The organism is Streptomyces sp. NBC_01622 (assembly GCF_045209635.1).
Taxonomy (GTDB): domain Bacteria; phylum Actinomycetota; class Actinomycetes; order Streptomycetales; family Streptomycetaceae; genus Streptomyces.
On sequence record NZ_CP109293.1, the window covers coordinates 5653469 to 5710308 of the forward strand.

Annotated in this window: 52 protein-coding genes and 3 tRNA genes (1 of these 55 cut by a window edge); 28 read left to right on the forward strand and 27 right to left on the reverse strand. The window is 70.9% G+C overall.

The annotated features are described in order from the left end of the window. The first annotated feature begins 27 nt into the window (after positions 1 to 27). Positions 28 to 963: a class I SAM-dependent methyltransferase gene (locus tag OH768_RS25930; protein ID WP_406457401.1), complete on the forward strand. Its 936-nt coding sequence runs from the start codon at positions 28 to 30 to the stop codon at positions 961 to 963. A 15-nt stretch (positions 964 to 978) separates the two neighbouring features. Here the strand turns inward: OH768_RS25930 and OH768_RS25935 are convergent, their stop codons facing one another. Beyond that, a complete protein-coding gene (locus OH768_RS25935; protein ID WP_019073270.1) occupies positions 979 to 1200 on the reverse strand; it encodes a hypothetical protein in 222 nt (73 codons plus the stop codon). Positions 1201 to 1406: 206 nt separating this feature from the next. Continuing rightward, on the reverse strand, positions 1407 to 1883 hold the full coding sequence (locus OH768_RS25940) for a hypothetical protein (RefSeq protein ID WP_406457403.1): 477 nt from the start codon (positions 1881 to 1883) through the stop codon (positions 1407 to 1409). Positions 1884 to 2001: 118 nt separating this feature from the next. Between OH768_RS25940 and OH768_RS25945 the strand changes: the two genes are divergently transcribed. After that, positions 2002 to 2709, forward strand: a complete 708-nt coding sequence (locus OH768_RS25945) for a hypothetical protein (RefSeq protein ID WP_406457405.1) — start codon at positions 2002 to 2004, stop codon at positions 2707 to 2709. A 24-nt stretch (positions 2710 to 2733) separates the two neighbouring features. On the opposite strand, the gene OH768_RS25950 is transcribed toward OH768_RS25945, so the two are convergent. Both OH768_RS25950 and OH768_RS25955 read right to left on the reverse strand, forming a co-directional pair. Beyond that, positions 2734 to 2806 (reverse strand) — tRNA-Arg (locus OH768_RS25950). Between the two features lie 195 nt (positions 2807 to 3001). Continuing rightward, positions 3002 to 3092 (reverse strand) — tRNA-Ser (locus OH768_RS25955). A gap of 169 nt (positions 3093 to 3261) precedes the next feature. Between OH768_RS25955 and OH768_RS25960 the strand changes: the two genes are divergently transcribed. The 3 genes from OH768_RS25960 to OH768_RS25970 all read left to right on the forward strand — a co-directional run bounded on the left by OH768_RS25960 (position 3262) and on the right by OH768_RS25970 (position 8913). Beyond that, positions 3262 to 3735 carry an SSI family serine proteinase inhibitor gene (locus tag OH768_RS25960; protein ID WP_406457407.1) on the forward strand — a complete coding sequence of 158 codons (474 nt, stop codon included), beginning with the start codon at positions 3262 to 3264 and terminating at the stop codon, positions 3733 to 3735. Positions 3736 to 3925: 190 nt separating this feature from the next. After that, on the forward strand, positions 3926 to 8275 hold the full coding sequence (locus OH768_RS25965) for a PAS domain-containing protein (protein WP_406457409.1): 4350 nt from the start codon (positions 3926 to 3928) through the stop codon (positions 8273 to 8275). 38 nt (positions 8276 to 8313) lie between these two features. After that, positions 8314 to 8913, forward strand: a complete 600-nt coding sequence (locus OH768_RS25970; RefSeq protein WP_406457411.1) for an alpha/beta hydrolase — start codon at positions 8314 to 8316, stop codon at positions 8911 to 8913. Positions 8914 to 8950: 37 nt separating this feature from the next. On the opposite strand, the gene OH768_RS25975 is transcribed toward OH768_RS25970, so the two are convergent. The 8 genes from OH768_RS25975 to OH768_RS26010 all read right to left on the reverse strand — a co-directional run bounded on the left by OH768_RS25975 (position 8951) and on the right by OH768_RS26010 (position 17662). Then, positions 8951 to 10627 carry a long-chain fatty acid--CoA ligase gene (locus tag OH768_RS25975; protein WP_406457413.1) on the reverse strand — a complete coding sequence of 559 codons (1677 nt, stop codon included), beginning with the start codon at positions 10625 to 10627 and terminating at the stop codon, positions 8951 to 8953. Between the two features lie 104 nt (positions 10628 to 10731). Next, positions 10732 to 11439, reverse strand: a complete 708-nt coding sequence (locus OH768_RS25980) for a SigE family RNA polymerase sigma factor (RefSeq protein WP_406457415.1) — start codon at positions 11437 to 11439, stop codon at positions 10732 to 10734. An 843-nt stretch (positions 11440 to 12282) separates the two neighbouring features. Continuing rightward, positions 12283 to 13449 carry a lipid-transfer protein gene (locus OH768_RS25985; protein ID WP_406457417.1) on the reverse strand — a complete coding sequence of 389 codons (1167 nt, stop codon included), beginning with the start codon at positions 13447 to 13449 and terminating at the stop codon, positions 12283 to 12285. Next, complete coding sequence (locus OH768_RS25990; protein WP_406465445.1) at positions 13446 to 13853, reverse strand: MaoC family dehydratase; 408 nt, start codon at positions 13851 to 13853, stop codon at positions 13446 to 13448. Before OH768_RS25990 ends, OH768_RS25985 begins: the two co-directional genes overlap by 4 nt. Positions 13854 to 13870: 17 nt before the next feature. After that, positions 13871 to 14914 (reverse strand): acyl-CoA dehydrogenase family protein, encoded by a 1044-nt coding sequence (locus OH768_RS25995; protein ID WP_406457419.1) that lies wholly within the window; start codon positions 14912 to 14914, stop codon positions 13871 to 13873. A gap of 1 nt (position 14915) precedes the next feature. Further along, the gene (locus tag OH768_RS26000) at positions 14916 to 15890 is read right to left on the reverse strand and encodes a bifunctional MaoC family dehydratase N-terminal/OB-fold nucleic acid binding domain-containing protein (RefSeq protein WP_406457421.1); all 975 of its coding nucleotides are present in this window, start codon (positions 15888 to 15890) and stop codon (positions 14916 to 14918) included. Next, positions 15887 to 17086 (reverse strand): acyl-CoA dehydrogenase family protein, encoded by a 1200-nt coding sequence (locus OH768_RS26005; RefSeq protein WP_406457423.1) that lies wholly within the window; start codon positions 17084 to 17086, stop codon positions 15887 to 15889. Before OH768_RS26005 ends, OH768_RS26000 begins: the two co-directional genes overlap by 4 nt. A gap of 264 nt (positions 17087 to 17350) precedes the next feature. Further along, positions 17351 to 17662: a hypothetical protein gene (locus OH768_RS26010; RefSeq protein ID WP_406457425.1), complete on the reverse strand. Its 312-nt coding sequence runs from the start codon at positions 17660 to 17662 to the stop codon at positions 17351 to 17353. Positions 17663 to 18031: 369 nt separating this feature from the next. Here OH768_RS26010 and OH768_RS26015 point away from each other — a divergent pair, with 369 nt between their 5' ends. Then, positions 18032 to 18961, forward strand: coding sequence for a bifunctional DNA primase/polymerase (locus tag OH768_RS26015; protein WP_406457427.1), 930 nt, complete (start codon positions 18032 to 18034; stop codon positions 18959 to 18961). Between the two features lie 74 nt (positions 18962 to 19035). Here the strand turns inward: OH768_RS26015 and OH768_RS26020 are convergent. The 3 genes from OH768_RS26020 to OH768_RS26030 form a co-directional block, all read right to left on the reverse strand. Further along, positions 19036 to 19122 (reverse strand) — tRNA-Ser (locus OH768_RS26020). 241 nt (positions 19123 to 19363) lie between these two features. Continuing rightward, positions 19364 to 19507 carry a hypothetical protein gene (locus OH768_RS26025; protein WP_406457429.1) on the reverse strand — a complete coding sequence of 48 codons (144 nt, stop codon included), beginning with the start codon at positions 19505 to 19507 and terminating at the stop codon, positions 19364 to 19366. A 102-nt stretch (positions 19508 to 19609) separates the two neighbouring features. Continuing rightward, positions 19610 to 20746 carry an ice-binding family protein gene (locus tag OH768_RS26030; protein ID WP_406457431.1) on the reverse strand — a complete coding sequence of 379 codons (1137 nt, stop codon included), beginning with the start codon at positions 20744 to 20746 and terminating at the stop codon, positions 19610 to 19612. Positions 20747 to 21070: 324 nt separating this feature from the next. Here OH768_RS26030 and OH768_RS26035 point away from each other — a divergent pair, with 324 nt between their 5' ends. From OH768_RS26035 to OH768_RS26045, 3 genes are all read left to right on the forward strand, one after another. Next, the gene (locus OH768_RS26035) at positions 21071 to 21793 is read left to right on the forward strand and encodes an IS3 family transposase (RefSeq protein WP_406457433.1); all 723 of its coding nucleotides are present in this window, start codon (positions 21071 to 21073) and stop codon (positions 21791 to 21793) included. Between the two features lie 186 nt (positions 21794 to 21979). Beyond that, the gene (locus OH768_RS26040; RefSeq protein WP_406457435.1) at positions 21980 to 22525 is read left to right on the forward strand and encodes a transposase; all 546 of its coding nucleotides are present in this window, start codon (positions 21980 to 21982) and stop codon (positions 22523 to 22525) included. Positions 22526 to 22605: 80 nt separating this feature from the next. After that, positions 22606 to 23310 carry a transposase gene (locus tag OH768_RS26045; RefSeq protein WP_406457437.1) on the forward strand — a complete coding sequence of 235 codons (705 nt, stop codon included), beginning with the start codon at positions 22606 to 22608 and terminating at the stop codon, positions 23308 to 23310. A gap of 173 nt (positions 23311 to 23483) precedes the next feature. On the opposite strand, the gene OH768_RS26050 is transcribed toward OH768_RS26045, so the two are convergent. Continuing rightward, positions 23484 to 25040, reverse strand: coding sequence for a S1C family serine protease (locus tag OH768_RS26050; RefSeq protein WP_406457439.1), 1557 nt, complete (start codon positions 25038 to 25040; stop codon positions 23484 to 23486). Between the two features lie 258 nt (positions 25041 to 25298). On the opposite strand from OH768_RS26050, the gene OH768_RS26055 reads away from it, so the two are divergent. The 3 genes from OH768_RS26055 to OH768_RS26065 all read left to right on the forward strand — a co-directional run bounded on the left by OH768_RS26055 (position 25299) and on the right by OH768_RS26065 (position 28055). Next, the gene (locus OH768_RS26055; RefSeq protein WP_406457441.1) at positions 25299 to 26144 is read left to right on the forward strand and encodes a glycerophosphodiester phosphodiesterase; all 846 of its coding nucleotides are present in this window, start codon (positions 25299 to 25301) and stop codon (positions 26142 to 26144) included. Positions 26145 to 26287: 143 nt separating this feature from the next. Next, positions 26288 to 26926, forward strand: a complete 639-nt coding sequence (locus OH768_RS26060; protein WP_406457443.1) for an ATP-binding protein — start codon at positions 26288 to 26290, stop codon at positions 26924 to 26926. Positions 26927 to 27089: 163 nt separating this feature from the next. Continuing rightward, entirely contained in the window at positions 27090 to 28055 is a 966-nt protein-coding gene (locus tag OH768_RS26065; protein ID WP_406457445.1) for a DUF5926 family protein, read from the forward strand. Positions 28056 to 28299: 244 nt separating this feature from the next. Here the strand turns inward: OH768_RS26065 and OH768_RS26070 are convergent, their stop codons facing one another. Both OH768_RS26070 and OH768_RS26075 read right to left on the reverse strand, forming a co-directional pair. Further along, complete coding sequence (locus tag OH768_RS26070; RefSeq protein WP_406457447.1) at positions 28300 to 28872, reverse strand: hypothetical protein; 573 nt, start codon at positions 28870 to 28872, stop codon at positions 28300 to 28302. A 56-nt stretch (positions 28873 to 28928) separates the two neighbouring features. Beyond that, complete coding sequence (locus OH768_RS26075; RefSeq protein ID WP_359610838.1) at positions 28929 to 29594, reverse strand: bifunctional DNA primase/polymerase; 666 nt, start codon at positions 29592 to 29594, stop codon at positions 28929 to 28931. 459 nt (positions 29595 to 30053) lie between these two features. On the opposite strand from OH768_RS26075, the gene OH768_RS26080 reads away from it, so the two are divergent. The 4 genes from OH768_RS26080 (at position 30054) to OH768_RS26095 (ending at position 35968) form a co-directional block, all read left to right on the forward strand. Further along, a complete protein-coding gene (locus tag OH768_RS26080) occupies positions 30054 to 31598 on the forward strand; it encodes a SpoIIE family protein phosphatase (protein ID WP_406457450.1) in 1545 nt (514 codons plus the stop codon). A 93-nt stretch (positions 31599 to 31691) separates the two neighbouring features. Continuing rightward, a complete protein-coding gene (locus OH768_RS26085; protein ID WP_406457452.1) occupies positions 31692 to 33194 on the forward strand; it encodes an aminopeptidase P family protein in 1503 nt (500 codons plus the stop codon). A gap of 105 nt (positions 33195 to 33299) precedes the next feature. Further along, entirely contained in the window at positions 33300 to 34673 is a 1374-nt protein-coding gene (locus OH768_RS26090) for a PLP-dependent aminotransferase family protein (RefSeq protein WP_406457454.1), read from the forward strand. 68 nt (positions 34674 to 34741) lie between these two features. Beyond that, entirely contained in the window at positions 34742 to 35968 is a 1227-nt protein-coding gene (locus OH768_RS26095) for an MFS transporter (protein WP_406457456.1), read from the forward strand. 154 nt (positions 35969 to 36122) lie between these two features. On the opposite strand, the gene OH768_RS26100 is transcribed toward OH768_RS26095, so the two are convergent. From OH768_RS26100 to OH768_RS26115, 4 genes are all read right to left on the reverse strand, one after another. After that, positions 36123 to 36956: a triphosphoribosyl-dephospho-CoA synthase gene (locus tag OH768_RS26100; RefSeq protein ID WP_406457458.1), complete on the reverse strand. Its 834-nt coding sequence runs from the start codon at positions 36954 to 36956 to the stop codon at positions 36123 to 36125. A 9-nt stretch (positions 36957 to 36965) separates the two neighbouring features. Beyond that, positions 36966 to 37910, reverse strand: a complete 945-nt coding sequence (locus OH768_RS26105; RefSeq protein WP_406457460.1) for an intradiol ring-cleavage dioxygenase — start codon at positions 37908 to 37910, stop codon at positions 36966 to 36968. 66 nt (positions 37911 to 37976) lie between these two features. Beyond that, a complete protein-coding gene (locus OH768_RS26110) occupies positions 37977 to 38534 on the reverse strand; it encodes a GNAT family N-acetyltransferase (protein WP_406457462.1) in 558 nt (185 codons plus the stop codon). 55 nt (positions 38535 to 38589) lie between these two features. Beyond that, positions 38590 to 39036, reverse strand: coding sequence for an ATP-binding protein (locus OH768_RS26115; protein WP_019073437.1), 447 nt, complete (start codon positions 39034 to 39036; stop codon positions 38590 to 38592). Between the two features lie 236 nt (positions 39037 to 39272). On the opposite strand from OH768_RS26115, the gene OH768_RS26120 reads away from it, so the two are divergent. From OH768_RS26120 to OH768_RS26160, 9 genes are all read left to right on the forward strand, one after another. Then, on the forward strand, positions 39273 to 40136 hold the full coding sequence (locus tag OH768_RS26120; RefSeq protein WP_406457465.1) for a hypothetical protein: 864 nt from the start codon (positions 39273 to 39275) through the stop codon (positions 40134 to 40136). 171 nt (positions 40137 to 40307) lie between these two features. Then, positions 40308 to 41024 (forward strand): YcnI family protein, encoded by a 717-nt coding sequence (locus OH768_RS26125; RefSeq protein WP_406457467.1) that lies wholly within the window; start codon positions 40308 to 40310, stop codon positions 41022 to 41024. 94 nt (positions 41025 to 41118) lie between these two features. Next, a complete protein-coding gene (locus OH768_RS26130) occupies positions 41119 to 41769 on the forward strand; it encodes an SCO family protein (RefSeq protein ID WP_406457469.1) in 651 nt (216 codons plus the stop codon). Then, positions 41766 to 42212: a copper chaperone PCu(A)C gene (locus tag OH768_RS26135; protein ID WP_406457471.1), complete on the forward strand. Its 447-nt coding sequence runs from the start codon at positions 41766 to 41768 to the stop codon at positions 42210 to 42212. The genes OH768_RS26130 and OH768_RS26135 overlap by 4 nt, the downstream gene beginning before the upstream one ends. A 16-nt stretch (positions 42213 to 42228) precedes the next feature. Beyond that, positions 42229 to 44223 (forward strand): copper resistance CopC/CopD family protein, encoded by a 1995-nt coding sequence (locus OH768_RS26140; protein WP_406457473.1) that lies wholly within the window; start codon positions 42229 to 42231, stop codon positions 44221 to 44223. Positions 44224 to 44231: 8 nt separating this feature from the next. Then, entirely contained in the window at positions 44232 to 45530 is a 1299-nt protein-coding gene (gene efeB, locus OH768_RS26145) for an iron uptake transporter deferrochelatase/peroxidase subunit (protein ID WP_406457475.1), read from the forward strand. 72 nt (positions 45531 to 45602) lie between these two features. Further along, positions 45603 to 46535 carry a prephenate dehydratase gene (gene pheA / locus OH768_RS26150; protein WP_406457477.1) on the forward strand — a complete coding sequence of 311 codons (933 nt, stop codon included), beginning with the start codon at positions 45603 to 45605 and terminating at the stop codon, positions 46533 to 46535. A gap of 562 nt (positions 46536 to 47097) precedes the next feature. Next, the gene (serS, locus tag OH768_RS26155) at positions 47098 to 48375 is read left to right on the forward strand and encodes a serine--tRNA ligase (RefSeq protein ID WP_406457479.1); all 1278 of its coding nucleotides are present in this window, start codon (positions 47098 to 47100) and stop codon (positions 48373 to 48375) included. Continuing rightward, on the forward strand, positions 48372 to 49175 hold the full coding sequence (locus OH768_RS26160) for an HAD family hydrolase (RefSeq protein ID WP_406457481.1): 804 nt from the start codon (positions 48372 to 48374) through the stop codon (positions 49173 to 49175). The genes serS and OH768_RS26160 overlap by 4 nt, the downstream gene beginning before the upstream one ends. Positions 49176 to 49486: 311 nt before the next feature. Here OH768_RS26160 and OH768_RS26165 read toward each other — a convergent pair whose 3' ends face one another. The 5 genes from OH768_RS26165 to OH768_RS26185 form a co-directional block, all read right to left on the reverse strand. Next, positions 49487 to 49726 (reverse strand): hypothetical protein, encoded by a 240-nt coding sequence (locus OH768_RS26165; RefSeq protein ID WP_359610812.1) that lies wholly within the window; start codon positions 49724 to 49726, stop codon positions 49487 to 49489. A gap of 81 nt (positions 49727 to 49807) precedes the next feature. Continuing rightward, positions 49808 to 50527, reverse strand: coding sequence for an ABC transporter permease subunit (locus OH768_RS26170; protein WP_406457483.1), 720 nt, complete (start codon positions 50525 to 50527; stop codon positions 49808 to 49810). A gap of 11 nt (positions 50528 to 50538) precedes the next feature. Beyond that, positions 50539 to 51450, reverse strand: coding sequence for an ABC transporter ATP-binding protein (locus OH768_RS26175; protein ID WP_406457485.1), 912 nt, complete (start codon positions 51448 to 51450; stop codon positions 50539 to 50541). Further along, positions 51447 to 52355, reverse strand: a complete 909-nt coding sequence (locus OH768_RS26180; protein WP_406457487.1) for an ABC transporter permease subunit — start codon at positions 52353 to 52355, stop codon at positions 51447 to 51449. Before OH768_RS26180 ends, OH768_RS26175 begins: the two co-directional genes overlap by 4 nt. Continuing rightward, entirely contained in the window at positions 52345 to 53325 is a 981-nt protein-coding gene (locus OH768_RS26185) for an ABC transporter ATP-binding protein (protein ID WP_406465447.1), read from the reverse strand. The genes OH768_RS26180 and OH768_RS26185 overlap by 11 nt, the downstream gene beginning before the upstream one ends. Before the next feature lie 246 nt (positions 53326 to 53571). Between OH768_RS26185 and OH768_RS26190 the strand changes: the two genes are divergently transcribed. The 3 genes in view from OH768_RS26190 to OH768_RS26200 are tightly spaced (each overlapping or abutting the next) and all read left to right on the forward strand, a layout consistent with a single transcriptional unit that may run on beyond the window. Further along, on the forward strand, positions 53572 to 54414 hold the full coding sequence (locus tag OH768_RS26190) for a M24 family metallopeptidase (protein ID WP_406457489.1): 843 nt from the start codon (positions 53572 to 53574) through the stop codon (positions 54412 to 54414). Further along, positions 54411 to 56189, forward strand: a complete 1779-nt coding sequence (locus OH768_RS26195; protein WP_406457491.1) for an SDR family oxidoreductase — start codon at positions 54411 to 54413, stop codon at positions 56187 to 56189. Before OH768_RS26190 ends, OH768_RS26195 begins: the two co-directional genes overlap by 4 nt. Beyond that, positions 56186 to 56840: the 5' portion of a metal-dependent hydrolase gene (locus OH768_RS26200; RefSeq protein ID WP_406457493.1), read on the forward strand. The gene runs 275 nt beyond the window's last position; only the first 655 of its 930 coding nucleotides appear in the window; its start codon is at positions 56186 to 56188; its stop codon lies beyond the right edge, outside the window. Before OH768_RS26195 ends, OH768_RS26200 begins: the two co-directional genes overlap by 4 nt.

Sequence of the window (56840 nt, forward strand, 5' to 3'; positions counted from 1 at the left end):
GGGGGCCGGTTCGTACGAGCCCGTGGGGTGCGGGTCACCCCCGTCGAGCCGTCGCGTTCGATGCGTGAGCAGCGACCTCGGGGCCTCGCCGAGGCCGTGGACGCCATGGACGCCGTGGCCGAGCAACTGCCGTTCCCCGACAGGGCGTTCGACGCCGCGATGACGATGTTCAGCGTGCACCAGTGGAGCGACCCCGCCGCCGGGCTGCGTGAGATGCGTCGGATGACGCGGGGGCCGGTCTCCGTGCTGACCTGCGATCCCGGTCTCGTCCGGGACTTCTGGCTGTACGAGTACGCGCCGCTGGTCCTGGACACGGAGGCCCGCCGCCGTCCGCCCGTCGCCGGCATCGCCGACGCCCTCGGCGGGACGGTCACCGTCACCGCCGTGCCCATCCCCTCGGACTGCACGGACGGCTTCAACGAGGCGTACTTCGGCCGGCCGGAGCGCTTTCTCGATCCCGGCGCGGTCCAGGCCCGCTCGGCCTGGAGTTTCGCGGCGGACGAGACGTGGGCGCAGTACGTCGGCCGTATCAAAACCGCCTTGAAGGACGGGAGTTGGGACGCGCGGCACGGGGCGCTGTGCTGTGGGACGCAGAGGCCTGTGAAGGGTCCCTCGTCCTCATCCGTTCGGTCCGCTGAAGGGGGCAGTGGGCATGGCTGTGCACGCCCGGTCCGCCGCCGGAAATCCGATTCCCCTCCGGAAAGCCCGGCCCCCGTGGCTGGGCCGTCCTGCCTAGCCCGCCCGGCGGTAGGCCTCGTCCACGTCCGAGAAGGCTGCCGGTCCGTCGTCGAGCGGCAGCGTCTCGTCCTCCCCGAAGTCCGGGGCCTGGAAGGGGTTCGTCGCCGGAGGGGGCGATCCCGCGTTTGCACGGCGGGACGCCCCTTCCGGGGCGGAGAACAGCGAGGTCAGTTCGATGAGAGGTCTCCCGTTCGTTACAGGCCGCCAGGACCTGGTGTGCCGTGACCGGGCACTGCGGTCCTACAGCTTGCTCATCTTGGCGTACGGACTCAGGATGCGCTCCTGAACCGACCCGAAGTCGACGAGCACCGCGATGCCGTCCTCGATGCCGATGACCCGGCCGAGGCCGTACATGTCGTGTGTCACCTGGTCGCCCACGGCGAAATGCTTGGGGGCCGCCGCGGCCGGTGCCTTGAAGGGACTGGTGGGCAGATAGCGCTTCGGTGCAGCTGGCTTTGTCATTGCTTCCAGTATGGGCCTAGACACGCCTATCGCTGAGGCCGTCCACATCGCTTGTTCATCACAACCTGGTCGCCGACCTCGCGGACGACCCTGTCGAGCACACGAAATCATGTGAGCAACGTCACTTGGGCGCGGGGGCGGATGGGTGTGCGGCGGGTGCCTGACGGCCGGGGGCATTGCCGTGAGGGCTCCCGGCGGGGCTGGCGTCAGTCGCGGGTGGCTCCGGCGGGCCACAGGATCCGTACGGGTACGCCGGTGCGCTCCGCGTACGTCACCACGTCGGCAGTACCGCCGTAACCGCGCGCCGGCCGCCCGTCCCAGACGGCGAGCAGCTCGTCGACCAGACCGACCAGGACCTCGCTGCCGACCATGTGGGCGTGGGAATCGGCGTCCGTCAGCCCGGTCCCGTGCACCTCGGACGCCCGGTGCACGAGGTCGTCGTAGACCGCGTGGTGCCGATCCGGCAGAGACGCACGGTACTTCGAGGCCGGTACGACGATCTCGAGCGAGCCTCCGCGCTCGAGCACCGCCTGGGCAAACCACGCGTCGGGACCGTCCGCGATGCACGAAACACCCACGAGGTCGGTCACGGGGAACGCGCTCACGGCCTCCCGGATGGCCGCGGTGACCGCCCGCTCGGTGTCGCTGGGCAGCCCTCGGTGCCCGGTGATCCCTATCCGCATGCCGTGACCCCCGTCCTTCTCTTCAAACCCTTCGAGCAGAGCGCTGTGCGATCCGCGTCCCGCAAACTGACCGCAACCCGTCTCTCGCCGGCCGGGCAAATCTGAGAACGTGAGGCACATGTGGCGACGTGTGCTGGGCGGGCTCAGGCTCGCCGCGCTTCTGGCGGCCTGCATGTTCACGTTCGTGGCCTGCGGGACCGGAAGCGGCAGCAGCCAGCGGGACTTCGTGGAGAGCATGAGCGACGCCCGCAGGCAGCTCTTCGAGGGGCAGCTCACCTACACCAATACCGGGAAACTCAGGCTCATGGCGGGTGAACCGCTTTTCTTCCACGCCGATGTGACGGGCCGTTGGCATCCGCCCGCGTCCGGCGATGCGAGCACGACGGTCCGGGCAGGTGCGCAGATCGGCGTGCGGCTGCGCTGCTCGGGAGCCGGACTGAGCTGCACTCCGCTCTCCTCCGAGCGCCAGAGCGTACTGACGAAGAACGACCGCGCGACGTGGCGGTGGGAGGTGACGGCCAAGGACACCGGAAAGGTCGCGCTGACCCTGACGGTCACCGCCTACTACGGCGACACCGACACCGTGCTGTCCGAGAAACCCATCACGGCACTGGCCACAGCGGCTCCCGCACCCGGGGCCTCCGGTCCGTTCTCCTGGCTGACGGACACGCTCACCTGGATCAAGAACGCCGCCGTCGACCTGGGCGCGGTGGCGGGAGCGCTCGTCACCGTCTGGGGCCTGTACATCGCGGTGAGCAGCCGACGTCCTCGCCCCGGCGAGGAGGAACCCGCGGCGCCGGACGAAGACAGGGACCCCGTGGAGTGATCCACGGGGTCCCTGTCTTCGATGTGCACTCGGCAGGATTCGAACCTGCAACCTTCTGATCCGTAGTCAGATGCTCTATCCGTTAAGCTACGAGTGCTTGATTTTCTTTTGTTTTCCTTCGCCGATCCCGGCCCTTCCGGCCCGCTCGCGGCGACAGGAAGAACATTACATGACTGCCGCCGCCATGTGAAATCCGTTAGCCGTACCCCTTGTGAGCTGCGGAAACGGCCTGAAAACGACCTTGTGAACGACCGAAGCCCCGGTCACTCGGACCAGGGCTTCGGATGGGGTGCGGAGGCGGAGGGATTTGAACCCTCGATGGGATTTGCGTCCCAAACCGCATTAGCAGTGCGGCGCCATAGACCGGACTAGGCGACGCCTCCAGCAACGACCTCCCGCGCGAGCGCGAGTGGTGCGTGCAGATGATGACACAGACGAGCGGGGTGCCACCAATCGCGGTCCACGGTACTAGGCAGGCGGGCCGCAGGGCAAAGCCGTTGATGCCGGCCGCCGTGTCCGCATCGTCCGGGGGCGGCGGGCGTTAGTCAGGTCATGTTGCAGGTCAACCGTCTCCTCGTGATCGCCGCCGCGTCCGCCGCCACCGTCGGCGCACTGGCCGCGACGCCCGCCACCGCGTCCCCCACGACCGCCCGCACCCTCGCCCCACCGCCCGGCCAGGACGAGGACCGGTCCGGCGGCGACCACCTCACCGTCACCGTCCGGCACGCGGGCTCGGCCGACGGGACCCTCGACCTGTACTGCCATCCCGGCGGCGGCACCCACCCGGACGTGACCGGCGCCTGCGAGGCCGTCGGCCGCAACACCCGGTGGGGGAAGGACCCCTTCGCACCGGTGCCGCCCGACAGCATGTGCACGATGATCTACGGCGGCCCCGCCACCGCCCACGTCACCGGCACGTGGGCCGGACGCCCCGTCGACACGACGTACGACCGGAGCAACGGCTGCGAGATCTCCCGCTGGAACCGGATGGTCCCGCTGCTGCCCGACCTCGGCGCCGGCCACTAGAGACTCCGGGGATCGGTGGGTGTCGGTGTTCGGTCACACGTTCTGCGTCACTTCATCGTGCGACCTCCCTCCCATCTCACTCCGCGAGCACAAGGAGTGCCCTTAGACTCCCTCGCGTGACACGTCGCGGGCCGGTTGGCAAGATGGCCTCCGCGGTCGGCAAGGTGCGGTAACAGGGAGGAAGCGTCTCGTGAGCAGCAGGCCATCCCGAGGCGCTGCTCGCCTCGCAGCCATACTCGACGCGCTCCCGGACGCGTTGGTACTGGTCAACGCCAACGGAACCGTCGTCAACGCGAACACCATCGCGCTGGAAGCCTTCGAGGCGCCCGGCACCGCGCTCGTCGGACGCGGACTGCTGGACCTGCTGCCGGAGTTCGACTCCCGGCTCATCCCCGGTTCCATGCGGCGCCCCGACTCGATGGACCCGCGCGGCCGGACCAAGCCCACCCGGATGATCGCCCGCCGCACCGACGGCTCCGAGTTCCCCGTCGAGGTCACCAGCGCCAACCTCGAGGACGGCCAGCAGGCCTACGACGGCTACGGCTACACCGCCGACGAACTGCTGATGCTCGTCGTCCGCGACCTCTCCGGGACCGTGGACACCGAGGCCGAGCTGGCCCGTTCGCAGCGGCAGACCGAGATGATCCTGCGCGCGGCGGCCGAGGGTGTCGTAGGGACGGACACGGACGGGCGGGTCGTGCTCGTCAATCCGGCCGCCGCCCAGATCCTCGGGTACCGCGCCAGCGACCTCGGCGGCAAGGAGCTGCACACCCTCGTGCTGCACTCGCGCGCGGACGGCTCACCGTTCCCGTACGCGGAGTCGCCGCTCGCCGACACCCTGCGGTCCGGGCGCAAGCACCGGGTGCGCGGGCAGGTGCTGTTCGCCAAGAACGGGGACCGGGTCTCCGTCGACCTGACCACCGCGCCCGTGCGCGACGGCGACCAGCTCGTCGGCGCCGTGATGACGTTCACCGACCGGCGGCCCTACGACTCGCTCGCCGAGGAGAAGGACGCCGCCGACAAGCAGCACCGGGACGAACTGGAGCGGATCGACGAGGAGCACGCCTCCGAGCTGACCGCCCTGCGCCAGAAGCACATCACCGAGGTCGAGGAGCTTCAGGAACAGCACGAGGAGGAGCTCGCGGCGAACGAGGAGCGGTACGCCGCGCTCGGGGAGCGGGAGAAGGACCGCTACGAGGAGCTGGCCGCACGGCACGAGCAACTGCTCACGCTGCTCGGGCGTTCGCTGCGCGGACCCCTCGACGAACTGCGCCGCGAACTGGCCGCGCTGGCCGCCGACGACGCCGGGCAGCTGTGGCCCGAGGCCAACCAGGTCCTCCATCATCTGTCGGCCGGTTACTCGCGCATCACGCAGCTCATCGACAACGTGCTCGGCTATCAGCGGCTGGAGACCGGTGCCGAGGAGATCTCGCGGACGAAAGTGATGCTGGACGCGGTCGTCGCCGCCGGTGTCGACGGGGCAGTGGAGCTGATCGGTCCCGGTCGCGTGCAGTTCGCCGTGCACGCGCCGCCCATCGAGGCCGAGGTCGACCCGGGGCTGCTCGCCACCGCGCTCGCCCACCTCGTCGCGGACGTCGCCGGTGTCGACGCGACCGGCAACTCGCCCGCGTCGGCGGGCGGTTACATGGACAACACGGTCGTCGTGGCGGCGGCGCAGCGCGGTGAGGTCGTACGGATCGAGGTGCGCGGGCCGTACGCCGGGGGAGACCCGGTGCACGAGCCGATCGTGCGCGGGATCGTGCGGGCGCACGGCGGGGTGCTGCAGACGCACGACGTGCCGGGGATGAGCGGCAGCGCGTATGTGCTGGAGGTTCCGATCGGGGGCGGGGCGGGGGCCGTCGCGGCTCCGGCCGCGACCGGCGGTGCCGAACTCGCCGTACCCGAGCAGGCCGACGGCAACAGCGGGCGGCGGCGGGCCCGGCGGTCCTCGGTGGACGCGTTCCTGGAGAGCGAGGTGCCGGACGGCGGGTCCGACGACTCCGGCGGCGAGGGCGTGGTGCCCACCGGGCGGCGCAGAAGGCGTGCGGGCGAGGAGTCGGCGGCGGCCGTGGAGGCGGGCGGCGACGGCGCTTCCAGCGGTACGGGGCGACGGCGCGGGCGGGCGGCCGAGGGCGGCGCCGGTGACGGGGCCGACGGTGACGCGGAGGGTGTGTCCGAGGGTGCCGTGATGACGGCGGCGGAGCATGCGGCCGGGACGGCGGCCTCGGGGACGGGGCTGGGCGGGACGGTGCCGCCGCAGGGCGTGCCCGCGCCCGCCGGTGGCGAGCGGCAGGCGTTGCCGCCCGCGTTGCCTGCGGGAGGTCCTGCGGGGGGTGCGGCCGACGGCTCCGGTGGCGAGGACGGGCAGCCGACCGGGCGTCGTCGGCGCGCCCTGGCGGCTGCGGCCGAGCGGGCCGCCGCGCAGGAGGCGGGTGCTCGTACGGTGTTCGCGCTGCCGCCGGCCGAGGCGGACCGGACGCCGGACGCGAGCGCGCAGGTGCCGGGGGTTCCGGTCGCTCCTGGGGTTCCGGTCGCTCCCGGGCAGGTTGCCCGTGACGAAGGGCGGCACGACGCCGTTCCGCACGACCAGTCCGAGGACCACACTCCGCCGCAGCCTCATCCCGCGAGCGCGCCCACCGGGCGGCGGCGCCGGGCCGTGGCCCAGCCGCAGCAGCCCGTGGAGGGCGTGCCGGTGCAGACGGCGGGCGCTGTGGTTCCGGCGCAGGGGACGGCGGGGCAGGGGCCGGGTGTTCCCGTAGGCGTACCGGCGCAGGTCGGCGTCGCGCCCTCGCCGCCCGGGCAGAACTCCGGTCAGCTCGCGGCGGCGGGCGACGCGGCCGTGGGACAAGGGCTCCCTGGGCAGGTGCAGGGTGCGGTGCAGCCGGTGCCCGGCCAGCCGGGCGCCGCCGTGCAACTCGCGCCCGCGCAGAGCCTCCCCGGTCAGGGACAGGCCACCGCGGCCCAGCCGCTGCCGCTCCCGGCGGAGGCGGCCCCCGGTCAGGGCATCCCGGCACAGGCTGCGCTGCCGCAGGGCGGGCCCGGCGGCCGACCCGTCTCACCTCAAGGACTCCCGGGTCAGCCGATTCCGCCCCAGGGCATCCCCGGCGCCCAAGGGCAGCCGGTCTCCCCGCACGGCATCCCCGGCCAGGCCGCCGCGGCTCAGGCCCACCCCGGTGCGCCGGGTGCGGCCGTACCGCGGCAGGCGCTCCCCGCGGCGCAGCCGGCCCCGGGCGCTGCACCGGCCCCCGGCACCCCCGTACCGGCGAACGGCGCCGAACCCGCCGTAGCCCCGAATCCACAGCCGAACCCGAACGCCCCGGCACCGGCAGCTCCCGCGGCTGCCGCTCCGCAACCCCGGGTCGCGCAGCCGCTGCCCGCTGAAGCTGCCGTGCCGGCGCCGGCCGGGGCTTCGGTCGGGGGTGTTGATCCCAACTCCACTCAGGGGCGGGCGATCAGTGTGCGGACGTTGGGGCAGGGGGTGCCGTTCACTCGGCAGGCGGCTCAGGTGCAGCAGCCGACCGCCACGCCTCCGCCGCATCAGCCGGGCGGTGGCGGACGGCGGCGGAAGCTGGGGACGCGGCCCGAGCCCGCAACGGGGGCGCCGGAGCAGGCGGCCCGTCCGCATCCCCAGGGTGAGCAGGCCCAGCAGTCGATGGCCGGGCAGTCGCGGCTCTCGCCGATCACCGAGGGCGCCGGACGGTCGTACGCCATAGGAGCACCGGACGAGAACGCGGCCGAGGGGCCCGAACCCTTGGACGGGCCGGGCGGGGCCGTGGAGATCGCGGACACGCCGAGGCCGCAGCCGCTCGACGACGAACTGCCCCCCGAGCCGCTCGACAACCCGCGTCGGCTGCTGGTGTGGCCCGCGCCGGACGTGACGACCACGCAGGCGCTGAGCGACCGCGGGTACCGGCCCGTCATCGTGCACTCGCGCGAGGAGGTCGACGCGCAGATCGCCGCGTTCCCTGCGGCGCTGTTCGTGGACCCGCTGACCGGGCCGATCACGCGGACCGCGCTCCAGTCGCTGCGGCAGGCGGCGGTGGCGGCGGAGGTGCCGGTACTCGTGACCGCCGGGCTCGGACAGGCGACGCGCGAGGCGGCCTACGGCGCCGATCCCGCCGTACTGCTGAAGGCGCTCGCGCCCCGGGACAGTGAGCAGCATCCGCCGCGGGTGCTGCTGATCGAGGAGCACGCGGAGATCGCGCTGGCGCTGACGGCGACGCTGGAGCGGCGCGGGATGCAGGTGGCGCGGGCCGCGAGTGACGCGGACGCGGTGACGCTGGCGGGGCAGTTGCGGCCGAACCTCGTGGTGATGGACCTGTTGCAGGTGCACAAGCGGCGGGCCGGGATCGTCGACTGGCTGCGGGCGAACGGGCAGCTCAACCGGACCCCGCTCGTCGTCTACACGGCCGCGGTGGACCAGGCCGACCTGCCCCGGCTCGCCTCCGGCGAGACCGTCCTCTTCCTCGCCGAGCGGTCGACGAGCACGGAGGTCCAGTCGAGGATCGTGGACCTGTTGGCTCGGATCGGCACCAATTAGCCGGCCGGTCCGGCCAGTTGGGCAAGTAACCTGCGGGCATGTCCACGCCCGTGCCCGGTCCCTTCGCCGTTCCGACCCGTCACGACGGTGCGCCTGACCGGGTCGCGGTCGTCGTGCCGGGTGTCGGGTACACGCCCGCCATGCCGCTGCTGCACTTCGCCCGTGCCGTGCTCCTCCAACACGGCTGGACGGTCCAGGAGTTGTGGTGGCGGATTCCGGACGACTTCTCGCGGTTCACCGTGGAGGAGCGGATCGCGTGGGTGGAGGCAGAGGTCGCGCGGGCCGTCGACGCCGAGGCGGGGGCCTGTCGGCTGGTCGTCGGAAAATCGCTGGGATCCCTCGGGTGCGGGGTCGCGGCCGAGCGGGACATCGCGGCGGCCTGGCTCACGCCTGTTCTGACGATCGACCAGGTGGTACAGGGCCTTCGGAAGGCCCAGGCGCCGACTCTCCTCGTCGGCGGCGGTGCCGACAAGCTGTGGGACTCGCGGGTCGCCGCGTCCCTGCGGCAGCACGAGGTCCTGGAGATTCCGTCGGCGGACCACTCGCTGGAGCTCAAGGACGACGCCGAGGGGTCGGTCGACGTACTGCGGAAGGTCGTCTCCCGGCTGGACCGATTCGTCGGTTCGCTCGGCCGGTAGCCGGTGGGCATCACCGGCCGAGCGGTCCGGGCAACCGTCAGAGCTTGGTGACGTCCAGGTCGCCGTCGGCGTAGCGCCTGCGCAGTACCTTCTTGTCGAACTTGCCGACGCTCGTCTTCGGGACCGACTCGACGATCGTCCAGCGTTCGGGGAGCTGCCACTTGGCGATCTTCCCCGCGTCGGCGAGGAAGGCGCGCAGGGACTCGAAGTCGGCGGTGGAGCCCTCCCGCAGGACGACGGTCGCGAGCGGGCGCTCGCCCCATTTCTCGTCCGGTACGGCGACCACGGCGGCCTCGGTGACGTCCGGGTGGGACATCAGGGCGTTCTCCAGGTCGACGGAGGAGATCCACTCGCCGCCGGACTTGATGACGTCCTTGGCGCGGTCGGTGAGCGTGAGGAATCCGTCGGGGGAGATGGTGCCGACGTCGCCGGTCTTGAGCCAGCCGTCCTCGCTGAACTTGTCGGCGGGGCGCAGGGGTTCGGCGTCGGGGCCGTTGTAGTAGGCGCCGGCGACCCAGGGGCCGCGCACCTCCAGTTCGCCCGCCGACTCGCCGTCGAAGGGGAGCCGCTCGCCGCCGGGGCCGGTGAGGCGGGCCTCGACGCTCGCCGGGAAACGGCCCTGCGTCAGCCGGTACTCGAACTCCCGCTCCGTGCCGACCGCCTCGGCCGGCGGGCGCGAGACCGTGCCCAGCGGGGACGTCTCCGTCATGCCCCAGGCGTGGCAGACCCGCATGCCGAGCTTGTCGAAGGCCGCCATGAGGGCGGGCGGGCAGGCCGAGCCGCCGATGGTGACCTGGGTGAGGGAGGAGACGTCGCGCGGCTTGGCGGTCAGTTCGGCGAGCAGGCCCTGCCAGATGGTGGGCACGGCCGCCGCGTGCGTGGGGCGCTGGCTCTCGATCATCTCGGCGAGCGGCGCGGGCTGCAGGAAGCGGTCCGGCATCAGCATGTTCACGCCGGTCATGAAGGTGGCGTGGGGCAAACCCCAGGCATTTACATGGAATTGGGGCACTACGACCAGTGAGGTGTCCTGGTCCGTGAGCCCCATCGACTGGGTCATGTTGACCTGCATGGAGTGCAGGTAGATCGAACGGTGGCTGAACACCACACCCTTGGGGTCGCCCGTAGTACCGGAGGTGTAGCACATCGCGGCGGCCTGGCGTTCGTCCAGCTCGGGCCAGTCGTACCTGGTCGGCTTGCCGGCGATCAGGTCCTCGTACTCGTGCACGCGCACGGAAGTGCCGTCGAGGGGGCCGCGGTCGCCGGGGCCGGAGACGACGATGTGCTCCACCGTCGGCAGCTTGGGCAGCAGGGGTGCGAGCAGCGGGATCAGCGAACCGTTGACGATCACCACCCGGTCGGCCGCGTGGTTGACGATCCACGCCAACTGGTCGGCCGGAAGACGGAGGTTGAGGGTGTGCAGCACCGCGCCCATGGCGGGGATCGCGAAGTAGGCCTCGACGTGAACGGAGTTGTTCCACATAAAAGTGGCAGTTCGCTCGCCGTCCGCCACGCCCAGGTCCTCGCGCAGGGCGTGTGCGAGCTGGGCCGCCCGGGCGCCGATCTCCGCGAAGGAACGGCGTTCCGGCTCTCCCTCACCGGTCCAGCTGATCACCTGCGATGTTCCGTGGACCGTCGACCCGTGGGTCAGGATCCTGGAGATCAACAGCGGTACGTCCTGCATGGTGCTCAGCACGGCGTCCTCCCGGGGCGACATTGCCTACGCGGTAGTAAGGGCTGCGCTGATTCTGCGCACATACCGCACGGTATGTCACTAGGGACGGATGATCGATCACATCACGTCGCCACGAGCTGTCCGAACTATCGGACCAGGACCAGCTCCGGGTCCTCGCGCAGCTTGCCCAGCGCCCGCGACACCGCCGACTTCACCGTGCCCACGGAGACCCCGAGCACCTCGGCCGTCTGCACCTCGCTGAGGTCCTCGTAATACCTGAGGACGACCATCGCCCGCTGCCGGTCCGGCAGTTTCGCGATCGCCCGCCACATCGCGTCGTGCAACGCCTGCTGCTCGGCCGGGTCCTCCGCGCCGCCGCCCGGCTCCGGCTCCGGAAGCTCCTCGCACGCGAACTCGTCGACCTTGCGCTTGCGCCACTGCGAGGTCCGCGTGTTCAGCAGCGCCCGGCGCACATAGCCGTCCAGCGCCCGGTGGTCCTCGATCCGCTCCCAGGCGACATACGTCTTGGTCAGCGCGGTCTGCAGCAGGTCCTCGGCGTCGGACGGGTTCGCGGTCAGCGACCGGGCGGTCCGCAGCAGCACGGGCTGCCTGGCCCTCATGTACGACGAGAACGAGGGGTACGTGAGGGCGGTGGCGGCAGCGGTGGCGGTGGCGGTGGCGGTCGGCTGGGTCCGCGCAGCCCGCGCCGTGGGCCGGGTGGCGGGACGGGCGGCCGGGCGTACGGCGGGGCGGGCCGCGGGGCGGGTGCCGGGCCGTGTCGTGGTCCGAGCGTCGGCCCGTTCGGCGGCCCGTGCGACGGCGTTCGCAGCGCTGGTGCAGACGGCTGTGGTCATGGCTCCACGCTATGAGCGATCGCTGCTGCGGCGGATCGGCCGCAGGTCCCGAAGCAGACTCCGCCTCAGGTTGTAGTGGTGGGGCTGGCTCCACCTCCTGAAGGTGGACGAGCGACCGGGACGTACTGCGGGTTTACCCCTGGGGGTGAGCCGTGCGGGGCGGCCGCTGCGGGTTCCTTCTGGGGACAGGGCCTTGCGGGGTCGGCCGCTGCGGGTTCCCTCCGGGGGCGGGGCTGGGCGGGGGTGATCGTTGTGGGATCCCTCCCGAGGGCAGGGCAGGGCAGGGCCGGGGTGATCGTTGTGGGATCCCTCCCGAGGGCGGGGCTGGGCCGGGGTGATCGTTGTTGGATCCCTCCCGGGGGCAGGGCCGGGCAGGGCCGGGTAAGCCGCTGCGGCTTGCCCGGGAGCTCGGTCGTCCGGGGTCGGCCGCTGCGGGTTCACCCGTGCGGATTGCCGTCCGGAGTCGGCCACTGCGGGTTCACCCGTGCGGATTGCCGTCCGGGGTCAGCCGCTGCGGGTTCACCCTGAGAGTTGCCGTCCGGGGTCGGCCGAAGCTCAGCCGTCCGGAGTCCGCCCAGGCGAGGCGCAGTCGTCCGGGATCATCCGGGGCTCGGTCGTACAGGGGCAGCCGGGGCTCGGTCGTACAGGAGCAGCCGGGGTCGGTCGTCCGGAGTCGGCCGGGCTCGGCTATCCGGAGTTAGCCAAGCTCGGCCGTCAGGGGGCATCCGGGCTCGGCCGTGCAGGGTCGGCCTGGCTCGGTCGTCCGGAGTCGGTCGTCCGCAGTCGGTCAGGCTCGGCCGTCTGCGGTGGGCCGAGGCCCAGTCGTCTGCTTTGAGCCGGGGCTCAGTCGTCGGCGGTGAGGATCAGCCCGGATGTCGGTACTCCGGTCCCCGCCGTCACCAGTACCCGGCCGGCCCCCGGTATCCGGTTCACGGCGGTGCCGCGCACCTGCCTGACGCCTTCCGCGATCCCGTTCATGCCGTGCAGATACGCCTCCCCGAGCTGTCCCCCGTGCGTGTTGACGGGCACCCGTTCATCGGCCACGAAGTCCGCCGCCTCCCCCTTTCCGCAGAACCCGAACTCCTCCAGCTGCATCAGCACGAACGGCGTGAAGTGGTCGTAGAGGATCGCCACGTCCATGTCGTCCGGCCCGAGCCCCGCCGTCCGCCACAGCTGCCGCGCGACCACGCCCATCTCCGGGAGGCCGGTCAGCTCGTCGCGGTAGAAGCTGGTCATCTGCTCCTGTGCCCGCCCGGCGCCCTGGGCCGCCGCAGCTATGACCGCGGGCGGGCGCGGCAGGTCTCGGGCCCGCTCCACCGAAGTGACGACGATCGCCTGGGCCCCGTCCGTCTCCTGGCAGCAGTCCAGCAGCCGCAGCGGTTCCACGATCCAGCGCGAGGCCGCGTGCTCGGCGAGGGTGATCGGTCTGCCGTGGAAGTACGCCGCCGGGTTCGTCGCCGCGTACTTGCGGTCCACGACCGCCACCTGACCGAACACCTCGGGTGTGAGGCCGTAGGTGTGCAGATACCGTTGCGCCGCCATCGCCACCCACGACGCCGGGGTGAGCAGCCCGAACGGCAGCGACCAGCCGAGCGCCGCGCCCTCCGCCGACGGCTCGCGGTGCGTGACGCCCGAGCCGAATCGGCGGCCCGACCGCTCGTTGAAGGCGCGGTAGCAGACCACCACCTCGGCGACGCCCGCCGCCACGGCCAACGCCGCCTGCTGGACGGTCGCACAGGCCGCGCCGCCGCCGTAGTGGACCCGGGAGAAGAAGGACAGCTCGCCGATCCCGCAGGCCTGGGCGACGGTGATCTCCGGGTTGGTGTCCATCGTGAACGTCACCATCCCGTCCACGTCCGCCGGCGTCAGCCCCGCGTCGTCCAGCGCCGCCCGCACTGCCTCCACGGCCAGCCGCAGCTCGCTGCGCCCCGAGTCCTTGGAGAACTCCGTGGCCCCGATGCCGACGATCGCGGCACGTCCGCCGAGGGTGTCGCGGGTGCGGGCGCTCATGCCCCGGCCTCCGTCGTCGTCGGTACGGCGACCGTGACCACGACCGTGCCGGTCACATGCCGGCCGATGCCGTTCGTCCCGAGCACGCGCACCGTCGCGGTGTCGCCGTCCGTCTCCTCGACCCGGCCGGTCAACACCATGGTGTCGCCGGGGTAGTTGGGGGCGCCGAGCCGGATGGCGACCTTGCGGAGGACGGCTCGTGGGCCGAAGTGGTCCGTGATGTAGCGGCCGACCAGACCGTTCGTCGTCAGGATGTTCATGAAGATGTCGGGGGAGCCCTTCAGCCGCGCCAACTCCGCGTCGTGGTGCACGTCCTGGTAGTCACGGGAGGCGATCGCTCCGGCGACGATCAGCGTGCGGGTGATCTCGATCTCGAGCGGGGGCAACTCCTCACCCGCCCTGATGACCGCACCTCCTGCCCTCATGGCTGCGCCTCCTCACTGACGATCAACTCCCCCAGTTCCTGAAGTACTTCGGCCCCGCATCCGAGGTACGCGTCCAGCTGGCGCCCCCAGAGGAAGTGCCGGTGGACCGGATGGTCCAGGTCGGCTCCCGCACCGCCGTGCAGATGCTGACCCGTGTCGACGACCCGCCGGCCCGCCTCGGACGCCCACCAGGCCGCGGTCAGCGCGTGCGTGGCGTACGGCAGCCCCGCGTCGCGCCGCCAGGCCGCCTCGTACGTCGTCACGCGTATCGCCTCGATGTCCATGTACGCGTCGGCGGCCCGGAGTTGGACCGCCTGCCGGGTGGCCAGCGGACGCCCGAACTGCTCCCGAGCGTTGACATGCGCCACGGCCCGCGCGAGCGACCCCGCGCAGACCCCGGCCTGCAGACCGGCGAAGGCGGTGCGGGCGGTGGCCAGGACGTCGGCGTGGGCCTCCGTGGCGCCGAGCCGTTCCGCCGCCGCGCCGTCGAGTGTCAGCCGCCCCGCCGACCAGGGTGCCGTCAGCTCGACCGGCTCGACGCGCGTGGCGTCCGTGACCGGCGTCAGCCACAACTCCCCGTGATCGTCGGCGACAAGGACATGCGTGGCGTCACGCAGCCAGGGGACGACAGGGACCGTACCGGTCAACTCGCCCTGCCTGGAGACCTGTACGGCCCGTACACCCCCCTGCGCCGGAAACGCCCCGCACACCACCACCGACCCGTCCCCAATGCCCGGCAACAACCGCTCCCGCTGCTCGGGCGAACCGTGTGCCGCCACCGCCAGCAGCCCGTACACGCACGTCGGAGCGAAGGGCGCCTGGGCCGTCGTCCGCCCCTGCTCCTCCAGGAGGAGGACGAGGCCGAGCAGGCCCAACTCCTCGACGGCGCCCACCAGTCCGGCGGCGCAGAGCGCCTTCCACAGCTCGGGGTCGCTGCCCGTCCCGGCCGCCGTGAGCCGCTCGGGAGTCGCGAGGTCGCCGAAGATACGGGCGGCGAGGTCACGGGCCGCCGCCTGTTCCTCCGTGGGGGTGAAGTCCATGTCAGCCCACCCCGCCCTCTCGGCCTTCCTGGACCCGGAAGACGGGGAGCACCAGCGGATCGTCCTCATCGTCGTCGTAGCGCCGGAATTCGAGCCGTACCGGCAGCCCGATGCGCACCTTGTCGTACGGCATCCCCACCACATCGCTCACGATCCGCACGCCCTCGGCGAGTTCGATCAGTCCGACCGCATACGGGGGGTCGAAGGCGGGGAAGGGCGGGTGGTGCATCACCACGTACGAGTAGACGGTCCCGTCGCCGCTCGCCTCGACGGTGTCCCAGTCCGGGCCGCCGCAAGTGTTGCAGCCCGGCAGCCAGGGGTGGCGCAGCGTTCCGCAGCTCGTGCAGCGCTGGATGAGGAGTTGGTGCCGCTCCACGCCCTCCCAGAAGCCGGCGTTGTCGCGGTTGACGACGGGGCGGGGGCGGCGGGCACGAGCTCCTTTCCCTTCCTGTTTCGTCTTCTGCTGCTGTCGCGCGGGGGCGTACTTGAGGATGCGGAAGCGGTGGGTGCCGACGAGGTCCTGGCCCACCCGCACGTCCATGCGCGTGGTGACGAAGTACCCCGTGCCCAGCTTCGTCGTCTTGCGGTCCGAGACCGACTCGATCACCGCGTCGAAGGTGACCTCGTCACCCGGCCGCAGGGGCCGTAGATACTCCTGCTCGCAGTCGGTGGCGACCACGGAGGTGCAGCCCGCCTCGTCGAGCAGGTCGAACAGCTCGTCGTTGGCCCCCGTGCGTCCCGAGTGTCCGGAGAGGCCGCCCATGGTCCAGGCCTGGAGCATGGTGGGCGGGGCGACGGCGTCCGGGCCCGTGTACGCCGGATTCGTGTCGCCCATCGCCTCGCACCAGTGCCGGATCATCGGCTCGTTGACGGGGTCCTTGCCGGTGCCCGCGACGGCGGCCGGACGCCCCTCGTACGCCTTGAGCCGCGCGCCCAGTTCGTCGACCGCCGCACTCACCACCGACTCCCCCGTCACCGCCGCCCCCTCGTCATCCCGAGCCGCATCGTGGCGACGATCTCCCGCTGCACCTCGCTCACCCCGCCCCCGAACGTGTTGATCTGCGCCGCCCTGTTCAACCGCTCCAGCTCGCCGTCCCCGAAGACACCCGGCGAACCCGAACGCACCAGCCCCGCCAGCCCTGTTGACCCCCCTGGTCCGGCCGTCCCGTCCGCTCCGGCGAGGTGCTGACATATCTGGTACACCGCCACCGTCGATTCGGTTCCCATGACTTTCACGCCGCTCGCGTCGCCGGGCGCCAGCCGGCCCGCGCCCACGTCGCCGACCAGTCGCCAGTTGAGCAGGCGGGTCGCCGCCAGCCGGGCGTGCGCCTCGGCCAACTGAGCCCGCACCCACGGCTCGTCGGCCCGGCGCCTGCCCGTCACCGGATCGGGTGTGCGGGCGGCGGTCAGCGCGGCCGTGTAGAAGTCCTCGGCCTGCATGCCGGTCGCGGCGAGGGCGACCCGCTCGTGGTTGAGCTGATTGGTGATGAGCGACCAGCCCTCGTTCTCCGCGCCGACCAGATTGGCCGCCGGGACGCGGACACCGTCGTAGTACGTGGCCGTCGTCCGCTGCCCGCCCACCGTGTCGATCGGGGTCCAGGAGAAGCCGGGCGCGTCGGTCGGGACGAGGATGATCGAGATGCCGCGGTGCTTGGGGGCCTCGGGGTCGGTGCGGCAGGCGAGCCAGATCCAGTCGGCGTTGTGGGCGTTGGAGGTGAAGATCTTCTGCCCTTCGATCAGCCACCCCTGACTGTCATGTACGGCTCGGGTCCGGAGCGAGGCGAGGTCGGTGCCGGCCGACGGTTCGCTGTAGCCGATCGCGAAGACGAGTTCCCCGCGCAGGATGCCCGGGAGGAGGGCGGCCTTCTGTTCCTCGCTGCCGTACTTCATCAGCGTCGGCCCCACGGTGTTCAGGGTGACCATCGAGACGGGCGCGTTCGCCCGGTAGGCCTCGTCGAAGAACACGAACTGCTCGTCCGCGCCGCGCCCTTGACCGCCGTACTCGACCGGCCAGCCGAGCCCGAGCCACCCGTCGCCGCCGATCCGGCGCAGCAACGCCCGCTGCCCCTGAGGGTCGTCCGCGCGGGGTGGTCCGTCCGGCATCAACGCGGCGAAGTACGCCCGGAGTTCGGCACGCAACCGCTGCTGGCGAGGGGTGGGGGCGAGGTGCACGACGGCGGACCTCCGTGTCGTCGTACGGACGATGGTTTCTGACTGTCCGTCAGATGCTGTGGACTGTCAAGGTCGTCAGTGCACAGGCGCCCTGCCGCCCGGCCATGCGCGCGTGGCGCACGAAAACATCCGCGCGGCACGCGAAAAACGTCTGCGCGGTGGCACCCAAGCACCACCGCGCAGACGCGTCACGACCCCACAGAGCACACCTCACACACCCTCAGACGCCTCCGCGCATCCCCCCGCGGGAGTCGTCGGGCGCGGCTACCAGAGGTTGGCGAAGTTGATGGCGACGTTCGAGTTTCCCTGGTTGATGGCGGAGAACGCGGATCCCTTGACCTGGGCGGTGTTGCTCTGGTTCGAGGCCCCGGAGCCGACCGCCTGCTGCTGTGTGGTGGACGAGTTGCCCTTGTTGTCGTGCCCGACCCCGCTGCCGCCGACGGTCGCCACACCCGCGTTCGATCCGTTGCCCGCGATGGCGCCGTTGTCCGCCGCCGCGACGCCGGTGAAGAGGGCGGCTGCCAGCGGGAGGGCGGAGACGGCGGCGATGACACGGGCGGTACGGATGCTTGCCATGTTGTTCCTCCAGAACAAGGTGCGTAGCGGCTTCTGAGCCGAACGCACACGAGGTAGAGCTTCAATTACGGCTTCCACCAGGGCAGTTGGCCGACCGCCCCGGTGTGGTGCACGACGTCGCGAGACCAGAGTTGCCCACCGAATCCCCGGCGAACCAGACCGGAAGCGGTTATTCCCCCTGAAGCGTGATGACAAGTCGATAAACCCCCTTGCCTCCACCGAAGCCGCAGTTCGGGGCGGTACGGACATCCCGCCCCAGGCCGCACAAGAGGCGAAGCGTTCCGGCACATTTCGCGGCGACCGCCCCTCCCGGGCGCGTCACCGCCATCCCCTCTTCCCTTTTTCGAACACTCGTACGAACATGGAGTCATGGCCACCATCGACCGGCAGGCCACCACGCTGGCCCTCGCACACGCCCTGTCAGCCGCCGAACGCGGACTGGCCGTGATCCCCCTGTCCCGAACGAAACTCCCGGCCCTGCGCTCGCCACACCGTGACAACGCCGCCACGGTGGGCGTGGCCTGGGATGCCACGAGCGGCGTGAGCACCTCGGGTGCCTCAGTCGCTGCGAGCGCGCCCTGCCACGGCGAGTGCGGACTCCTCGGGCACGGGGTCTACGACGCCTCGACCGACCCGGCACGCATCCGCGAGCTGTTCGCCGCCGCGCCCTGGGCCACCGGCTACGGCATCGCGTGCGGACTGCCGCCGCACCACCTCATCGGCATCGACCTCGACACCAAATCCGGTACGGACTCGTCCTCCGCCCTGCGCGAACTGGCCCTCCGCCACCTGTTCACGATCCCCGAGACCGTGGTCGTCCTGACCCCCAGCGGCGGCCGTCACCTCTGGCTCACCGGCCCACCCGACGTCGTTGTCCCCAACTCGGCGGGCCGACTGGCCCCCGGCATCGACATCCGCGGCGCCGGCGGCTACCTGGTCGGCCCCGGCTCCCGCACCGAACACGGCCTCTACGCCGCCGCCACCGCCACCGCCCACCTCGCACCGGCCCCCTGCCCGCCCTCCCTCCTACGCCTACTCCTCCCCCCACCCCGCACCAACCACCCGACCCCCACCTCGACCGGCCAACACGGCCAGGGCCTCGTCCAGTTCGTCCTCGCGGCCCACGAGGGCCAACGCAACACCCGCCTCTTCTGGGCTGCCTGCCGCGCCTACGAGAACGACATCGGCCCGGCACTCGTCGACGCCCTGGTGGAGGCGGCCCTGGGCACGGGCCTTACGGAACGGGAGGCCCGGGCGACGATCGCTTCGGCGGCGCGGATGACGGGGCGGGGGGCGTGAGACCGCTGCCCGGCGCGTGAGGGCCGACATGCGTAAGGGGCGTCCTCAATTGAGGGCGCCCCTTACCAACACTGCGGTGGGTGTGGGATTTGAACCCACGGTGACATCGCTGCCACGACGGTTTTCAAGACCGTTCCCTTAGGCCGCTCGGGCAACCCACCTGCGCCCGCGCCCACCAGGGACGGAGCGGGTACAGCGTACCGGCCCTGGGCGCTTCTCGGGGCTCGTGGTCCACGCGGGGTCCACTGGCCATCTTCCACCCCTCAGGACCACCGCTCCGATCAGCACCCGATCCTATGCCGGTGGCGATGCTCGGCGAGGGCTGGCCAGATGCCGCCACGCGATCACCGACCTGAACTTCTCGCGGCGTTAGAGAAGTTGCGCACTCGCCGAATGCCTGAGTCAGAGGAAAAGGAACCGGTGCGAGCACATGCATGCCGCGCCGCGGGCCGGGATGTGCAGCGCCGCTGCATCGCGCTGGACGCCCGCCACCCCCAACACCGCGCTGACCGGGCCGGAGGCGGTCTTCGACGCAGTCAGCGCCACATCCGCCCGACCGGCTCCTCGGCCCACTCACCCTGCATGCCAACAGCACTGGCCCCGACGTAACTGCGCCGGGGCCAGAGCCGCAACATTTGTGGTGATTTTCTAGCTCTTGTGGCCGTGGCCGTGGTAGCCATTGCCCTCGTGGCCAGGTTTGTGCGGCTTGGGATGCTTGGACGGCTTCGGCTTCGGCTTGGGGTGCTTGGACGGCTTCGGCTTCGGCTTGGGGTGCTTGGACGGCTTCGGCTTCGGATGATCGGACGGCCCAGGAGGCCCAGACGGCCCGGCAGGCCCAGACGGCCCAGGAGGCCCAGACGGCCCGGCAGGCCCAGACGGCCCAGGAGGCCCAGACGGCCCGGCAGGCCCAGACGGCCCAGGAGGCCCAGACGGCCCGGCAGGCCCAGACGGCCCAGGAGATCCAGACGGCCCAGCAGGCCCAGACGGCCCAGCAGGCCCAGACGGCCCAGACGGCCCGGGCGGGCCCGTCATGCAGACCGCCCTCGTGATCACGTTGCTGTCCAACGTGACCGCACCATTACGCGCCAGTGCCCGACCCTCGACCGCTGCGTTGGTATTCACCGTGACGGACGTCAGGGCGAGGATGTTGCCCTTGAAGAAGGAATTCGTGTCGAGGGTGGCCGAGCTTCCCACCTGCCAGAACACGTTGCAGGCCTGCGCTCCGTTGACGAGCAGGACGTTGCTCCCCGGAGCCGTGATCAGAGTGGAGCCGATCTGGAAGATGAAGACGGCGTTGGGGTCGCCGTGGGCGTCAAGAGTGACCGTCCCGGTGAGATTCAGCGACGACGAGGCTTTGTAGACGCCCGGGGTCAGCGTGAGTCCGCCGATGTCGCCCGGGGAGGTCAGGTTGGCGGTCGGTGCTCTGCCGGCCGCGTCGTTGTAGGCAGTGGTCAGGTCGGACTGGGCCTGAGCGGCGGCAGCATCGGCGACGTGCTGCACTCCGTTCACGATTCCGGGCGGGAAGCCCGTCACCGAGGACCCAGGGCTGACTCCCAGGTCGCCGTTGACGACCGTGGGGCCCGTATTTGTGACCCCTGAACCGGCCAGGACCGCGTAACTCGTGGCGGTCCCCAACCCCACCGGGGCCTCAGCTGCGCTCGCAAGGTTCGAGATCAAAGTGATCGACGTCAGCAGCGCGACCAGTGGCACCATGACGACCGTCGCTCTGAATCTCCACTTTCGTCGTCTACCAGGAGGGGCGGAAGGGATGGCGTCCGCTGCCATGGACCAGTCCTTTCTTGTCGCCGTTGACCGCAGTCGCCAGGCTTCCGAACGCCCGGGGCAGCTCGGTCAGATGGCCACTGAGCCCGCAACACATCTCACAGCGTCGGGATATACCGTTGCTTAGCTGCAGAAATTACCCCCATGCATGCACAAAGAGGCGGATTAGGACCGAAAGGGTGGTGATGGCGTGGCGTCACCCTGCCGACGGGGATACCCAACCGAATTACCCAGGCCACCGACTCAGCACGGTGCCGACACAACACGCCGCTTCGGAGTCATCGTCAGACGCCTTGCTTAGATTCAACCGGTCAAGGAGAACGACCGGTGAGCGAGCTGTACCGGTTGATCCACGCGGAGAAGGCGACGTACCCGATCGTCCTGCTGTGCCGGGTGCTGAAGGTCGCCCGCTCCTCCTACTACGCCTGGCGCGAGGGCGAGGCCGCCCGCTGCGCCCGTCAGGCCGCCGACGACGCGCTCGCGCAGGAGATCACCGTTCTGCACATCGCTTCCCGGCACACCTACGGTGTCCCGCGCATCCACGCCGAACTGCGCCGCCTGGGCCGGCGAGTGAACCGCAAGCGCGTCGCCCGCGTGATGCGTGAGCGCGACATCCGTGGCGCCACCCGGCGCAGGAGGCGTTCGTTGACCCGGCCGGATGCGAAGGCGAAGCCGGCCCCGGACCTGATCGGCCGTGATTCCCATGCCGAGCGTCCCGGGACCAAGCTGGTGGGCGACATCACCTACCTGCCCACCGCCGAGGGCTGGCTCTACCTCGCCTGCTGGCTGGACCTGGCCACCCGCGAGGTCGTCGGCTACGCCATGGCCGACCACCACCGCGCCGAACTCGTCGTCGACGCCCTCGACATGGCCCACGGCCGGGCTCATCCGGAGCCCGGCTGCGTGATCCACAGCGATCGCGGCAGTGAATATACGTCGACCCAGTTCCGCCACCGAATAGGGGAGTTGGGGCTGCGGCACAGTTGCGGGCGCACCGGATCATGTTTCGACTGTGAGGATGATCGGGTGCTGCTCCGGGCGGCGGCCTGACCCGTGTTTCGACTGGCGTTGTTGCCTTGGCGTTGATCTGTCGGCCACTGCCTGGAGCTGTACTCGCTGCCGCCGGGCAGGGGACGTGTCCCGATAGGGGTCTTCGCGACAGGCACCGTCACAGTCTTGACCGCCCTGGCCCGGTGACGGCCACCGGCACCCGAGGCGATCAGGAGACAGGCGGCCTTGCCCAGCATCACGCAGCCCACGGCCCCATGTCACGTCCCAGCCGAAGCTGAGGAGGACATCCTGCTCGGTGTTGACACCCACAAAGACGTCCACCCTGCGGCCGTCGTCACCACAGTCCGCGCCGCTCTGGACGGCCGCAGCTTCCCGGCGACCGCGGAGGGATATCGTCAACTCCTGTCCTGGGCATGCTCGTTCGGCATGCTGCGGCGAGCCGGGGTCGAGTGCACCGGATCCTACGGTGCGGCCCTGACGCGGTACCTGCGGGCCGAGGGCATCGAGGTGAGCGAGGTCAACCAGCCCGACAAGGCCGCCCGACGGCGCCACGGCAAGACCGACGCCATCGATGCCGAAGCCGCCGCCCGTGCCGTGTTGTCCGCTCGCGCCACCGCCGCAGCGAAGACGAGCGACGGCCCGGTGGAGATGCTGCGGCTGTTCAAGCTGGCGAAGGGGTCCGCGATCAAGTCCAGGACCCAGGCCATCAACCAGCTCAAGAGCGTTCTGGTCTGCGCCGATGCCGAACTCCGCGAGTCCCTGGCGGGCTGAGCAACCCGAAATTGTTCCAACAGTGCGCTCTGCTCACGGAGTCGGAGGTCTCCGGGCCGGCAGGGGCTGCACGGCACACCTTGAGACTGCTGGCCCGCCGCATACAGCACCTGACCGAGGAGATCAACGACCTCAACAAGCGGACAGCAGAAGCGATCAAAGCGAGAACTCCGGGCCTGCTCGACGTCCACGGCGTCGGCCCGGACACCGCAGCAGCCCTGCTCATCTCGGCCGGTGACAACCCCGAACGCCTCGACAGCGAAGCATCGTTCGCCGCCCTCTGTGGCACCAGCCCGGTCGAGGCATCCTCCGGCAAGACCCAGCGCCGCAGACTCAACCGAGGCGGCGACCGCCAGGCCAACGCCGCCCTCTACCGGATTATCCTCAGCCGTCTGCGCTGGGCGGGCCCTTCCCAGGACTACGTGCGGCACCGGCTCGCGGAGGGCAAGACCAAACGCGAGATCATCCGCTGCCTCAAACGGTACGTCGCACGAGAGATCTACCGGCACATCGCCCCGCAAACACCGCGGCACACCCCACGGAACCAGCCCGAGACACCGCTTGACATCCATAGGGGCATCAACGCCGCCGCGGAGAGCTTCTGGGCCCTACTCAAAGAGGAGACCGGCACCCGTACCTGGCCCGACCGGGCCACAGCCCGAGCCGAGGTCTTCTCCTTCATCGAGACCTTCTACAACCGCCGCCGCCTGCGCAAGCACAAGACTTTCGGCTACCTCACCCCGGCCGAGACCAGGCAACGGCACCAGCACGCCCTCACGGCATAACGATCACGTGTCCGAGATCACGGGGACTTCAATTGGGCTTTCACCCGTACTTCGCCGCAGGGCGGAATCCGGTTCCCGCGGTGTGCACGCGCCCATGGAGGGAGAGGGGGAAAACCGGCGGGCCGGGCAAGGAAACCCTTGCCCGGCCCGCCGGTTGAACGTTCGACGCTGTGTCAGCTGTCGCCGACCCGTGATCCCAGGGTCAGTTCCGTGGTGTGCTGCGTGCCGCCGCGCTTGTAGGTGATCGTGACCTTGTCGCCCGGCTTGTGGGTCCAGATCTCGCCGATGAGGGTCGGGCCGCTGTCGATCACCGAGTCGTCGAGCTTGGTGATGACGTCGCCGGCCTTGAGGCCCGCCTGGGCCGCGGGGCCGCCGGCCTCGACCGCGGAGGAGCCGGTGGTGATCGTCGCGCCCGCGGTGCTGTCCTCCAGGGAGACGGAGGCGCCGATCTTGGCGTACACCGGCTTGCCGGTCTTGATCAGCTGCTGGGCGACGTACTTCGCCTGGTTGATCGGGATGGCGAAGCCCAGGCCGATCGAGCCGGACTGGCTGCTGCCGCTGAGGCCGCCGCTGCTGGTCGACTGGATCGCGGAGTTGATGCCGATGACCGCGCCCTGGGCGTCGAGCAGCGGGCCGCCCGAGTTGCCGGGGTTGATGGAGGCGTCGGTCTGCAGGGCGCTCATGTAGGACGCCTTGCTGGTGGAGCTGCCGTCGCTGGAGGCGACCGGGCGGTTCTTGGCGCTGATGATGCCCGTGGTCACCGTGTTGGACAGGCCGAAGGGGGCGCCGATGGCGATCGTCTCGTCGCCTACGGCCACCTTGTCCGAGTCGCCGAGGGCGAGCGGCTTGAGGTCGCTGGGGGCGTTCTTGAGCTTGATGACCGCTACGTCGTAGCCCTGGGCGTGGCCGACGATCTCGGCGTCGTACTTCTTGCCGTTCGGGAAGGTGGCCGTGAGCTTGCCGCCGTCGACCGCGTCGGCGACGACGTGGTTGTTGGTGACGATGTGGCCCTGGGTGTCGAAGACGAAGCCCGTGCCGGTGCCGCCCTCGCCGCTGGTGCTCTCGGCCTCGATGGTGACCGTGCTGGGCAGGGACTTGGCGGCCACCCCGGCGATGGTGCCCGGGTCGCGCTTAACGGAGGCGCCGCTGCCGGTGTCGGCGGAGACGGTGGTGGAGTTGCTGTTGTTGTCGTTGTTCTTGGCCAGGGTGTAGCCGAGGCCACCGCCCAGGCCGCCCGCGACCAGCGCGGCGATCAGGACGGCGGCGATCAGCCCGCCGCGCCCGCCGCCGGCCTTCTTGGGCGCCGGCTGCTGCTGGTACGGGGTGCCCCAGCCGCCCGCGCCGTCCCCTCCGTAGCCACCCGCGCCGGACGCGCCGTCACCTCCGTAGCCGTCGCCGCTGTATCCGCCCACTCCCTCGCCGCCGTACGCGCCCGCGGCCGTGCCTCCGTCGGCGTACGACGGTGTGGCGGGCGGCGGGGGCGGCCAGGCGGCGTCGGGAGCGGATCCCGTGCCCTCGGGGCCGGGCGTCTGAGGCGCGGTGCCGTACGCGGGCGCCTCCCCGGCGCGCGATGCGTCCTGCGGGGCGCTCGGAGGCACCGGGGGGAGCTGCGTGGTGGGCGCGCCCCCCTCGGGCGCAGCCGCCTGCGGGGAAGCTGCGGGAGATTCCACCGGCACAGGAGGTGCAGACGGGGCCGGGGGTACCTCAGTGCCCTCGTTCTCGGTGCTCACAGCTCTTCTCCTCGGTCCACGGCTGTTGTTCTCGGAAGCATGCGGTCACACTCGTTCACGCTTGTCGACGGTCCGGCGCGAAACAGCTGTGCTGGTGCTTTTGTATGCCGTCAGCTTTTCCCACCGGGCGTCAGGGCACCATAAGCGGTGCCTGTGGGTCCATGGCGATCCTTTATAAGCGTCCATAAGTGCCAAAACGCCGCATGGCTACGCCTTTTCGGCTCCACGTGTACCCCTTTGCGGTGGCACCATGACGCGGTGACCCACGCACGGCAGCACCGGATCCAAGTCGTCGCCCACCGCGGAGCCTCCGAAGAGGCTCCCGAACACACCCTCGCCGCCTACAAGAAGGCGATCGAGGACGGCGCGGACGCGCTTGAGTGCGATGTACGACTGACCGCCGACGGCCATCTCGTCTGCGTCCACGACCGACGCGTCAACCGTACGTCGAACGGACGCGGAGCGGTCTCGGCGCTGGAGCTCGCCGATCTGGCCGCCCTCGACTTCGGCTCCTGGAAGGGCCGCGACCGGTCCCGCGACTCCTGGAAGACACGGGACGAGGAGCCGGACTGGGAGCACCTCCCGGAGGACCGCGGGGACACCTCCGTACTCACCCTGGAACGGCTGCTCGAACTCGTCGCGGACTCGGGCCGGCGGGTGGAGCTGGCCATCGAGACGAAGCATCCGACGCGCTGGGCGGGGCAGGTCGAGGAACGGCTGCTGGTGCTCCTGAAGCGCTTCGGCCTTGACGTCCCCGCCTCCGCCGCAGACTCCCCGGTACGGGTCATGAGTTTCTCGGCGCGATCTCTGCACCGGGTGCGGGCGGCCTCCCCGACGCTGCCGACGGTCTACTTGTTGCAGTTCCTCTCGCCGCGCCTCCGGGACGGTCGACTTCCGGCCGGTGTCCGGATCGCAGGCCCCTCGATCAGGATCGTGCGCAATCACCCTGCGTACATCGAGCGGCTGAAAAACGCCGGTCATCAGGTGCATGTGTGGACCGTCAACGAGCCCGAGGACGTCGATCTCTGCGTTGACCTGGGCATTGACGCCATCATCACCAACCGGCCGCGGGCCGTTCTGAGCCAGCTCGGTAGGGAACATTAAAGAACCTCATAAAGACCGCCAAACACCCCTTGACCCAGGCGCCTCACCTGCACCATCCTCCGAACTCGGCCACACCATCGAAAACAAGCCACCCGATTACAGGGAGTGCTCCGGCGCGTTCGGCCCGTGTTCGATGGTTGCGAATGCGTCACCGAACGTGGATTGGCCGGTTTCCGGTACAGGCCAAGAGGGCATCCACACCGTGGCGTGGGGCGAAGGAGGTCTCGGGGGTGGCGTTGGTGGTGGCACAGGAAGTGCCCACGTCGTCGAGCATGGCCGTGACCCATGGCCCTGCGGGCGTGGGTCAGGCAAGACATCGCATGCGCGATCAGTTGCGCACGGGCGGTGTGTCGGAAGCGGTCATCGACGATGCCGTACTGATCCTTTCCGAACTTCTGAGCAATGCGTGCAAGCACGGCCGGCCCCTGGGCGACGCCCTGGCCGGTGATGGTGACGTCCGCTGCGCCTGGCGCGTGGACACGGGCGGACGGCTCACGGTCGAGGTGACGGACGGCGGCGGCCCGACCCGCCCGGCTCCGGCCACCCCGTCGGTCACGGCGCGCGGCGGGCGCGGCCTGAACATCATCACGGCGCTGGCCGAGGACTGGGGCGTACGCGACGACACCCGGGGCGAGGTCACGGTGTGGGTCGTCGTGCACGAGGACGTCCATGATCCGGATGCCGCGCACCGGCGCGAGGACTTCGCTACACGCGTCACCGCCCCGGCGGTCTCCGCGGGTCCCCGGCTGGGCTTCGCGGACGCCTACGACAACCTGGACTGACACGTCCGCGCAGAACTGACGCGTCCGTCCACAGGCGCCGGGTTTTCCACAGGCGGCCCGCCGCCGACGTGTCGCCGGGTTGTCCACAGGCTCCCGTCGGTCATGGCGTGAACGGATAGGCTCCCGCCCGTACGAGACGAGCCGTAACCGGGAGACACCCACGATGGCCAAGAAGCGACCCCAGACCACGGCCAAGCGGCCTCAGCTCAGCGACGCAGAGGTCCCGGTTGTCGGTGCCCGCGAGCCCTGCCCCTGCGGCAGTGGCCGCCGTTACAAGGCGTGCCACGGCCGGGCCGCCGCGCACGCGGTGACCGAGTTGGTGCAGCGGCCCTTCGAGGGGCTGCCCGGCGAGGGCGACTGGGTGGCGCTGCGCGAGCTGGTGCCCGCCGCCACGGTCGCGCTGCCGCTGAAGGGCGGCCTCCCCGAAGGGGTTCCGTCGGTCACGCTCGCCACGGTGCTGCCGATGGCCTGGCCGGCCCTGCGCCGAGACGACGGCTCGGTGCTGCTCGGTCTGCAGAACGACACGGCGTCCGGCGACATCAGCCGCGACCTCGCCGACACCCTCCAGCGCGCGCTGGTCGCGGAGCCGGGTACTCCGGTGCAGTCCCGCCGTGCCCCGGCCGACGGTCCGCGACTGCAGGAACTGCTCGACCCGGAAGGCGCGTTCGAGCCAGTTGTGCACGCGGGCTTCGAATTCTGGGTTCCGGAGGCGGAGAACGCGTCGCCCGAGGTGACCGCCTCCCTGGAGCGCGCCAACGCCGCCGCCATCCCGACCGTGAAACTCCAGGGCGTGGACGCCGCGTACTGGTGCGAGACGCCGGACAAGAACCACCTGCGCTGGGTCATGCCGTACCCGGAGGAGCAGCTTCTGGACGGTCTCGCCCGGCTGCACGCGGCCGGCCGCTCCGGTCTCGGTGACGGCACCCGCCTCGTGGGGTCCTTCCGTGCTCACGGTCTCACCGTGCCCGTCTGGGACCTGCCGAGCGGGTTCGGCGCGGACGACGTGGAGAAGCCGGCCGCCGAGTTCGCCGAGCGCCTCACCGCCGCGCTGGCCACGGACGCCCCGCTCACCGCGGACGAGCGCCGCGCGCGCGGCGGCCTCACCAACCGGCAGGTCACGCTCAGCTGACCCACAGAGGGGCGCAGGGGTTCGGCTGACCGACCGGTCAGTCGCAACAGGCCTGTTCACTCCGGTGACTCCTGTCACAACTCCCCGTTGTGAAAGGCAAGTCGGTGTCCGAATAGCCGAGATCGAATTTGCGAACCGCCGATCTCTTGTTACCGTTCGAGTAGCCCGGTTGCTGGTGCATCCCCCGTCGCCAGCAACCGGGTCTTTTCATGCCCGGCCCGCGTGTACGGAACGATGTCGTCCGTCAACTCGCCGTAGGCGCCGAGGAGTTGCTCCCCGAGCGCAGCAACAGCGGCCCGCGCCCGCCCTGCCCGGCGGCGAACTCCGCGACGGCCGTATAAGCCGCCAGATCGCCCTGTGCGTGCTCTCTGGGCGTCTCGCACAGCGAGGGCTCGTCCTCGGCGCTCACCGCGCAGTGCATCTGCACGGTGCGGTCCGCCGGCCCCATGAGGCTCAGCACCGCGTCCAGGTCGTCGCCGCTCGCGTTGCGGTAGTAGGTGCGCGCCCAGGTGTCCTCGCCCTGCGCCATCACACAGGTCTGTGCCTCGATGCCGTCGGGCGTGGAGAGTTCGGGTCCGCAGCGGGCGGCGGTGGCCAGCCCCAGGCCGAGCGTCAGCGGGGAGCGGGTGGGCGCGGGCGCCGGCGAGGGCACCTCGGACGGCGCCTTCGCGTCGCCGCCGGAGGAGACGGAGGAGTCGACCAGGGAACGTACGACTGCGTGACCCCCGTCGCGTACGGGTCCCGCGGACGCCACGGCCAGCGGCAGCGCGACCGCGCATACCGCGACGCCCGCGAGGGCGAGCAGACGAAGGTTCATGTAGCGGAAGATAACGACCAACTACGGGCGCCGCGGTCCGCGCGCGCCCGACACCCCTACAACTCGGGGGCGCTCACACCCGTACGAGTGAGGGCCTCGACCACGGCGTCCACCACGGCCTCGACATCGGGGACCCAGGGCGAGGACGAGCCGGGCAGAGGTGCGCGCTCCCAGCGGATCTGTCCCTGGCCGGTCTCGGAGGGCGGCAGGGCGAGATAGCCGCCCTCGCCGTGGAAGCGGAGCGAGCCGGGGACATGGTCCTTGGCGTAGAGCAGTTCGCCCAACTGCTCCATGGAGTACGGCTTGACGAGCAGCGACCAGCGGGTGGGCGCGGCGACGACCGGGCCCAGGCGCATGCCCTGGAGGTCGAGCGCGGCGAGCGCCCGGGCGGCCGCGGGGGCGGGCAGGCTGACCGCGCAGGGAGCCTTGTCGCCGGTGGCGAGGACGATGGGCGCGGCGGGGCGGTTGCCCCACCACCAGCGCACCATGCGGGCGTCGGTGGTGGCCGCGAGGAGGCCGGGGTCGAAGGGGTGGGCGCCGGGAACCGTGCACTCAGGGTCCGGACAGCCGCAGCGGGCCCGGCCCTGGGGGTCCGGTGCCACGCCCGGGAGTACGGGCCACTGCCATTCCGTCGCGAAGGTCAGGGCCGCGCCGAGCATCTCAGACCTCCTGTTGTCTCGCCTGGACAGGAGCCTGCGTCGCTTTCCGAGGATCTCGCGCATGAGCGCTCGTTCCTTTCCGTTGCACCGCTGGCAACACCGAGGACCACATCACAACATGTGTCGATCACTGCACTGTGCGTACCTGTTGGCGCATCACACCCCTGCGCGAAGCAAGGGGAACCCGTGCGTGCATGAAAAGCATGGGCGTGGCGTGGGGGTGGCGAAGTCTGGCGTTTTGCCGTCCCGCGTATTTCTCTCCGCCTCCGCCACGGGAGGATGGGGCACGATCGTCGGTGGTTAAGACGCCCGGGTCCCTCACCAGGTTCCGGGCGGCCCTCGCCACCCCTGGTCTTCTCCGAGTACGTACCCATCACGACCGCTGTGACGCTCCGTCGAGCAAGCCCAGTCGACCGCAATGGACCGTCCCCTGATGCAGTTTTAAGCCAACTTTGCCAATCCGCAAGGGGAGAGCGAAATGCCCCCGCGAAACCCATGGACACCAGGAATCCCAGCAGGACAATGCTGGACATCCCCTCACGAGTGCGTGTACATGTGGAGACACTGCCAGCGGCGCAGAATGACATGGGGGTTTGCGATGCTTTTGAGCAATACGCACCGGTCGGAAAGCCGGACGCCATGAACGCCCCTCACCCTCCGAAAGTGGCTGGAATCGATTCAACGGTTCCCTCGCCCGCACACACTGTCGCGCCCGCGCCTGCCGCCACCGGTACCCCTCCGGCCCCTTCCTCGAACGTCCAGAATCCGCCGGAAACCGCTCCGAACGCGCCAAGTGCCCTGCTCCAGGACCGTCTCGCCGGCTGGGTCTCCGACCTCACGACCCTGCATGAACTCACGGAACGCCTGACCCGCACGGACGCACTCGCGGACGCACTCCAGGAACTGCTGCGCGCCGGAGCCGCTCTCGTGGGCACCCGGCGCGGACTCGTCGTCCTGGAACCCGGCGACGGCCTCGGCCCGCACACCACCATCGGCCTGGGCCTCGGCCGCTCCGACCTCGGCCACATCGAGACCGTCCCGCGCGGGGCGATGTCCTACGGCCAGATTCTGGACGGAGCCCCGGGCGGCGAGGGCGGCGAGGTCGTCCACGCCGACCTGTTCGCCGAGGACGGCCTCGACCCGCGCCACCGCGAGGTGGCCGTACGCCTGGGCTACGCGGCGAGTTACGCGCTGCCCCTGGCGACCGACGCGGCCGGACGGCTGGGCGCCGCCGTGTGGCTCTACGACGAGCCCGCCGAGCCGGTCGAGCGGCAGCGCCATCTCGCCGGCCTGTACACCCGTTTCGCCGCCGAGCACCTGGCGCGGCTCCTCGAAGTCGAGCGCACGCGCGCGTGCATGACGACCATCGCCGAGGAGCTGCTGCCGTCCCGGCTCCCCCGCGTGGCCGGTGTGCAGCTCGCCGCGCTGCACCGCACGGGTCCGCGCGGCGGCGGCGACTGGTACGACGCGCTGCCGCTGCCGGACGCCGCGCTCGGCCTCGCCGTCGGCTCGGTGACCGGTTCCGGGCCGAGCGCGATCGCCGCGATGGGCCGGCTGCGGGCGTCCCTGCGGGCGTACGCGGTGATGGAGGGCGAGGACCCGGTCGCGGTCCTGTCCGACCTCGAACTGCTCCTCAGGCTCACCGAGCCCGCCCGCTCGGCCACCGCACTGTTCGCCTACTGCGAGCCCGGGCTGCGCAGGATCACCCTGGCGGGGGCAGGTCATAGCCCGCCGCTCCTTGTCGGCGAGCGGCGCACGGAGTTCGTGGAGACCTCCGTCTCCGCCCCCCTGGGCATGCTGGCCTGCTGGGAGGCGCCGAGCGTGGAACTGGAGGTGGAGCCCGGCGAGACGGTTCTGCTCTACACGGACGGGCTGCTGCACCGCACCGGCGACCCCACGGACCGCGCCTTCGCCCGCCTCCACGCGGCGGCGGCGAGTGTTCCGAAGGCGTTGCGCGGCGACCCGGGCGCGATCGCCGACCACGTGCTGCGGGCCGTACTGCCGGACGGCCTCGACACGGCCGACAGCGACGAGGACGTCGTCCTCCTGGCGGCTCGCTTCGAGTAGTCGACCGCAAGCCGTCGGTAATAGGCCTTACGGCACTGGGCCCCCTTCCGTACGACCGTACGATGGACGGGGTCCAGTGCCGTATCTAGGAGGATGACCGTGGCCGACGAGCTCGATCCGGCTGTACCGGATTCTGCTGCTACCGCAGCGGGCCCGGAGACTGAGTCCGAGGATCCTGAAGAGCCCATCAAGAAGCGGAAGAACGGCCTGTACCCGGGCGTGTCCGACGAGCTGGCCGAGAGCATGAAGTCCGGCTGGGCCGACACCGAGCTGCACGACCTGCGGCCCGTCGAGCAGGCCGAGCACACCGCCCGCCGCCGCGCCGCGCTCTCCGCGCGCTTCCCGGCCGAGCGCCTGGTGATCCCCGCGGGCAACCTGAAGACCCGCTCGAACGACACCGAGTACCCCTTCCGGGCGTCGGTCGAGTACGCGTACCTGACGGGCAACCTCACGGAGGACGGCGTCCTCGTCCTGGAGCCCACCGCCGAGGGCCACAAGGCGAGCATCTACCTCCTGCCGCGCTCCGACCGCGAGAACGGCGAGTTCTGGCTCTCCGGCCAGGGCGAGCTGTGGGTCGGCCGCCGCCACTCACTCACCGAGGCCGAGCAGCTCTACGGCATCCCCGCCTCCGACGTCCGCGAACTGGCCGCCGCCCTGCGCGAGGCCACCGGCCCGGTGCGGGTCGTACGCGGCTACGACGCCGGGATCGAGGCCGCGCTGACCGACAAGGTCACCGCCGAGCGCGACGAGGAGCTGCGGGTCTTCCTCTCCGAAGCCCGCCTGGTCAAGGACGAGTTCGAGATCGCCGAGCTGCAGAAGGCCGTCGACTCGACGGTCCGCGGCTTCGAGGACGTGGTGAAGGTCCTCGACAAGGCCGAGGCGACCAGCGAGCGCTACATCGAGGGCACGTTCTTCCTCCGCGCGCGCGTCGAGGGCAACGACGTCGGCTACGGCTCGATCTGCGCCGCGGGCCCGCACGCCACCACCCTGCACTGGGTGCGCAACGACGGCCCGGTGCGCTCCGGCGACCTGCTCCTCCTGGACGCGGGCGTCGAGACGCACACCCTGTACACCGCCGACGTCACCCGCACGCTGCCGATCAACGGCCGCTTCAGCGAGATCCAGAAGCAGGTCTACGACGCCGTCCACGAGGCTCAGGAGGCCGGTATCGCGGCGGTGCAGCCGGGCGGCAAGTACCGCGACTTCCACGACGCGGCGCAGCGCGTACTGGCCGAGAAGATCGTCGAGTGGGGCCTCGTCGAAGGCCCGGTCGAGCGCGTCCTGGAGCTGGGCCTCCAGCGCCGCTGGACGCTGCACGGTACGGGCCACATGCTCGGCATGGACGTCCACGACTGCGCCGCCGCGCGCACCGAGACGTACGTCGAGGGCACGCTGGAGCCCGGCATGGTCCTCACGGTGGAGCCCGGCCTGTACTTCCAGGCCGACGACCTGACCGTCCCCGAGGAGTACCGCGGCATCGGCGTCCGCATCGAGGACGACATCCTGGTCACCGAGAACGGCAACCGGAACCTCTCCGACGGCCTGCCCCGGACCTCGGCCGAGGTCGAGAGCTGGATGGCGTCCCTCAAGAGCTGACAGCCGATAACTGATACAAGACTGATGGCCGGGCACACGTGCGGTGCCCGGCCATTCGTGTGCCGGTCGTATGGCAGTCATGTGCCTAGGGGGAGGGCTTTTCCCGTGAACGACTTCTGGTCCGGTGTCGGGGTCGACCTGCATCTGGAACCCGACCCGGAGGGCGGCCGCCGCGCCGGTCTCGAACGCGCGCTCCGGGACGCCGTACGCGACGGCCGCCTGGCCCCCGGAACCCGCCTGCCGGCCACCAGACGCCTCGCGACCGAACTCGGCGTCTCCAGGGGCACCGCGAAGGCGGCCTACGACCAGCTCGTCGCCGAGGGCTATCTGACCGCCCGCCAGGGCTCCGGCACCCAGGTCGCGCTGCTGCCCACCGTCGGCACGGAGACACCGGGAGCGGCGGCACGCGCGCGTGTACCCCGTTTCGACCTGCGGCCCGGCAGCCCGGACGTCGGCTCGTTCCCGGCGGCGGCCTGGCTGCGCTCCCTGCGCCGCGCCATCGCGACGGCACCCTCCCTGGCGTACGACTACGGCGATCCGCGCGGCCGTGTCGAACTGCGCACCGCGCTCTCGGGCTACCTGGGGCGGGCGCGCGGGGTGATCGCGCCCCCGGAGCGGATCGTCATCACCTCCGGGTACGTACAGGGACTCGCGCTCCTCACGCGCGTGCTCGACGGCTCCCGGGTGGCCATGGAGGATCCCGGACTGCCGTTCCACCGGGAGGTGGTCCGGCACAACGGCGGCAACGTGGTCCCCGTAGGGGTCGACGAACGGGGCGTCCGCACCGAGGAGTTGGGGCACGCGGCGGCCGTGGTGGTCACCCCGGCCCACCAGTACCCGACCGGCGTGACCCTGCACCCGGAGCGCAGACGGGCGCTGACCGACTGGGCACGCGCGCGTGGGGGACTGATCGTCGAGGACGACTACGACGGGGAGTTCCGCTACGACCGGCAGCCCGTGGGCGCGCTCCAGGGGATGGCACCGGGACAGGTCGCGTACCTGGGTACCGCCTCCAAGACGCTCGGGCCCGCGCTGCGGCTCGGCTGGATGGTGCTGCCGCCCCACCTGGTCGACCCGGTCGCCGACGCCAAGCTGCACAGCGATCACCACACCGAGACCATCGGCCAGCTGGCGCTCGCCGAGATGATCGACAGCCACGCCTATGACCGGCACGTGCGCGCGTGCCGGCTGCGGTACCGGCGCCGCCGCGACCAACTCCTCGGCCGACTGGGGGCGCGCAGGAGCGTGCGCGGGATCGCGGCCGGGCTGCACGCGCTGGTGGAGGTCGACGACGAGGAGGCCGTGCTGGCGCGGGCCGAGAAGGAGGGGCTCGCGGTGGGGCGGCTCGGCGAGCACTGGCACACGGCGGACGCGGGCGCGGACCGGCCGCAGGGGCTGGTGGTGGGGTATGGGACGCCTCGGGAGCGGGTGTATCCGGAGGCGCTGGAGGTGTTGGGGCGGGTGCTGGAGGGGTCCTGAATTGGACCAACAGAAGGAGTGGCCATTGGGTCTCACCACAGACCCAATGAGCTTCTAACGTCGTAGCCATGACGAACTCGCTCGTCCCGCCCGCGGGCCCGCAACGCACCCTCGCGCTGGCCCAGTTGACCAACTCCGTCGGTGACGGCGCCTACTACGTGACCTCGGCGCTGTACTTCACCCACGTCGTAGGGCTCGCCCCCGCGCGCGTGGGCCTAGGGCTCACCCTCGCGTGGGCCGTCGGATCGCTGGTGGGCGTGCCGCTGGGGCGGCTGGCCGACCGGCGTGGGCCGCGCGGTACGGCGGTGCTGCTGGCGCTGGCGACCGGGCTCGCGGTGGCGTCCTTCCTCGTCGTCCGGGGATTCGTGCCGTTCGTGCTCGCCGCGTGCGCCTACGCCTCCGCGCAGTCGGGGCTCGCGGCGGCCCGCCAGGCGCTGCTGGCGGGGCTGGTGTCCGCCGGGGAGCGGACCGGGCTGCTGGCCCATCTGCAGTCGACGCTGAACGCCGGTCTCGCGGTCGGCGCGGGCCTCGGCGGGCTCGCGCTGCGGGCGGGGACGCGGTCGGCGTACCTCGGGGTGTTCGCGCTGGACGCGGTGAGCTTCCTGGTCTGTGCGGGGCTACTGCTGCGGCTGCCGTCGGTTCGGGTCGCCCAGGTGAGGAAGGCGGGCGGTCTCGGCGTCCTGCGCGACCGGCCCTATGTCGTCGTCACGCTGCTCAACACCGTGCTGCTGCTGCGGATGCCGCTGCTCAGCCTCGGGCTGCCGCTGTGGATCGCCGAGCGGACCGATGCGCCGACCTGGCTGGTGTCCGCGCTGTTCGTGCTCAACACCGGTGCGGTGATGGTCTTCCAGGTGCGGACGGCACGCGGGGTCACGGGGATCGCGTCGGCCACGCGCGTGGTGCGGCGTTCGGGCTGGGTGATGCTGGCGGCCTGCGCGGCGTTCGCGCTGTCGGCGGGCGCGTCGCCCCGGGTGGCGGCGGGCGCGCTGGTGGTCGGGGCGGTGCTCCAGGTGGCCGCCGAGATGGGGCAGTCGGCGGGTTCCTGGCAACTGTCCTTCGCGCTGGCGCCCGTTGACCGGGTGGGCGAGTACCAGGGGTTCTTCGGGACCGGCGTGACCGTGGCCAGGACGATCGGCCCCCTGGTGCTGACGTCCCTCCTCCTGGAGTGGGGCACACCGGGCTGGCTGCTGCTGGGCGGGGCGACGGTGGCGGCGTCGTACGCGATGGGGCCGGCGGCGCGGTGGGCGGCCGGAGCTGGTGAAGTGACGGTCAGGCGGCCCGCGTTGGCGAACTGACTGGCACGAGCCCGGTCGCCGACCCGTCCGCGGCGACGACCGACAGGCCGCGCCGACGGCAGGCGGGACAGCATCCCGGGCGCGGCAAGGCCTGGCGGACCATGCCGATGAATTCACCCGCACGTCTCGGGGCGGCCTGCCCGTTCGCGGCGGATCAGCCGGTCCGCGCCGGCGAACTGACCGGCAGCGAGTCCAGGAACAGCGCGCCCGCCAGGAGCCCCGCGCTTCCGCGAGGGCTCCACGCGCGCGCGTGGAGGTCGGTGTCGAAGGCGGCCAGGGCCTCCGCACCGGGCTCCGTGGCCGTGCCGCCCGCCTCCAGGACGCCGCGGGCGCCGGCCTGGACGTGGCGCAGGCCCAACGGGCCGGCGGTGTGCAGGAGTTCGGTGTCCTGGAGGGTCGACATCACGGTGAGCAGCGCGTCGAGGCGGGCCTCGGTCTCCCTGGCACCGGCCGCGCGGGTGGTGGCCAGGGTGTCCAACGCCCGCCGTACGTGCGGGAATCCGGCCTTCGCCTCGCCCCGCGCGCCGGCCGCGCCGTACTTCGCCGAGATCGACGAGCCGCGCGAGGGCCGGCGCGGGGCGCGGCGGTCGGGGTGGGCGGCGATGCGCTTCGCGGTCGCGGCGACGTCCAGGGCCCCGGCACGGGGGTCCAGGGCCGCCGCCGCGACCAGGAGGCCGAGCGCCCACAGGGCACCCCGGTGGCCGCCGCCCGCGAGCGCCACGGAGTGTTCGGCGCAGCGGCCGATCGCGCCCAGTTCGGCGCGGAGTTGGGGAGTGGGCTCGCCGGTGCGGCGGGCTGACGCCGCCATCGCCGCGAGGCCGGGGGCCAGCGCCCTGGCCGACCAGCGCAGGGCACGGTGGTCCACACGGGTCGTACGGGCGTCGAGGTCACGCGGGTCGGGCAGGCCCGGCTTGGGAGCCAGCGCCAGTTGCCCGGTGAGCGCGTCCACGGCGGCCCGCGCCAGTGCCTCGTCCTCGCGGCTCTGCATCGTCGTACCTTACGAGGAGGCGGAGGCCGAAGGGGAGGGGCTGTCGCTGGGCGGGGTACCCGTAGGGGCGTCGCTCGGAGCGCCGCTCGGGGGTGTGCCGCCTCCGCCGCTGCCCGCGCCGGTGTTCTCGGCGTCCGGGTCGACGCCGAGCGTCAGGGAGCCCTTGTAGCCCTTGGACGGGTCCTTCTTGTGGACGGCCTTGAGGGTGAGCAGACCGCTGGCCGCGCCTCCGCCGTCGTAGACCATGTCGTCGGCGAGGACGGTGTACGAGCCCGTGTGCTTGGCGTACGGGTCGAGGGTGAAGATCTCCTCGGCGATGTCGTCGGCGAAGAACAGCTGGCCGGTGTAGTTGACCTTGCCGCCCTCGTAGGTGCCGTCCTCCTTCTCGCCGCCGGTGTGAACCTTGACGTGGATGTGGCAGGTGCGGGGCGTGTACCAGCCCGGGAAGATCGTCTCGAACTTGACGACCCCGTTGGCGTTGGCGACCTGGTAACCGCGCAGGTAGGTGAGGTCGTTGGCGCTGTCGCCCTCCTCGCTCTCGGCGGGGGCCGAGCCGCCGGGGTTGGCGGTGGTGTAGCCGGAGTAGTAGCCCCAGGCGTCGCAGTGCCAGATCTCCACGGCCGCGCCCTTGACCGGGGTGCAGCCGTCGGTGGCGTCGACGACGGTCAGGCGCAGGGTCAGCGGGACGCCCGCCTTGCCCTCGGTGATGTCCTTGCGCACCAGGGCACCGTCGAGGTAGTAGGGGCCTTCCGTGACGCTCGTCATCAGCGTCATGCACGCACTGCTGGTCGAGGTCGCCGAGGCCGTCGTGTCCGCGTCGGCCGTCGTGTCCGCGGTGTCGGCGAACGCCGACTGCAGCCCGGCCGCCGCCAGCCCGCCGGCCGCGACCGTCCCGCCGGTCACCGCGAGGGCGCGGCGCCGGCTGATCGTTTTTTCTCTGTGGTTTCCCGTCATGATCGCGAAGCTAGGGACGGCACCCGTCAGGGGCGTAGGTCTCGGCTGTGCGCAGGGTAAGAATCCTTAGAAAGCTGACGTCGGGTCGTCGTCGTGCAGGATCCGCTGGAACAACCGGTGGTCACGCCACTCCCCGCCGATGTGCAGATAGCGTGGCGCCATGCCGATCGGCTCGAACCCGCTCTTCTCCAGGACGCGTTGGGAGGCGAGGTTGTCGAGCCGCGTGCTCGCCTCCAGCCGGTGCAGCCCGACCGTCTCCCGCGCGATCCGGCACACCCGCCCGACACCGGCGGTGGCCAGACCGCGCCCCTGCCGGTCGGCGGCGATCCAGTAGCCGAGCGAGGCGCTGCGGAACGGGCCGAGCACGACCCCGGACAGCGTGAGGGCCCCGACGATCCGCCCGCCGGAGGCGATGAGCAGGGGCACGACCCGGCCCGCCGCGTACTCCCGCGCCTGCGTCTCCAGGCGTTCGCGCTGCCCTACGGCAGTGAAGAAGGAGTCCGGGCGGTACGGCTCGTAGGGCCCGCGGTTCTCCATGTAGGCGACGGCGAGGGCGGGGGCGTCGGCCGGCTCGGCGAGCCGCAGCGTCATGCCGTCGGCCAGTTGTTCGGGAGGGATGTCCATCAGCAGATTCTGACGCCGTGGCGCAGACACCGGGGCATCTGCTTCGGACGCACCCTCACACCGCCATCAGCGGCGCGTCCTTCCGCCACTTCAGGATCTTGTCGAAGCTCACCACCGCGCCGCCCACACCCGGCTTGTTGCCGATGTGGACGTGGTCGGCGAGTTCCTGGATGAGACACAGGCCCCGGCCGTTCTCCGCCTCGCTCGGGGCCGGGCGGACGGCCTGGGCGCGCGCGAAGCCGGGGCCCGAGTCGGCGACCTCGATACGGCACTTCTCGCCGTCGAGGTACGCGGTGACGCGGTACGCCTCCGAGGACGCGCCGGGCTCGGTGTCGCCGCCGTGCTCCACGGCGTTGGCGCACGCCTCGCTGAGGGCGACCGAGAGGTCGTAGGAGATGTCCGGGTCGACGCCCGCGGTCTCCATCGTGCCGAGGAGAAGCCGGCGGGCGAGCGGAACGCTCGCGGCCTCGCGCCTCAGATGGAGTGACCACCAGATGCTCATGCTCCAGCCTCCCGGCCGCGGCTCGACATACCGATACCTATTGCCGCCAGTGCCCCTGTGTAAGCACGGAGTTGACGTGATGCCGCCCATATGGGGGATGTGTCCGAAACGTAATTGGTGTATCCGGAGGTAGCTCACGTCGGAGAGTGACCTTTGTGATCTATGACACATCACCGTCCCGGTGTGGTGGACCTGCCGTATGGCGCCCGCAGGGCCGGTGCGATGATGAGCCCGCCATGACTGCCCCCCACCCACGTACGGCGCGCTCCGGAGGCGAACTCCGGGTCCTGCGGGCCGCGGTGTTCGCCGCGGTCTGTGTCGTGCTGGCCGCGGCCGGTCATGCCATCGCCTCCTGCGCCACCGTTCCGCTGTGGACACTCGGCGCGGGCTTCCTCGCCACGTTCCTGGTCGTCGCGCCGCTCGCCGGCCGCGAGCGCTCGCTGCCGGGCATCGCGGCACTGCTCGCGGTCGGACAGACCGTCCTGCACACGCTGTTCGGGCTCGGCCAGAGCGCCGGTACGTCGACCACCGACAGCCTGTCCGCGTCCGACGCCACGCTGGTCGCACGCGCCGCGCATCTGCTGTGCGGGACCACCGCGGCGGCGATCAGCCCGGCGCAGGCCCATCAGATCCTCACCGCCGCGCGGCTGCTGCCGACTTCGGGCACGACCGGCTCGACGGGGTCGGCGAGTTCGATGGGCTCGATGAGCTCCATGGGGTCGATGCACCACCCGGCGGACGCCATGTCCACCTCCGCCGCCTCCTCCATGTCGCTGTTCCCGTCCGTGTCCATGCTGCTCGGTCACCTCCTCGCGGCACTCGCCGCGGGCTGGCTGCTCCGGCACGGGGACCTGGCGCTGCGGCGCCTGGTGGATCTGTCGGCGCACGGAGTCGCGGAAGGGGCGCTCGTACGGTCCCTGCGCGGGGCCCTCGCCCTGGTGCGCGCCCTGCGGGCCGGACTGCCGGGGGCGCCCGGAACGGGTCCGCGGCTGCGGCGTACCGCCCACTTCGCGCCGCCCGCGCCGCACACCACGGCACTCCAGCACTCGGTGATCCGCCGCGGCCCGCCTTCGGCCGCCGCACACGTCCTCGCCGCCTGACGCGACGCGACCACCACCGCACTCCTTTCGTGCGTGGAGAGGCCGCCGTCGTGCGGCACACGCGCGTGCCCGGCTCTTTCCGCCGGGAAACCCCTGATGTCACCCAGGTGTTCACGCGCCCCCTCTTCACCGCCGGAACTCACTCGAACTCGAAGTGGAGTGCTCCTTTCCATGAAGGCTTCTCGTATCGCCGCCGCCGCTGCCGTCGCCGGCTCGGCCGTTGTCGTCCTGTCCTCCCCCGCCTTCGCGCACGTCTCCGTGCAGCCGGAGGGCACGGCCGTCAAGGGCGGCTACGCGGTCGTCGACTTCAAGGTCCCGAACGAGCGCGACGACGCCTCGACCACCAAGCTCGAAGTCACCTTCCCGACCGACCACCCGCTGGCCTCCGTGATGCCGGAGCCGATCAGCGGCTGGACCGTCAAGGTCACCAAGTCGAAGCTGGCCAAGCCCGCCGAGATGCACGGCGAGACGATCACCGAGGCCGTCACCAAGGTCACCTGGACCGCGACCGGCAAGGGCGTCGAGCCCGGCTACTTCCAGAAGTTCCCGGTCTCCGTCGGCATGCTGCCCACGGACGCCGACCAACTCGTCTTCAAGGCGCTGCAGACGTACTCCGACAAGGAGGTCGTGCGCTGGATCGAGGTACAGAAGGACGGCGCGGAGGAGCCCGAGAACCCGGCTCCGGTCCTCGAACTCTCCGCCGCCCCCGCCTCCGGCGCGACCGCCGAGGACGCCTCCGAGAAGACCGAGAACACCGCCGCCGACACCACGTCCGCCGCCGACTCCTCCGACACCACCGCCCGCGTCCTCGGCGTGGTCGGCATCGCCGTCGGCGCGGCGGGCGTGGCGTACGGCGTTCTCGCCGGCCGTCGGCGTACGACCGTCTGAGGCCCGTCCGCTCATGGCGCGCACAGGGGTCCGTGCGACTCTTGCGTACGACCCCGGTGCGCGCCGGAGCTCTCACAACTGGGACATTTTTCCTATGCGCAAGAAGACGTTCGCGGCGGCAGCGCTGCTCGCCGCCGCCACCCTGACGCTCTCCGCCTGCGGCAGCGGTAATGACGCCAACAGCCCCGTCGCCGTGGTCTCCGAGGACACCGCGACCCAGGCCGCCACCGTGCTCGACACCCCGTTCGAGAAGCCGGACCTGGTCCTCACGGACACGCACGGCAAGAAGTACGACTTCCGGGCGGAGACCAAGGGCCGGCCGACGCTGATCTACTTCGGCTACACCCACTGCCCCGACATCTGCCCGCTGACGATGAACAACATCGCGGTCGCCAAGAAGTCGCTGCCCAAGGCCGAGCAGGACAAGCTGCTGGTCGTGTTCGTCACCACCGACCCGGCCCGGGACACCGCGTCGGAACTCGGCAAGTGGCTCAAGGGCATCGACACCCAGTTCGTCGGCCTGACCGGCGACTTCGCGACCATCCAGGCCGGCGCCCGTACCCTGGGCATCTCCATCGAGCCGACCTCGAAGGACAAGAACGGCAAGCTCGTCTCCGTCCACGGCACCCAGGTCGTCGCGTTCTCCCCGAAGACCAACGGCGGTTATCTCCTGTACGGCCAGGACACGACCGTCGACGACTACACCAAGGACCTCCCCAAGATCATCAAGGGGGAGACGCCGTGAGGCGGTTCGCCGGGCCCGTCGCGGTGCTGACCGGCGCGCTGGTCCTCACCGGCTGCGGCGGCTCGGACGACGCGAAGGCCCAGCTCTCCGTCGGCTCCGCCTATATGCCCCAGCCGGTCTCGGACATGGCGGCGGGCTTCCTGGACATCGCCAACAAGGGCGGCGCGAAGGACGAGTTGACCTCCGTCACCAGCGACGTCGGCCCGGTCTCCGTGCACGAGACGGTCGGCCAGGCGATGGAGGAGGTGCAGTCGCTCGATGTGCCTGCACACGGTCAACTCGTGTTCAAGAGCGGGGGCAACCACCTGATGTTCGACAAGCTGAAGCACACGCTGAAGCAGGGCGACAACGTGACCGTGAAGCTGCACTTTGCCAAGTCCGGCCCTCTCACGGTTGAGATGCCCGTGAAGTCGGCGACGTACAACCCCACGACCGGGCACTGAGGGAGGGACCCCCACCTTGAAGACGACCATCACCCCCCGAGTCCGCACTCTGGTGCTGCTGTTCCTGGCCGTCGTCGGCATGCTGTTCGCGGGTGCCGGGACGGCCTCCGCGCACGCCGCCCTGACCGGCAGCGACCCCTCTTCGGGGGTGGTGGTCAACAAGGCTCCGACGCAGGTCTCGCTCACCTTCTCCGAGAAGGTCGCGACGAACAACAACTCGCTGCGCGTGCTCGACCCGAAGGGCAAACGCGTCGACGTCGGCAAACCGTCCAACATCAGCGGTACGACGTACGCCGTGCAGATCCGCAGTGGACTGCCCGACGGCACCTACACGGTGGCCTGGCAGGTCGTGTCCGCGGACAGCCACCCCGTCGGCGGCGCCTTCACCTTCTCGATCGGCTCCCCCTCGAAGACCACCGTCTCCGCGTCGGCCGAACAGGACGTCGGCGGCGGGCTCGTCGGCGGGCTGTACGGCTTCGGGCGCTATATGTCGTACGCCGGCTTCGTCGTCATGGTCGGCGGCGCCACCTTCGTCCTGGCCTGCTGGCAGCGGGGCGCCGGGGTGCGCGCGCTCCAGCGGCTGGTCGTGTCCGGCTGGGTCTCGCTGACCGCGGCCACGCTCTGGCTGCTGCTCATCCGCGGCTCGTACACGACCTCCGGGAAGTTCGGCGACATCTTCGACCTGAACCTCCTCGGCCAGGTCCTCCAGACCAAGACGGGCGCCTCGCTCGTCTCGCGGCTGCTGCTGCTCGCCGCCGCCGCGCTGTTCATCGCCGTGCTGTTCGGGGCGTACGCCCGCCCGTCTCCCACCACCACCCTGCCTGACGGCGCTTCGCGCCGACTGCCTAATTCAAGCGAGGACGAGGAGAAGCGGGACCTGACCTTCGGGCTGGCCATCGGCGGCGGTGTGGTGGCCGCCGGGCTCGCCGCGAGCTGGGCGCTGTCCGAGCACGCCTCGACCGGGCTGCAGCCCGGCATCGCGATGCCGGTCGACGTCGTCCACCTGCTGGCCGTCGCGGCCTGGCTCGGCGGCCTCACCGCCCTCCTCGTCTCGCTGTACCGGGCGCCCGCCGACAACCCCGTCGGGCGGGCCGCCGTACAGCGCTTCTCGCGCCTCGCGTTCGGCAGTGTCGTCGCGCTCGTCGCGACCGGCATCTACCAGTCCTGGCGCCAGCTCGGCTCCTGGTCGGCGTTCACCGACACCGGGTACGGGCAGCTGCTGCTCGTGAAGATCGGGCTGGTGGCGCTGCTCGTCGGGATCGCGTCGATCTCCCGGCGCTGGACGGGGCGGCTCGCGGACAGCCACACCGACACGGCCAAGGCTGAGACGGTCGTCGAGGAAACAGCGGCAGCCGAGGCACACGAGCCGGAGAAGGAGCACGTCACGGCGTCCGCCAAGACCGGCGGTTCGTCGCCCGCGTCCGGTGACTCCAAGCGCGCCGCCCAACTCGCGCGCCAGCAGGCCGCCGTGGACAACACCCGGCAGAAGCGGCTGCGGGACGCCGATCCGAACCTCTTCGGGCTGCGCCGCTCGGTCCTCGCCGAGGCCGCCGTCGCGGTCGTCGTCCTCGCTGTCACCACGGCCCTGACGACCACCGAACCGGGCCGCACGGAGGAGGACGCCAAGGCGACCAAGGCCTCCTCCTCGTCCTCTTCCTCGTCGTCCTCGGGCGCGCTGACCCTGGACATGTCCTTCGACACCGGGGGGACGGACGGCAAGGGCGTCATCCGGGTCGACATCGACCCCGCGCGGGTGGGCGGCAACGAGATGCACGTCTATGTGCAGCGCCCCAACGGCCGGGCCTTCGACGTCCCCGAGGTGAAGGTCGCCTTCACGCTCGCCGCGAAGAAGATCGGTCCGCTGCCCGTGACGCCCGACCGCATCACCACCGGGCACTGGGCCGCGAACGGAATCCAGATCCCCATGGCGGGCGACTGGAAGATCTCGGTGACCGTGCGGACCTCCGACATCGACCAGACGACCGTAGACAAGAACGCGCAGATCGGCTGAACCACGCCATGCCTGACCAGTCCATTCCCGAGGCCCGCACCGTAAAGGCACCTCCTGGGGAGGCCGTTTCCGAAAACGCCTCCCCGGGGAAGGGTGTTTCCCGCCGACGGCTCCTTGGTACGGCCGGTGCCACCGGGCTTGTGCTCGGTGCGGCGGGCGGGGCCATGGGGTACGCGTCCGCACCGGCCGGAGCCACTCCGCTCACCTCGCTTGGCGCGGACAGGGCAATGTTTCACGGGAAACATCAGCCCGGCATCACCGAGGGCCTCCAGGCGCGCGGCCACCTGGTCGCCTTCGACCTCGCGGCGGGCGCGAGCCGCAAGGAGGCGGCGGCCCTGCTGCGCCGCTGGTCGACGACCGCCCAGCGGCTGATGGCGGGCGAGGCGGCGGCGCAGGACGACACGGATGTCGCCCGGGACGCGGGACCCTCGTCGCTGACGATCACCTTCGGCTTCGGCAACAGCTTCTTCTCCCGTACGGGCCTGGAGAAGCAGCGCCCCGCCTCCCTCGACCCGCTCCCCGACTTCTCCTCCGACCAGCTCGACAAGTCGCGCAGCGACGGCGACCTGTGGGTGCAGATCGGCGCCGACGACGCCCTGGTCGCCTTCCACGCCCTGCGCACGATCCAGAAGGACGCGGGCAGCGCGGCCAGGGTCCGCTGGCAGATGAACGGCTTCAACCGGACCCCGGGCGCGACAGCCCACCCCATGACGGCCCGCAATCTGATGGGCCAGCTCGACGGCACCCGCAATCCCAAGCCGACCGAGTCCGACTTCGACAAGCGGATCTTCGTGCCGGCGTCCGGTTCGGCCGACCCGGCCTGGATGGCGAACGGCTCCTACGCCGTCGTACGCCGGATCCGCATGCTCCTCGACGACTGGGAGAAGCTCTCGGTCGGCGCCCAGGAGAACGTCGTCGGGCGCCGCAAGTCCAATGGGGCGCCGCTTTCCGGGGGCGGTGAGACGACCGCGATGGACCTGGAGAAGACCGACGCGAAGGGCGCCCTGGTCGTCCCCATCAACGCGCACGCCCGGATCGCCCGCCCCGACCAGAACGGCGGGGCGGCGATGCTCCGGCGCCCCTTCTCGTACCACGACGGCATCGCCGCCGACGGCACCCCGGACGCCGGGCTCCTCTTCGTCTGCTGGCAGGCCGACCCGCTGCGCGGCTTCGTCACCGTGCAGCGCAAACTCGACCGCGGCGACGCCCTGTCCACATACATCCGCCACGAGGCGAGCGGCCTGTTCGCGGTCCCGGGCGGGGCGGCGGAGGGCGAGTACGTGGGGCAGCGGCTGCTGGAGGGGTGAGCCCGTCGCCCTGACGGGTGGCCGATAAGGGAAGCGTGCGCTCGGTTTCGCAAGGCCCATTAGGGTGAGGTCATGCCAGCCAGCTACGCGTATCTCGGCCCTGAGGGCACCTTCACCGAAGTCGCCCTGCGGACGCTTCCCGAGGCGGCCACCCGGGAGCTGATCCCGTATGTGTCGGTGCAGTCCGCGCTGGACGCGGTGCGCACCGGTGAGGCCGAGGCCGCGTTCGTGCCGATCGAGAACTCCGTCGAGGGCGGTATCACCACCACCCTGGACGAGCTGGTCGCGGGCGCGCCGCTGATGATCTACCGCGAGGTCCTGCTGTCGATCACCTTCGCGCTGCTGGTCAGGCCGGGTATGAAGATCTCCGACATCAAGACGGTCTCCGCGCACCCGGCCGCCCAGCCGCAGGTCCGCAACTGGATGAAGGCGAACCTCCCGGACGCCCTGTGGGAGTCGGCCGCCTCGAACGCGGACGCCGCCCGCCTGGTCCAGGAGGGCCGCTACGACGCCGCGTTCGCCGGTGAGTTCGCCGCCGCCCGGTATGGCCTGGAGGCCCTGGAGACGGAGATCCACGACGCGGAGAACGCCCAGACCCGGTTCGTGCTGGTGGGCAGGCCCGCCCGTCCGGCAGCCCCGACCGGCGCGGACAAGACGTCCGTGGTCATCTGGCAGCGCGACGACCACCCCGGCGGCCTGCGGGACCTGCTCGGGGAGTTCGCCACCCGGGGCATCAACCTCATGCTGCTGCAGTCCCGCCCGACCGGCGCCGGCATCGGCAACTACTGCTTCTGCGTCGACGCCGAGGGACACATCTCGGACCGTCGCGTCGCCGAGGCGCTGATGGGGCTCAAGCGGATCTGTCTGCAGGTGCGCTTCCTCGGTTCGTACCCGCGCGCGGACGTCGGCGTCGACGGCGTAAGGCCGCTGTTCCCGGGGACCTCGGACGAGGAGTTCCTGTCGGCGGCGGACTGGGTCGCGCACTGCCAGGACGGCCGTTTCTGACCGGCGGTGCGCCAACAGTGCCCCGGTAGTACCTGCGTATCTTCGTTATCCACAGAAGTTATCCACAGGCTCACTTCTCGACCTGGGGACAAGTCGACAGTGGAGCATCAGCCTGTCGACAAATCGCCCTACAAGCCCTTGGTGTGGGCACCGGCGCGTAGGTCACTCTTCGTCCACCCGTTTCCTTCGGGCAATCCTATGGAGCGACGCAATTCCACCAAAAAGCGGGCGTGAAGGACGTTTGGGTCGGGAATTCCTCAACCTGAGGGCCTCTTCAGGAATGATCACTTCCGGCATCCACAGATCTTCCACACAGCCTGTGGATAACTCTTCCGGGATGTGGATTCCTGTGGACAACCGCGGCCTCAAGTCCCGTTTCCCGCAAGGGATTCGAGTCAACAGGCCGCCTCGCGGCTGCCCCGTTCAAGGGAGTGGGACGCTCTTTTATTGACTCGCATCAACAGGCATTGACACTCTGCGCAATTAACCCATAACTGGATGTAAGCCGCAGTTCGGAATACCAAGTCGTGAGCCGGAACCCCGCACCGGTAGCCTGGTCCGCGTGATTGACCTTCGCCTGCTCCGTGAGGACCCCGACCGTGTGCGCGCGTCCCAGCGCGCCCGTGGAGAGGACGTCGCGCTCGTCGACGCTCTCCTGTCCGCCGACGAGCGGCGCAGGTCGTCCGGCGTCCGCTTCGACGAGCTGCGTTCCGAGCAGAAGGCGCTCGGCAAGCTCATCCCCAAGGCCTCCGGCGACGAGAAGGCCGAGCTGCTCAAGAAGACGGGCCAGCTCGCCGCCGACGTCAAGGCGGCCGACGCCGAGCAGCACGAGGCGGACGAGGAGACCAAGCGCCTCGCGCTCCAGCTCGGCAACCTCGTGCACCCGGACGTGCCCGTGGGCGGCGAGGAGGACTTCGTCGTCCTGGAGACGCACGGCACGATCCGCGACTTCGCCGCCGAGGGCTTCGAGCCCAAGGACCACCTGGAGCTCGGCGAGGCGCTGGGCGCCATCGACGTCGAGCGCGGCGCCAAGGTCTCCGGCTCGCGCTTCTACTACCTCACCGGCGTCGGCGCCCTCCTGGAGCTGGCGCTCGTCAACGCGGCGATCGCGCAGGCCACGGAGGCCGGCTTCATCCCGATGCTGACCCCGGCGCTGGTCCGCCCGCGCGCCATGGAGGGCACCGGCTTCCTCGGCCAGGCCGCGGAGAACGTGTACCACTTGGAGAAGGACGACTTCTACCTGGTCGGCACCTCCGAGGTCCCTCTTGCGGCCTACCACATGGACGAGATCCTCGACGCCGACAAGCTGCCGCTGCGCTACGCGGGCTTCTCGCCCTGCTTCCGCCGCGAGGCCGGCACCTACGGCAAGGACACGCGCGGCATCTTCCGCGTGCACCAGTTCGACAAGGTCGAGATGTTCTCGTACGTCCTCCCCGAGGAGGCGGAGAACGAGCACCAGCGGCTCCTGGGCTGGGAGAAGCAGTGGCTGGACGGCCTCGAACTGCCCTACCAGGTCATCGACGTGGCCTCGGGCGACCTGGGCGCCTCCGCCTCCCGCAAGTTCGACTGCGAGGCGTGGATCCCGACCCAGGGCAAGTACCGCGAGCTGACCTCGGCCTCCAACTGCGACAGCTTCCAGGCCCGCCGGCTCTCCGTGCGGCTGCGCGACGGCAAGAAGGTGCAGCCGCTGGCCACGCTCAACGGCACGCTGTGCGCCGTACCGCGCACGATCGTGGCGATCCTGGAGAACCACCAGCTGCCCGACGGTTCGGTGCGCGTGCCCGAGGTGCTGCGTCCGTACCTGGGCGGCCGTGAGGTCCTGGAGCCGGTCGCCAAGTGAGCACCGGCTTCCCGTACAAGCTGATCGCGACCGACCTCGACGGAACGCTTCTGCGCTCCGACGAGTCGGTCTCGCCGCGCACCCGTGCCGCACTCTCGGCGTCCACGGAGGCCGGTGCCGCGCACATCGTGGTGACCGGCCGCGCGGTCCCCTGGACCCGGCACATCCTCGACGACCTCGGTTACGAGGGCCTCGCGGTCTGCGGCCAGGGCGCCCAGGTCTACGACGCCGGGGAGCACCGCCTGCTGACCTCGGTCACCCTGGACCGGCAGCTGGCCGGTGTGGCCCTCGCCAAGATCGAGGCGGAGGTCGGCCCGCTGTATCTGGCGGCGAGCCGGGACGGCCTGGACGGCGATGTGCTGGTCGGCGACGGCTACACGGTGACGGGCTCGCTGCCCTCGACCCCGCTCTCGGACGTGTCCGAGCTGTGGGCGGCGCCGCTGAACAAGATCTACATCCAGCACCCGAGCCTCACGGACGACCAGCTCGCCGAGGCGGCAACGCTCGCGGCCGGCGGTTTCGTCTCGGTCGCGATGGCCGGCGAGGGCATCGTCGAACTGCTTCCGCTGGGCCTGACCAAGGCAACCGGCCTGTCGCTGGCGGCCCGCCGCCTGGGCCTGAAGGCCGCCGACACGATCGCCTTCGGCGACATGCCCAACGACATCGCGATGTTCGCGTGGGCGTCCCACAGCGTGGCGATGGCCAACGCCCACGAGGAACTCAAGGCGGTGGCTGACGAGGTGACGTCCTCCAACGAGGACGACGGCATCGCGGTCGTGCTGGAGCGGTTGCTCGCGTAGGTGTGGGCAACCGCCCCAGCTCGACATGCCCCCTGCGATGGGGGCAACAGGGAGGGCGGCCCACGCGATAATGAGTCGCGTGCTCGAAGCGGCCGCCCCGGGCAGCTCCCCGTGGTGGGCGACTCGACGGAGGGGTAACTACTCCGGAGACCGCCGCGGGCTGCCCTGAAGGGAGTTGGACGTCCTGTCGTGCATCGACATCGTCCAGCTCCTCTCCCAGTCGGTGGCGCCGGCTGCTCCGGCGTCGACAGAACAACTGTGCCTGTACGCCGAGTTGGACGCCACCGAATAAAAGGGCAGCCGAGGGGTGGCTAGCTCCGGCGCCACCTGCGCCGACGCGCCTTGCTGAAGAACCAGCCCGCGGGCGGCTCGTCCGAGCGCCAGGGCTGCGGCTCGGGCGACTCGTTGCGCCAGCGCGCCGCGAGCATCCGGGCGCGCGCGGACGGCTCGGCCGTCTCGGCGGACCGTATGAAGTCGTCGTCCAGGACCAACTTGTCCCAGCCGTCCCCTGATTCGGCCTGACCGCCGCCGTACGGTGCCTGTCCCGCCATCCCCGTTCCTCCTAGCCGTGCGTCCCCGTTTGCCCAGTGTGCCCGGACAGAGATGAAGCCCCCGTCAAAGATCAGGGCCTGTCATTCCTCGCCGGCGAGGGTCAGCGAGCGCAGCTTCTGTCCGGCGTACCAGGTCGCTCCCACGGTGACCGCGACCAGGAACACCGTCGCCGTGGTCAGCCCGACGTCCGAGGTCACCAGCTCGCCGCCGGACACCTTGTGGGCGACGGCCAGGGACCACTGCTGGACGCTGAGCGTGCGGGCGCCGGCGACCAGGGAGCCGAACAGGGCCTCCCAGACGAGGGCGTAGACGAGCCCGAAGACCACCGCGTGGCGCGAGACCGTGCCGAGCAGCAGGAACAGTGCCGCGTAGGCGATGGAGGCGACCAGGGCGGCCACCGTGTAGGCGACGGCGATCTGCTGCCCGTTGCCGTTCAGGATGAGCCCGGAGATGAGCATGGGCACGGCCGAGAACACCATGGTGACGCCGACCGCCACGATCAGCTTGGTGAAGATGATCGTGGGCCGCTTCAGCGGCTTGGACAGCAGGTACACCACCGAGCCGTCGTCGATCTCCGGTCCGATCGCGCCCGTGCCCGCGATGACGCCGATGATCGGCACCATCGTGGCGAGGCCGAGGCCGCCCAGGACGTCGACGGCGGTCTGGTCGTCGGCGCCGGCGAGGGCGCGGACCACCACGGAGATCACGATCAGCAGCAGGGGCAGGGCGCTCAGGATGAGGGCCCGGCGCCGGCCGAGCAGGGCCCGGTAGGTGAGTCGGGCGACTGTGGGGTCGTACATCTCTTGGCCTCCTACGCCGCGACGAGATACGAGAAGACGGACTCGAGGGACTCGTCCGACGGCGAGACCGTGAGCAGCCGGATGCCGTGGTCCCTGGCCACCCGGGGCAGCAGCGCGGTGAACCGGCCGAAGTCGACGGCCTGGATGCGCAGCGCGCCCTCGGCGAGGTCGACTTCGATGCCCGAGGTCGACGGGTCCGCGATCAGCGCGGCGGCGAGGGCGCGGTCGTCGCTGGAGCGGACCAGGTAGCGGTGCGGGCGGTCGGTCATCAGGCGGCGGATCTTGCGGAAGTCGCCGCTGGCCGCGTGCCGTCCGGCGACGACGACCTCGATGTGCCAGGCGAGCTGTTCGACCTCTTCGAGGATGTGGGACGAGAAGAGCACCGTGCGGCCCTCGTCGCCCATCCGCCGCAGCAGGTCCATGAGCTGCATGCGCTGGCGCGGGTCCATGCCGTTGAAGGGCTCGTCGAGGAGCAGGAGCGAGGGGTCGTGGACCAGGGCGCTGGCCATCTTCACGCGCTGGCGCATGCCCTTGGAGTACGTGGAGATCTTGCGGTCCTGCGCGTACTCCATCTCGACCGTGGCCAGCGCCTTCTGGGCCGCCTTGGTACCGAGGCCGTGCAACTCGGCGTTGGCGACGACGAATTCGCGTCCCGTGAGGAAGTCGTACATCGCCTCGCGCTCGGGGACGATCCCGATGTGCTTGTAGATCTGTTCGTTGCGCCAGACCTGCTGGCCGTCGAGGGTGACGGTGCCGGTGGAGGGGGCGAGGAAGCCGCCCATCATGTTGATGAGGGTGGACTTTCCGGCGCCGTTGGGGCCGAGGAGTCCGGTGACTCCGGGGCCGACGTTCATGGTGATGTCGTTGACGGCGACCACGTTGCCGAACCAGCGGGAGACGTGGTCGATGGAGAGCGTGGTCACAGGCCCACCTTCCGGTAGCGGCGGATCAGGAGGCCGTAGGTCGCGGCGATCAGGCCCAGGACGGCGAGGACGTAGACGACGCCTTCTCCGTGAGTGGGGCCGACGCCTCCGGGGAACGCCGAACTCGCGCCCAGGAAGGCCGACTGGAGGCCGTCGATGAGGGTGACGGGCGAGAAGAGGCCGATCCAGGGGATGGCGCTCGTGGCGTTCTGTGCGTCGGCGATGGCCTGGAGGGTGGAGACGGCGCCGTAGGAGATGGTCAGTACGGCGATGACGGCCGCGATGCCGAAGCCGCGGCGCGGGGTGACCGCCGCGATGACCAGGCCGATGCCGGCGAAGAGCAGGGACAGGAGAGTCACGGAGACGAGTCCCTGGGCGAAGCCCTTGGTCTGGTCGGCGAAGTCGAGCTTCGCGAGCAACGCTCCTACGTAGAGCACGATCAGCGGGGCGGCGGTCAGGATGAACATGGCCGAGGCGAGAGCCGCGAACTTGGCCCTCACGTAGTCGGCGGTCTCGATCGGCCGCGAGAAGTACAGCGGCACGGTCTTGAAGCGCAGGTCGCGCGAGACGGACTGGGGTGCCTGGGAGGCGACGTAGAGGCTGATGACGGCCTGCATGATGATCGCGTAGCGCGTGTAGTCGACGGGCAGGTCCTTGGCCTTCGTGGCGACCGCGACGGCCACCATGATGGCCGCGGGCACGCACATGACCACGAACAGCAGCATCGGCAGCACCTTGGACTTCACCGAGCGGCCGAGGCCGTAGGCGCCGCGCAGGGACTGCGAGTAGAGGGAGCGCCGGGCGTAGGCGCGGCCCAGGCGGGGGCCGGTGTAGTTGCGGTAGCCGATGTTGTGGATGCGGGTCTGGTCGCCCGGCTGGGGGACCAGGGGCTGGTCAATTGCCATGGCCTACGGCCTCCTTCCGCTCTGCGTCGCTGTCGGTGCCGGTCTCGGTGTCGGTGAAGACCTCGGAGATGTGGTGCCTGCGCTGCTCCATGCGCACCAGGCCGAGGCCGAGGTCGGCGATCGCGTCCCGGACCACGTCGTACGTCTCCTCGCCCGAGGCCGTCAGGAGCAGGACGTGGCCCGCGCCCGGCAGGCCGCTGCCGTCGTGGGTGTCCACCCCGCGCGCGTGGAGCGCCTCGCGCACCGCGCGGGTGCCGTCCGGGTGCTCGTCGGTGTCGGTGACCTCGATCGCCAGGGTCGTCGTGGTCTGGGTGAAGTCCGTGGTGGAGCTGGAGCGCAGGAGCTTGCCGCCGTCGACCACGATCACGTGGTCGCAGGTGCGCTCCAGCTCGCCCAGCAGGTGCGAGGTCACCAGGACCGAGATGCCGAAGTCCGTGTAGATACGGCGGATGAGGCCGAGCATCTCGTCGCGGCCGACCGGGTCGAGGCCGTTGGTCGGCTCGTCCAGGAAGACCAGCTGCGGGTCGTGGACGAGGGCCTGCGCGAGCTTGACGCGCTGCTTCATGCCCGTCGAGTAGCCCCCGATGGGGCGGTAGCGCTCCTCGTACAGACCGACATGGCGCAGCGTGTCCGCGGTGCGCTCGCGCGCCGCGGTCGGTGGCAGGCCGGACATGCGCGCCATGTGGACGACGAACTCGGTGGCCGAGACGTCGGGCGGCAGACAGTCGTGCTCCGGCATGTACCCGACGCGCTCGCGGATGTCGGCACCCTTGGTGGCGACGTCGAGGCCGAGCACTTCGGCTCGGCCCTCGGAGGCGGGGGACAGACCCAGCAGGATCTTGATCAAGGTGGACTTGCCGGCTCCGTTGGCACCGACGAGCCCCGTCACACCGGGTCCGACGTCCACGGAGAGCCGGTCAAGCGCGGTCACCCGGGGGAACCGCTTGCTCAGGCTTTCGGTCGCGATCACAGTCACGTCTACGAAGGTAGTGACGCGGACCACTGCGGTCGTCACCCCGCAGAGCTGTCCTCACGTCAGACTCCAGACGTACGGGCCCGTAGGGGATGCCCCTACTTGAGAGCTACGCGACCGGCCCGCGCACTTATCCACAGGTAGAGATCAAGGCTATTGACGCAGCCTCTAACAACTGTCACATTCGTCAGTGTCAAGTTACGAGCACGTACCGCAGTCGGTGTGGACAGGTGGGGCGGTGGCATGACTACGGCGGTGACACGCGAACTCTCCGCGGAACTGCGGGGGTTCAGGGAGGTCCAGCGGCTGGCGTACGAGTGCGCCGAGGCCGTCGCGGCCCGGCTGGAGCCCGGGGTGACCGAGCGCGAGGCGGCGCGGATGCAGCGGTCCTGGCTGCGCGCGAAGGGTGTGAAGGACTGGTTCCATCTGCCCTTCGCCTGGTTCGGCGACCGCACGGCGTTCACGAACTTCCGGGTGCCGCTTCAGTTCTTCCCCACGAACCGCCGGCTGGAGCCCGGGATGCCGTTCATCCTGGACATGGCCCCCGTGTACAAGGGCTTCACGGCCGACATCGGCTATTCGGGCTCCCTGGGGGCGAACCCGGTGCAGAACCGGCTCATGGCCGACCTGGAGGCACACCGCGGGCTGCTGCTGCGCGAGGTGCGTGAGCGGCGCCCGCTGCGCGAGATCTACCAGGACGTGGACCGCCTCATGGTCCGCCAGGGCTACGCCAACCGGCACCGCGCGTATCCCTTCGGCGTGATCGCGCACAAGGTCGACCGGGTCGCCGAACGCCCTTGGTCCCCGCGCCTGTTCGGATTCGGCACCCAGTCCCTGAAGGGCCTGGCGAGCGACGCGCTGCACGGCCACCGCGACGGCTGGTCCCCGCTGTGGTCGCCGTACCGCTTCTCCGACCACCCCCCGCACCCCGGCCTGTGGGCGGTCGAACCGCATCTCGGATTCCGGGGCACGGGCGCCAAGTTCGAGGAGATCCTGGTCGTCACCGACTCCGAGGACCCCGAGCAGAGCGCCTTCTGGCTGGACGACGATCTGCCGCACGTGCGGCGCTGGGCGGAGGACAAGTGACGCTTGAGGGTGCGCGCGAGCGCCGGGTGCGGACCGGCGGAGTCGAGCTGTGCGTGGCCGAGTTGGGGGACGCGTCGAACCCCACCGTGGTCCTGGTGCACGGCTATCCCGACAGCAAGGAGGTGTGGTCCGAGGTCGCGTCCCGGCTGGCCGACCGCTTCCACGTCGTCCTCTACGACGTCCGGGGCCACGGCCGGTCCACGGCCCCGCAGCCGCTGCGGGGCGGGTTCACGCTGGAGAAACTGACGGACGACTTCCTGGCGGTCGCGGACGCGGTCAGCCCGGACCGGCCGGTGCACCTGGTGGGGCACGACTGGGGTTCGGTGCAGTCCTGGGAGTTCGTCACGGTCGAGCGCACCAAGGGCCGTATCGCCTCCTTCACGTCGATGTCCGGGCCCTCCCTCGACCACTTCGGGCACTGGATCAACAAGCGCCTGACCCGGCCCACCCCGCGCCGCGTCGGCCAACTCCTGGGCCAGGGCGCCAAGTCCTGGTACGTGTACCTGCTGCACACGCCCGTGCTGCCCGAGCTCGCCTGGCGCGGCCCGCTCGGCAAACGCTGGCCGAAGATCCTGGAACGCGTCGAGAAGGTCCCCGGCGGCGACTACCCGACCTCCTCGCTGCCCACGGACGCTGCCCACGGCGCCTGGCTGTACCGGGACAACATCCGCGCGAGGCTGCGCAGGCCACGCCCCGACGCGTACGCCCACGCGCCCGTGCAGCTCATCACGCCCTTGGGGGACGCGTTTCTCTCCGAGCGGCTCTACGACGGGCTGGAGGAGTGGGCGCCGGAGCTGGTGCGGCGGACCCTGCCGGCCAAGCACTGGATCCCGCGCACGCGGCCCGATCAACTGGCCTCCTGGATCACGGAGTTCGTGACGGCCAACGAAGGGGGTCCGGTGACGGCCGGCGAAGGAGGTCCGGTGACGGCCACGGGGACGGGCAAGTACGCCGAGCGGTTCGGTGGGCAGCTCGTGCTGGTCACGGGGGCGGGCAGCGGGATCGGGCGGGCCACGGCGTTCGCGTTCGCCGAGGCGGGCGCGCGCGTGGTGGCCGTCGACCGGGACGCGGAAAGCGCCGCCCGCACCGCCGAGTTGGCCCGGCTGATCGGCGCCCCCGAGGCCTGGGCGGAGACGGTCGACGTCTCCGACGGGCAGGCCATGGAGAAGCTCGCCGCGAAGGTCGCCGGCGAGTACGGCGTGGTGGACGTCCTGGTGAACAACGCCGGAATCGGACTCTCCGGTTCCTTCTTCGACACCACCCCGGAGGACTGGAAGAAGGTCCTCGACGTCAACCTGTGGGGCGTGATCCACGGCTGCCGGCTCTTCGGGAAGCAGATGGCCGAGCGCGGCCAGGGCGGCCACATCGTCAACACCGCGTCGGCGGCGGCCTTCCAGCCCTCCAAGGCACTGCCCGCCTACAGCACCTCCAAGGCGGCCGTCCTGATGCTCAGCGAGTGCCTGCGCGCCGAACTGTCCGGGCGGGGGATCGGCGTCTCGGCGATATGCCCGGGCCTCGTCAACACCAACATCACCTCGACCGCGCACTTCGCCGGGGTCGACGCCGCCGAGGAGAAACGGCGCCAGAAGCGGTCGGCACGGCTGTACGGGCTGCGGAACTACCCGCCGGAGAAGGTCGCCGACGCGATCCTGCGGGCGGTCGTCCGCGACCAGGCCGTCGTGCCCGTCACCCCGGAGGCGCGCGGCGCCCATCTGCTGTCCCGGTTCGCCCCGCGCGCGCTGCGGGCGGTGGCCCGGCTGGAGCCGCCGCTGTGACCTCCGCGAAAGAACACGACGAGAACGAGCACGATGTGAGCGAGCACCACGCGATCGCGCCCCGCCGGGTCTCCTTCGACTGGTCGCGCACGCCCCTGCACTGGATCCCGGACGAGCCGACCGCCACGCATGTCATCAACGTGCTGCATCTGCTGCTGCCGGCGGGGGAGCGGTGGTTCGTGAAGGTCCTCAAGGAGGGCCTGCCGCTGGTCAGGGATCCCGAACTCCTCGCGGACGTCAAGGGGTTCATGGGCCAGGAGGCCACACACAGCGTCCAGCACGCGCACGTGCTCGACCATCTCGCGGCCCAGCGGCTCGACACCGCCGGCTTCACCCGGTACGTCGACTTCCTCTTCGAACGGCTGCTGGGCGAACGCCCGCCGCTCGGCGCACCGTTGCCGGAGCGCGAGTGGCTGCGCTTCCGGCTCGCGGTCGTCGCGGCGATCGAGCAGTTCACGGCGGTGCTGGGCGACTGGATCCTGGCCGCCGAGGACCTCGACCGGGCGGGCGCCGACGCCATCATGCTCGACCTGCTGCGCTGGCACGGCGCGGAGGAGGTCGAACACCGCGCGGTGGCCTTCGACATGTTCCAGCACTGCGGGGGCCACGGTCTCCCCCGGTACGCCCGCCGAATCGCCGGCATGACCGTCA

Excerpts from the sequence above, each read along its gene's own strand:
- OH768_RS25935 (WP_019073270.1), bottom strand. The coding sequence starts at position 1,200 with ATGACAAAGCCAGCTGCACCGAAGCGCTATCTGCCCACCAGTCCCTTC.
- OH768_RS25940 (WP_406457403.1), bottom strand. The coding sequence starts at position 1,883 with ATGCGGATAGGGATCACCGGGCACCGAGGGCTGCCCAGCGACACCGAG.
- OH768_RS25945 (WP_406457405.1), top strand. The coding sequence starts at position 2,002 with ATGTGGCGACGTGTGCTGGGCGGGCTCAGGCTCGCCGCGCTTCTGGCG.
- OH768_RS25960 (WP_406457407.1), top strand. The coding sequence starts at position 3,262 with ATGTTGCAGGTCAACCGTCTCCTCGTGATCGCCGCCGCGTCCGCCGCC.
- OH768_RS25970 (WP_406457411.1), top strand. The coding sequence starts at position 8,314 with ATGTCCACGCCCGTGCCCGGTCCCTTCGCCGTTCCGACCCGTCACGAC.
- OH768_RS25975 (WP_406457413.1), bottom strand. The coding sequence starts at position 10,627 with ATGTCGCCCCGGGAGGACGCCGTGCTGAGCACCATGCAGGACGTACCG.
- OH768_RS25980 (WP_406457415.1), bottom strand. The coding sequence starts at position 11,439 with ATGACCACAGCCGTCTGCACCAGCGCTGCGAACGCCGTCGCACGGGCC.
- OH768_RS25985 (WP_406457417.1), bottom strand. The coding sequence starts at position 13,449 with ATGAGCGCCCGCACCCGCGACACCCTCGGCGGACGTGCCGCGATCGTC.
- OH768_RS25995 (WP_406457419.1), bottom strand. The coding sequence starts at position 14,914 with ATGGACTTCACCCCCACGGAGGAACAGGCGGCGGCCCGTGACCTCGCC.
- OH768_RS26010 (WP_406457425.1), bottom strand. The coding sequence starts at position 17,662 with ATGGCAAGCATCCGTACCGCCCGTGTCATCGCCGCCGTCTCCGCCCTC.
- OH768_RS26015 (WP_406457427.1), top strand. The coding sequence starts at position 18,032 with ATGGCCACCATCGACCGGCAGGCCACCACGCTGGCCCTCGCACACGCC.
- OH768_RS26030 (WP_406457431.1), bottom strand. The coding sequence starts at position 20,746 with ATGGCAGCGGACGCCATCCCTTCCGCCCCTCCTGGTAGACGACGAAAG.
- OH768_RS26060 (WP_406457443.1), top strand. The coding sequence starts at position 26,288 with ATGCGTCACCGAACGTGGATTGGCCGGTTTCCGGTACAGGCCAAGAGG.
- OH768_RS26065 (WP_406457445.1), top strand. The coding sequence starts at position 27,090 with ATGGCCAAGAAGCGACCCCAGACCACGGCCAAGCGGCCTCAGCTCAGC.
- OH768_RS26070 (WP_406457447.1), bottom strand. The coding sequence starts at position 28,872 with ATGAACCTTCGTCTGCTCGCCCTCGCGGGCGTCGCGGTATGCGCGGTC.
- OH768_RS26075 (WP_359610838.1), bottom strand. The coding sequence starts at position 29,594 with ATGCGCGAGATCCTCGGAAAGCGACGCAGGCTCCTGTCCAGGCGAGAC.
- OH768_RS26080 (WP_406457450.1), top strand. The coding sequence starts at position 30,054 with ATGCTGGACATCCCCTCACGAGTGCGTGTACATGTGGAGACACTGCCA.
- OH768_RS26085 (WP_406457452.1), top strand. The coding sequence starts at position 31,692 with ATGACCGTGGCCGACGAGCTCGATCCGGCTGTACCGGATTCTGCTGCT.
- OH768_RS26095 (WP_406457456.1), top strand. The coding sequence starts at position 34,742 with ATGACGAACTCGCTCGTCCCGCCCGCGGGCCCGCAACGCACCCTCGCG.
- OH768_RS26100 (WP_406457458.1), bottom strand. The coding sequence starts at position 36,956 with ATGCAGAGCCGCGAGGACGAGGCACTGGCGCGGGCCGCCGTGGACGCG.
- OH768_RS26105 (WP_406457460.1), bottom strand. The coding sequence starts at position 37,910 with ATGACGGGAAACCACAGAGAAAAAACGATCAGCCGGCGCCGCGCCCTC.
- OH768_RS26110 (WP_406457462.1), bottom strand. The coding sequence starts at position 38,534 with ATGGACATCCCTCCCGAACAACTGGCCGACGGCATGACGCTGCGGCTC.
- OH768_RS26115 (WP_019073437.1), bottom strand. The coding sequence starts at position 39,036 with ATGAGCATCTGGTGGTCACTCCATCTGAGGCGCGAGGCCGCGAGCGTT.
- OH768_RS26120 (WP_406457465.1), top strand. The coding sequence starts at position 39,273 with ATGACTGCCCCCCACCCACGTACGGCGCGCTCCGGAGGCGAACTCCGG.
- OH768_RS26125 (WP_406457467.1), top strand. The coding sequence starts at position 40,308 with ATGAAGGCTTCTCGTATCGCCGCCGCCGCTGCCGTCGCCGGCTCGGCC.
- OH768_RS26130 (WP_406457469.1), top strand. The coding sequence starts at position 41,119 with ATGCGCAAGAAGACGTTCGCGGCGGCAGCGCTGCTCGCCGCCGCCACC.
- efeB (WP_406457475.1), top strand. The coding sequence starts at position 44,232 with ATGCCTGACCAGTCCATTCCCGAGGCCCGCACCGTAAAGGCACCTCCT.
- pheA (WP_406457477.1), top strand. The coding sequence starts at position 45,603 with ATGCCAGCCAGCTACGCGTATCTCGGCCCTGAGGGCACCTTCACCGAA.
- OH768_RS26165 (WP_359610812.1), bottom strand. The coding sequence starts at position 49,726 with ATGGCGGGACAGGCACCGTACGGCGGCGGTCAGGCCGAATCAGGGGAC.
- OH768_RS26170 (WP_406457483.1), bottom strand. The coding sequence starts at position 50,527 with ATGTACGACCCCACAGTCGCCCGACTCACCTACCGGGCCCTGCTCGGC.
- OH768_RS26180 (WP_406457487.1), bottom strand. The coding sequence starts at position 52,355 with ATGGCAATTGACCAGCCCCTGGTCCCCCAGCCGGGCGACCAGACCCGC.
- OH768_RS26190 (WP_406457489.1), top strand. The coding sequence starts at position 53,572 with ATGACTACGGCGGTGACACGCGAACTCTCCGCGGAACTGCGGGGGTTC.